The organism is Streptomyces sp. NPDC091649 (assembly GCF_044756785.1).
Lineage (GTDB): Bacteria > Actinomycetota > Actinomycetes > Streptomycetales > Streptomycetaceae > Streptomyces.
Genome location: NZ_JBIVTR010000005.1, coordinates 253,724 through 311,394 on the forward strand (window position 1 = coordinate 253,724; position 57,671 = coordinate 311,394).

Consider the following 57,671-nt stretch of genomic DNA (forward strand, 5'->3'; position numbering starts at 1 on the left):
GATCCCCGGAATCGCCCGGCGCAGCTCGGCGAAGTGCACCGGCCGCTGCAGCAACACCGAGACGATCGGGCCGGTCCAGCGCTTGCCGAGCAACTCGAAGACGCGACTGATCCCCCCATCGACCCGCCGACATGCCTGCTCGCTGTGATCCGCCATACCCCTAGAGTACTGCGCCGGCGTTGGGAGCTTACAAAAAATAAGCAACTATGCTATTAGTAGTTACGTACTGAATGGATTCGCTACGGACGCCGCGAGGTCTCACCGGACCGCACTCGTCCCTTTCGCTCACTGTGGAGATCCCCATGGCCACGCTTCTGCACCTCGACTCCGCCGTCTTCCCTCAGGGCTCCGTCTCTCGCGACGTCACCGCGGCGTTCGTCCATGCCTGGCGCGAGCAGCACCCGGACGGCACCGTCGTCCATCGCGACCTCGCCGCCGACCCGCTGCCCCACCTGGACGCCGGCGCGGCGGCCGCGGGCGCCGACGACCCGCTGCGCCGGGAACTGGCCGAGGAACTGGCCACGGCGGACGCCGTCCTGATCGGCGCGCCGATGTACAACTTCACGATCCCGTCCACCCTCAAGGCATGGCTGGACCAGGTGATCATCGTCGGCCACAACGTGGGACCCGACTCCCCCGTCGCCGGCACCCCGGTGACCGTCGTCGCCAGCCGCGGCGGTTCATACGCTCCGGGCACCCCGCGCGAGAGCTTCGAATTTGTCCAGAATTACTTGGAGAAGGTGTTCGCGGGCATGTTCTCGGCCGAGGTGGACTTCATCGTTCCGGAGCTGACGCTCGCTTCCTCGCAGCCGTCGATGGCCGAACTGGTCCCGCTCGCCGAAGCCTCCCGCACCAAGGCGTTCGACGACGCTCGAGAGAAGGCGAAGGCTCTCGCCACCCGCCTCGCCGTCTGAACCACAGGACCGTAGAAGACCGCGCAAACGCCGCAGGGCTGCGAAGCTCCCAGAAGCTCCGCAGCCCTGCCGCATGACGACCCTGATTCTCTGATGAATCGGGCGTTTCACGTGAAACACAGCACGCTCGACGAGGGGATCAGACGGCCCCTCCGGCCGCCACCCCGGCGCCTGCGGGCTCCTCGTCGGCCTCGTCAGCCGTCTGCCCAGCCCGCATACCTCGGCTGGATTCACCGCCCCGCAGCCCCGCTCCGCCCGACCGGGAGTCCGCGTCCGTCGCCGGATCGGAGGCCGCGTCCTTCGCCGCGGCGGCGCTCCGGGCCTCCTGCTCCTCCCGCTCCGCCTTCTCCCGTGCCTGGGCCGCCAGATCCACCCGGCCCTCGGGCTTGATGTGGGCGATGACTCCGGGATGAGCGATCGACGGCAGGATGTGGCGCCACATCTCCGCCACCTGTTCGCGCAGATCAGCCCGGCCGGAGTCGGCCTCCGAGACCAGCTGAATACCGGTGAACGAAGCGACGATGATCTTGGCCGACACCATGGGGTCAATCTGTGGGAAGACCTCGCCCCGCTCCTGCCCCAGCTCCAGCATCCGGGCCGTCGCGTCGATCCAGTCGCTCCAGGGATGCGGCCCGCCGAGGAAGACGCCTTCGATGGAGAGCCTGGTCCCGGCCCGGGCCATCGCGTTGTGGCGCAGGGCGAAAGCGAACTGCTGGCCGCCGTCCACCAGGGACTGCAGCGGCGATCCCTCCTGCTCGAACTCGACCGTGGAGGTCTGCTCGTCCATGATCGCCTGCGCGATGGCCTCCTTGGAGGCGAAGTGGAAGTACAGGGCGCCCTTGGTGACCTTGGCGCGACGGAGAATCTCCGAGATGGCGGCACGCTCGTAGCCGTAGTCGTCGAAGACACTCGCCGCGGCGTCAACGATCGACCGCCACGTCTGGACCGCGCGAGCCTGCTTCGCCATTTCCTGCCTCCGGGACGTTCTGTGCGCTCAGCCCTTCACCGCCGAGTCGCCGTCGATCCAACCTCTGTGGCCAGCGTATGCAAGTGCGCCGTCGCACCGGCTATCGGTCTGTCCGGAAACCGTGCCCGCATCCGGTGGATCACCGCCCGCGGGCAACCGCTGCCGCCTCATCCCTACCCGCCTGTCCGTACCCCTCCCGACCGTCGAAAACACCGCCGGAAAGACGGCCCGCCGAGAACACGGGAGACAAGGGCCACCACGGGCACCCCGCATCGAACCACGGAACGGAACGACGAAGGACCCGTCGCGGAAGAACGAACCGCGGCCCCACGGTCGTCGTCCAGACCTCACGCCCACCGAACCCGCACGCCCGACCAGACCCCACGCCCACCGAACCCGCACGCCCGCCCCGTAGCGGGCCGGCGCCGGTGGCAGCGGTTGACGCCGTCGCGGCGCGAGCACCGCGAGGACGGTCCGACGGCCGAGCGGCCCGCGACGACGGGCCCGACCGCGGCGGAGAGGTCAACGCCGGTGAGGCCGTGACGGTCCGCGAGGCCGGAGCCGACGGAGTCGCCCGTCAGGGCCGCACGCCCTGCGACCAGCGGCAAAAGCGAAATGGTCGGCATCGTCATCACGATGCCGACCATTTCGTCGGTGCTACCAGGACACTGACGTTCTCTGTCCCGATGGTGCGCGAGGGGGGATTTGAACCCCCACGTCCCTAAGGACACTGGCACCTGAAGCCAGCGCGTCTGCCGTTCCGCCACTCGCGCATAAGTGGTGTTTCCGGGCTCCCTCACCGTGTGGTGCGAGCGCCTGGCGACAAACGGAAGATTAGCACGGTGGACAGGGTGGATTCACATCCGTTGTTTCGCCGCCTTCCGGAGGGGAAGCGGGAACCCCGAACCATCGCCCCCACTCCTCCAGAGTGCGTCCCGGGTGCGGGACACTGTGAGGAGGCCACCTCTACGATCCGTGTGAGAGGTGACACTCATCCACAGGCCAGACAAGGGGAACCAGCCGATTTCCCTACGCGTGGATACGATCAGTAAGCAGTACAGGGACGATGACACCGGAGGAGGTGCCCCATGGGGGTCATGAAGCGTTTCGAGCAGCGCCTCGAGGGGCTGGTCAACGGCACCTTCGCCAAGGTCTTCAAGTCCGAGGTGCAGCCCGTCGAGATCGCCGGCGCCCTCCAGCGCGAGTGCGACAACAACGCGACGATCTGGAACCGCGAACGGACCGTCGTCCCCAACGACTTCATCGTCGAGCTCAGCACGCCCGACTACGAGCGGCTCAGCCCGTACTCCGGCCAGCTGGGCGACGAACTCTCCGGCCTGGTGCGCGACTACGCCAAGCAGCAGCGCTACACCTTCATGGGACCGATCAAGGTCCACCTGGAGAAGGCCGACGACCTCGACACCGGGCTCTACCGGGTCCGCAGCCGCACGCTGGCGTCGAGTTCGTCACAGCAGGACCCGTCGGCCCCTTCGCAGCCCGCGGCCGGGCGGCCCGCCGCCCCGCGGGCTCCCGGCGGCTACGGCTACCCCCCGAGCGCCGCTCCGCCGATGCCCGCGGCCCCGCCGCCCGGCGCCGGACGGCCCCCGGCCCCCACGGACGACCGGCGCCCGCCGGCCGCGCCCGGCTCCCTGCCGGACGCCCGGACGCGGCGCTGGATCGAGATCAACGGCACCCGCCATCAGATCTCCCGCCCGACGTTGGTGATGGGACGATCCACCGACGCCGACGTGCGGATCGACGACCCCGGCGTCTCGCGCCGGCACTGTGAGATCCGGACCGGAACGCCCTCGACGATCCAGGATCTCGGGTCTACCAACGGCATCGTGGTAGACGGGCAGCACACCACCCGCGCTACGCTCCGCGACGGCTCGCGGATCGTCGTGGGCAGCACCACCATCGTTTACCGGCAAGCCGAAGGGTGAAGCGGGGGCCATGTCAGAGCTGACCCTGACGGTCATGCGGCTAGGTTTCCTGGCTGTTCTGTGGCTGTTCGTCATCGTGGCCGTTCAGGTCATCCGCAGCGACCTGTTCGGAACGCGCGTCACGCAGCGCGGCTCACGCCGCACTGCCGCCGACGCGCGCCCGCAACAGGGCCGCCAACAACAACAAGCGGCGCCGCCCCAGCAGCGCCAGCAGTCCGGCCGACAGCGCCGGGGGGCACCCACCAAGCTGGTCGTGTCCGAAGGCACGCTCACAGGCACCACGGTCGCGCTCCAGGGCCAGACCATCACCCTGGGCCGGGCCCACGATTCAACGATCGTGCTGGACGACGACTACGCGTCCAGCAGGCATGCCAGGATCTACCCGGACCGTGACGGCCAGTGGATCGTCGAGGATCTCGGGTCCACCAACGGCACGTATCTGGAACGGACCCGGCTCACCACCCCGACACCAGTTCCGCTGGGCGCGCCGATCCGTATCGGCAAGACCGTCATCGAGCTGCGGAAGTAGTACGACAATGAGCGAGCGGAGCGAGCGAGCCGCGGCGGCCCGGACGACGGACGCTGCCCGGTTCCCGACCGGAGGGTGGGCAGTGTGGCTCGAGACAGGCTGTACCCCGAGCCGACGGGCGAGGTGCGCATGAGTCTGTCGCTGCGCTTCGCCGCCGGCTCGCACAAGGGCATGATCCGGGAGGGCAACGAGGACTCCGGCTACGCCGGCCCCCGGCTCCTCGCGATCGCCGACGGCATGGGCGGACAGGCGGCCGGTGAGGTCGCCAGCTCCGAGGTGATCTCCACGCTCGTCCCGCTCGACGACGACGTACCGGGAAGCGATCTCCTCACCTCGCTCGGCACGGCCGTGCAGCAGGCCAACGACCAGCTGCGCGTCATGGTCGAGGAGGACCCCCAGCTGGAGGGCATGGGCACCACGCTCACCGCCCTGCTCTGGACCGGTCAGCGCCTGGGCCTGGTGCACGTCGGCGACTCCCGCGCGTACCTGCTGCGCGACGGCGTCCTGACGCAGATCACCCAGGACCACACCTGGGTGCAGCGGCTCGTCGACGAGGGCCGGATCACCGAGGAAGAGGCCACCACCCACCCGCAGCGCTCCCTGCTGATGCGGGCGCTGGGCAGCGGCGACCACGTCGAGCCGGATCTCTCCATCCGCGAAGTCCGCGCCGGCGACCGCTACTTGATCTGCTCGGACGGCCTCTCCGGCGTTGTCTCGCACCAGACGATGGAAGAGACCCTCGCCAGCTACCAGGGCCCGCAGGAGACCATCCAGGAGCTGATCCAGCTCGCTCTGCGCGGCGGCGGCCCGGACAACATCACCTGCATCGTGGCCGACGTCCTGGACGTCGACAGCAACGACACCCTGGCCAGGCAGCTCAACGACACCCCGGTCGTCGTCGGCGCGGTCGCGGAGAACCAGGCCCAGCTGGGCGACGGCGGGGCCATGCAGACGCCCGCCGGACGCGCGGCCGGCCTCGGCCGCCCCGCGCCCCCGCCCGCCGGCGGCTTCGGCCCGCCCGGCAGCGGCGACGTGGGCTACGAGGGCATGCCCGACGGCTCCTACGACGCGTACCCGGACGACGACTTCACCCAGCCGCGCGGCGGCCGTAAATGGCTGAAGCGTTCCCTCTACGTCGTGCTCGCGCTGGCTGTGATCGGCGGCGGCCTGTACGGCGGCTACCGCTGGACGCAGACGCAGTACTACGTCGGCGCCCAGGACGAGAACGTCGCGCTGTTCCAGGGCATCAGCCAGGACCTCGCCTGGGTCTCGCTCTCGAAGGTCGAGAAGAACCACCCCGAGATCGAGCTCAAGTACCTGCCGCCGTACCAGCGCAAGCAGGTCGAGTCGACCATCGCCGAGGGCAACATCACCGACGCCCGCGAGAAGGTCGCCGAGCTCGCCGCCCAGGCGTCCGCCTGCAAGAAGGCCGCGCAGCGCCGTGCGGCCGAGGCCGAGAACCGGGACCGTACGGACGCGGGCGAGGCCGACGGCACCGCCGGGGCCCCCGCCACCAGGACTTCCGCCACGTCTTCCGCCAAGGCGACCAAGCAGACCACCGCTCCCACTCCCGGCCCCAGCCTCTCGGAGGAAGAGAAGAAGCTGGTCCCGCAGTGCGGTAAGCAGTAAGCCGTAGGGGGCCTTCAGCACCATGAGCGTTGTCACCAACACGACCACCATCGGCGCGATCGACGCGCCGAGCCGCCGCAACACCGAGCTGGCGCTCGTCGTCTTCGCCGTCGCCATCTCGGTGTTCGCCTATGCCAACGTGGGCCTCGCCCTCAACGGCGAACTGCCCTCGGGCATGCTCGGCTACGGAGCGGGACTCGCCCTGCTCGGCGGCGTCGGCCACCTCGTGGTGCGCAGGTTCGCCAAGTACGCCGATCCGCTGCTGCTGCCACTGGCAACCCTGCTGAACGGCCTGGGCCTGGCGCTGATCTGGCGCCTGGACCAGTCGGAGCGGCTGCTCGCCCACCCCAGCTTCGCGCCCGCCGCCTCCAAGCAGCTGATCTTCTCGGCGATGGGCGTGGCGCTGTTCATCGGTGTGCTGCTCCTGCTCAAGGACCACCGCATCCTCCAGCGCTACACCTACATCTCCATGGTGGTGGCGCTCATCCTGCTGATTCTGCCGATGTTCTTCCCGGCCCAGTTCGGCGCGAGGATCTGGATCACCATCCCCGGCATCGGCTCCATCCAGCCCGGCGAGTTCGCGAAGATCGTCATCGCGATCTTCTTCTCCGGCTATCTGATGGTGAAGCGCGACGCCCTGGCCCTGGCCAGCCGCCGGTTCATGGGCATGTACCTGCCCCGCGGGCGGGACCTCGGTCCGATCCTCGCCATCTGGGCGATGTCGATCCTGATCCTCGTCTTCGAGACCGACCTCGGCACCTCGCTCCTCTTCTTCGGCATGTTCGTCGTCATGCTCTACGTGGCGACCGAGCGCACCAGCTGGATCGTCTTCGGCCTCACCATGTCGGCCGTGGGCGCGGTCGGCGTGGCCTCCTTCGAGAAGCACGTGCAGGACCGGGTCACCGCGTGGCTCGACCCCTTCGCCGGCTGGGGCACCCACGCCGCCAGTGAGCAGATGGCCCAGGTACTGATGGCCTTCGGCTCCGGCGGCACGCTCGGGACCGGCCTCGGCCAGGGTCACTCCGACCTCATCCTCTTCGCCGCCAACACCGACTTCATCCTCGCGACCGTGGGCGAGGAGCTGGGGCTCGCCGGGGTCATGGCGTTCCTCCTGCTGTACGGGCTGATCGTCGAGCGAGGCGTGCGCACCTCGCTGGCCGCCCGCGACCCGTTCGGCAAGCTGCTGGCCATCGGGCTCTCCGGAGCGTTCGCCATCCAGGTCTTCGTCGTCGCCGGCGGTGTCATGGGCCTCATCCCGCTCACCGGTATGACCATGCCGTTCCTCGCGGCCGGTGGGTCGTCGGTCATCGCCAACTGGGCCCTGATCGGCATCCTGATCCGGATCAGCGACACCGCCCGCCGGCCGGCACCGGCGCCCGCACCCTCGACCGACGCCGAGATGACGCAGGTGGTACGCCCGTGAACAAGCCCCTGCGCCGCGTCGCGATCTTCTGCGGTCTCCTGATGCTCGCCCTGCTCGTCCGGGACAACTGGATCCAGTACGTCCGCGCCGACGAACTCACCGACCGCGACGAGAACCGCCGCATCCGCATCGAGCGGTACGCCCACGAGCGCGGCGACATCATCGTGGACGGCAAGGCCGTCACCGGCTCCGTCGAGACCGACGGCAGCGACTTCACGTACAAGCGGGTCTGGAAGAACGGCGCCATGTGGGCCCCGGTGACCGGCTATTCCTCGCAGGCGTTCGACTCCTCCCAGCTGGAGAAACTAGAGGACGGCATCCTCACCGGCAACGACGACCAGCTGTTCTTCAACCGCACCCTCTCCATGTTCACCGGGGAGGAGAAGCAGGGCGGCAACGTCGTCACCACCCTGAACGGCGACGCCCAGAAGGCCGCCTTCGAGGGGCTCGGCGACAAGAAGGGCGCCGTCGTCGCCCTCGACCCGAAGACCGGTGCCATCCTGGCGCTGGCGAGCACGCCCTCGTACGACCCCTCGGTCTTCGCGGGCAACTCCGACAAGGACTCCGAGGCCCGGCAGAAGCTCCTGAAGGACAAGGACAAGCCGATGCTCAACCGGGCGTTGCGCGAGACCTACCCCCCGGGGTCCACCTTCAAGGTCGTCACCGCCGCAGCCGCCCTGGAGAACGGGCTCTACGACGACATCGACGCCAAGACGGACTCGCCGCTGCCCTGGACGCTGCCGCAGACCAGCGTCCCGCTGAAGAACGAGGGCGACATCCCCTGCGAGAACGCCACGCTGCGCGAAGCCCTGCGGGTGTCGTGCAACACCGTCTTCGGGAAGATGAGCGACGACCTCGGCAACGAGAAGATGATCGAGCAGGCGGACAAGTTCGGCTTCAACGAGGAAGTCTTCACGCCCGTCCGCGCCGACGCGAGCGTCTACCCCGAGGACAACAGGCCGCAGAACGCGATGGCCGGCATCGGCCAGGCGTCCAACCGGGCCACCCCGCTCCAGATGGCCATGGTGGCCTCCGCGATCGCCAACGACGGCAAGCTGATGCAGCCGTACATGGTCGCCGAGCGCCAGGCGCCCGACCTCGACACGGTCTACACCCACGAGCCCGAGGAGCTCAGCCGCGCGCTCTCCGGCGAGAACGCCCAGAAGGTCCAGCAGATGATGGAGACCGTGGTCAAGGACGGCACGGGAACCAACGCACGGATCCCCGGCGTCACAGTGGGCGGCAAGACCGGTACCGCCCAGCACGGTCTGAACAACAGCGAGAAGCCGTACGCCTGGTTCATCTCGTACGCGAAGACCGACGACGGCTCCCCGGTCGCGGTCGCCGTCGTGGTCGAGGACGGCAACGCCAACCGGGACGACATCTCCGGCGGCGGGCTGGCCGCCCCCATCGCGCGCGACGTGATGAAGGCGGTCATCGACAGCGAGAAGTGAGACCTGTCACGGCGGTCGTCCGTCATGCCGGACATCGGATACCGGTCGGATATCGGCTGCCGGGTGCGGGCTGATCACGTCACCCGTGCCCGGTAGCGTATGCGCGAACAGCGCACCGCCGCGGACCACACACGGGTGCGGTCGGGACTGACGGAGAGGGCTGGAACAGTTATGGAAGAGCCGCGTCGCCTCGGCGGCCGGTACGAGCTGGGCTCGGTGCTCGGCCGTGGTGGCATGGCCGAGGTCTACCTCGCGCACGATACCCGGCTCGGCCGCACCGTAGCGGTGAAGACGCTCCGGGCCGATCTGGCCCGCGACCCGTCGTTCCAGGCCCGGTTCCGCCGTGAGGCCCAGTCGGCCGCATCGCTCAACCACCCGGCGATCGTCGCCGTGTACGACACCGGCGAGGACTACGTCGACGGGGTCTCCATCCCGTACATCGTGATGGAGTACGTCGACGGGTCGACGCTGAGGGAGCTGCTGCACTCCGGTCGCAGACTGCTCCCCGAGCGCACGCTGGAGATGACGGTCGGCATCCTCCAGGCCCTGGAGTACTCGCACCGCGCCCAGATCGTCCACCGCGACATCAAACCGGCGAACGTCATGCTGACGCGCACCGGCCAGGTCAAGGTCATGGACTTCGGCATCGCCCGCGCCATGGGCGACTCCGGGATGACGATGACGCAGACCGCCGCGGTCATCGGCACCGCCCAGTACCTCTCCCCGGAGCAGGCCAAGGGCGAGCAGGTCGACGCCCGATCCGACCTCTACTCCACCGGCTGCCTGCTGTACGAGCTGCTCGCCGTGCGGCCCCCGTTCGTCGGGGACTCGCCGGTCGCGGTGGCCTACCAGCACGTCCGGGAGGAGCCGCAGCCGCCGAGCAACTTCGACCCCGAGATCACGCCCGAGATGGACGCGATCGTGCTGAAGGCGCTCACCAAGGACCCGGACTACCGCTACCAGTCCGCCGACGAGATGCGGGCCGACATCGAGGCGTGCCTCGACGGCAGGCCGGTCGCGGCCACGGCGGCGATGGGCGCCGCGGGGTACGGGGGCTACGACGGCTACGACGGCTACGACGGCTACAACAGCGACCAGCCCACCGCCGCCCTGCACCCGTCCGACCCGAACAACGCGCAGACCTCGATGCTGCCGCCGGTCAACCCGGACGACGGCGGTTACGGCTACGACGACCGCCCGGACCGCCGGCGCCAGCAGAAGAAGAGCAACACCTCGACGATCCTGCTGGTCATCGCGGGAATTTTGGTGCTCGTCGGCGCGGTTCTGATCGGCCGGGTGATCTTCAGCCCGACCAGTGACGACGGCCGGATCAGCGCCCCCAACCTGGTGGGCTCCACGCTGGAGAACGCGGAGAAACTCGCGGCCCGCACCGGCGTCACCGTGAAGGTGGGCGCCGAGGAGCCGTGCGAGGACCAGGAGAAGGGCGAGATCTGCTCGCAGGACCCGACGAGCGAGACGCTGATGGACAAGGACGGCACCGTCACGGTCGTCGTCTCCACCGGAGCGCCGAAGACCGAAGTCCCCAACGTCCTGGAGAAGTCCGAGGACGGCGCCCGTCAGGTCCTGGAGGAGAAGGGCTTCACGGTCAACGTCACCACGGCGGAGTCCGAGGCGGACGAGGGAAGCGTGATCAAGCAGGACCCCAAGGGCGGCGCGAAGGCCGAGGAGGGTGCCGAGATCACCATCACCGTGGCCGTGCAGACGACCGACCCGATGCCCGACGTGCGCACCCGTCAGTACGACGCCGCTGTGGCCCAGCTCAACCAGCTCGGGTTCACCAACGTCTCGCGGGCCGACGTGGACTCGGAGAAGCCTGCCGGAGAGGTGGTCGAACAGACTCCGGCGGGCCCGAGCAAGCAGGCCAAGGACGTGCAGATCGTCCTGAAGGTCTCCAAGGGGCCGGCGCAGCCGGAGCAGGTCCAGATCCCCGGTGACATCGGCGGCAAGTCGTACCAGGACGTGAAGGGCCAGCTCGAAGGGCTCGGCTTCGTGGTCCAGCTCGCCCCGAACTCGGTCGACAAGCCGGACGCCCGGGTGATCACCAGCAGTCCTGCACCGACCACGCAGGCGGAGAAGGGCAGCACCGTCATCCTCGTGACCATCGAGGGCGGTGGAAACGGCGGAAACGGCGGAAACGGCGGGGGCGGCCTCTTCGGAGGCCGGGGCGACTGACCCCCGCGCACCCACCGCGTACGGACGGGCCCCGGTCACCACCCTGGTGACCGGGGCCCGTCCGTGAGCGTGTGCGGCTGCTCAGCGCAGCTCGGCCGGCTTCGTGCGGTCCTTGTCGACCTTCTCCGTACGCTCCAGCTCGCCCCACACGATGTACCGGTACTTCGAGGTGTAGACCGGGGTGCAGGTCGTCAACGTGATGTAGCGGCCCGGCTCATCGACGCCCGACTCCTCCGGGACCGGCCGGATCACGTCGACGTTGAACTTCGAGGTCTCGGGGAGCGACTTGTAGACCTTGTAGACGTACCAGGTGTCCTTGGTCTCGAAGACGACCGGATCACCGTTCTTGAGCTTGTGGATGTTGTGGAACTTCGCGCCGTGCCCGTCACGGTGCGCGGCCAGCGCGAAGTTGCCCTCCTCGTCCCAGGGGAGGGCCGACTCGACCGGGTCCGTGTAGTAGCCGGCGATGCCGTTGTTCAGGGTCTCGGGGTCGGTGCCCTTCTTGACCAGGATCTCGCCGTTCTCCATGGCGGGTACGTGCAGGAACCCGATGCCGTCCTTGGTGTCCAGGGCCCCCGGACCGCCGGCCCACCTGCTGCGCACGGTGTCGCCCTGCCTGTCGGCCTCGCGGTCGGCGAGCACGTTGGTCCACCACAGGGAGTACGCGACGAACAGCGCGAGCACCAGGCCCGCGGTGATCAGCAGTTCGCCGAAGACGCTGACCGCCGTCGCGACGGGGTGGCGGCCGCGCCGACGCGCCGGGGGCGGGGACGCGGACGTGCCGGCCCGCTCGTCGTGCTCGGTCCTCGCTGCCACCGCACCGCCCCTGTCGTGAGGATGTTCAGCCGACGAGCGCGTCGGGCTTTCCCTCGCTGCGCGGCCGTTCGTCGACCATCTTGCCCCAGACGATCATCCGGTAGGTACTCGTGAATTCCGGGGTGCAGGTCGTCAGCGTGAGGTACCGGCCCGGCCCCTCGAACCCGGAACCCGCCGGCACCGGGTCGATCACCGAGATGTTGGACGGGGAGGTCTGCGGGAGGATGCTGGCCATCTCGTACGTGTAGTACGCGTCCCGGGTCTCGACCACGATCGGGTCCCCGGGGCTGAGCTTGTTGATGTAGCGGAACGGCTCGCCGTGGGTGTTGCGGTGCCCGGCCACGGAGAAGTTGCCCTGCTTGTCGGAGGGCATCGCCGTCTTGAGCCTGCCCTCGGCGTAGTGGCCGATCATCCCCCGGTCGAGGACCTTCTCCTTGTCGATGCCCTCGGCGATCGGCGCGACGACGTCCAGCTTGGGGATGTGCATGATCGCGAAGCCCTCGCCGGGCGCGAACGCCCCGGGCTTCCGGTCGCCGCTGGCCCACGCGTCCTGGATGCGGTTCGTCTCCTTGCCGGCGATCTGCTCGGCCCGGACGTTGGTCCACCACAGCTGGTAGGTGACGAAGAGCAGCATCAGGACGCCCAGCGAGATGAACGTCTCGCCGACCACCCGGCTGGCGACGACCGCAGGGCTGTCCTTGGCCGCCCGGGCCGCTCGCCGCGCCTCCACCCGGGACATCGGGGCGCCGGCGGCCGGGGCGGGCTGCTCCCCGGACGGTCCGGGGCGCCGACGTCCGCGCCCCTTGGCCGCACGCCGCCGCTCGGCCCGCCCGCCGGAGGGCGGCGGGGAAGGCTCGGCGGGGTCCGCGGCGGAGGCGGGCTCGGCGGGGACGCGGCCGATGACTTCGGTGCGCGGCTCGGCGGGCCCCCCGGCGACAGCGGCGAAGACCTCGGTGGGCGGCTCGGCGGGGAGGCCGGGGGCCGGGGCCGGCTCCTCCGTCGGAGCTATTCGCGCAGCGGGCTCCTGCGGCCCGTACCAGTCGCGTTGGTAGCCGACCGGGTCGTACCACTCGTTCGGGGCTTCCCGGGGCCGCTGAGGCCCTTGGTGGGGCGCGTGACCCGCGTTGTGCGGCGGCTGCGCCGCCGCCGCGTGCCGGGGCGCGGGCTCCGGCACCCCGAGGCCCGGCCCGGGGACCGCCCCGAGGCCGTCCGTTCCGTCCGGCGGGGTTTCCGCGCGCAACCACGGCGAGGCGTGCCCGCCGGGCAGCGGGTCGTTGAGGGGATCCGCGAGGCCGTCCACCGCGGCCACGAACGCGCCGCCGTCCCCGTACGCGCCCCCCGCCCCGTACGCGCCCCCCGCCCCGTACGCGCCGCCGTCCCCGTACGCCTCCCGCGCGTAGGGGCCGTCCGGTCCGGCTCCGTGCCCCCGGTGGCCTGCGGTCACGCCGCGGCCTTGCCCACCACCGGCGCGAGACCCGCCGACCGCGCGACGGCCCCCTGGTCTCCGCACTGCTCCAGCCAGTTGGCGAGCATCAGGTGGCCGTGTTCGGTGAGCACCGACTCGGGGTGGAACTGCACGCCCTCCACCGCCCGGTCGCGGTGGCGCAGCCCCATGATGATGCCGTCCGCCGTGCGGGCGGTGACCTCCAGCTCCGGGGGCAGCGCGCCGGGTTCGGCGGCGAGCGAGTGGTAGCGGGTCGCGGTGAAGGGCGACGGCAGTCCGGCGAAGACCCCCTGGCCCTCGTGGGTCACGGGGGAGGTCTTGCCGTGCAGCAGTTCGGGGGCCCGGTCGACGACGCCGCCGTAGGCGACGGCCATCGACTGCATCCCCAGGCAGACGCCGAAGACCGGAACGCCGGTGTCCGCGCAGTGGCGCACCATCTCGACGCAGACGCCGGCCTGCTCGGGCGTGCCGGGTCCGGGCGAGAGCAGGACGCCGTCGAAGCCGTCCTGGGCATGGGCGGTGGTCACCTCGTCGTTGCGCAGCACCTCGCACTCGGCGCCGAGCTGGTAGAGGTACTGGACGAGGTTGAAGACGAAGCTGTCGTAGTTGTCCACGACGAGGACGCGTGCGCTCACCGGCCGGCTCCCGCTCCGTGGGCGCTCGCGCCGTCGACGGTCACGTCACCGAACGGGAGCAGCGGCTCGGCCCACGGGAACACGTACTGGAACAGCGCGTAGACGACCGCCAGAACCAGCACGAGCGAGATGACGCTCCGCACCCATGCGTTGCCCGGCAGATGCCGCCAGATCCAGCCGTACATGCTGACCCCTCCATTCGGTACCCGCACCAGACTAGAGTGCCGCGGCCGGGCAGGGGGTCAGCCGGGGGAAAGCGGGGGTCAGCCGGACAGCGCCGGCGGTCTCCCCTCGCTCACCGGCCGGGTCGCGTCCAGGTGCGCCCAGGCGATCAGCCGGTGGCTGCTGCCCCATTCCGGCTCGCACGTGGTGAGCGTCAGATAGCGTCCGGGGCCCTCGAAGCCGGAGGCGCGGGGCACCGGGTCGACGACGGCGGTGTCGGTGGGCACGGTCCGGTACGGCTTCCTCACGACGCGGTACGTGAACCAGGTCGTCCCGTCGTTGACGGCCACCGCGTCCCCGGGGCGCAGTGTCGGGAAGTCCTTGAAGGGGTCGCCGTAGGTCCGCCGGTGGCCGGCCACCGCGAAGTTGCCCGTTTCTCCGGGGCGGGCGGTTCCGCTGTAGTGCCCCAGCCCCTTCCGCAGGGTTTCGGTCGCGGTGTTCTCCAGGACCGGCCACTCCCAGTCGGCGCCGAACCGGGGGACGTGCAGCATCGCGAAGGGTTTCCCCTCGCGGTACGGGGCCGGGGCCGCCGGGGGAGCGGGCCGGGCGGAGGCGGGGGGCGGGGCCGGCGTCTCCGGCCCCCGGGCCCACTGGCCGTGGAGCGTGTCGATCTGGCCCTCGGCCGCGTCGGCGGCCTTCACACCCGTCCAGAACAGGAAATAGACGACGAAGAGGATGATCAGCGCGCCCACGGTGACGCAGAGTTCGCTGAGGATTCTGACGACGACTCGCACCGACACCGGACGGCCTCCCCGGGGCTCAGCTCGGGCTCACTCCACAGGCTGCGCGTAGTGGAGATCCACTGTGCCCGAGTAGCCGGGAAGAGTCACCGACTCGTTCTCGTCGACTTTCCAGCCCAGCCCGTACGCCTTCACGTACAGCAGGTAGTTCTGGATCGCGGTGGAGTCGTTGAGCGCCCGCTTGAGCTTGCCCGGGTCGCCGACGGCGGTGACCTTGTACGGCGGGGAGTAGACGCGGCCCTGGAGGATCAGCGTGTTCCCCACGCAGCGGACCGCGCTGGTGGAGATCAGCCGCTGGTCCATCACCTCGATTCCGCGTGCCCCGCCCTGCCACAGCGCGTTCACCACGGCCTGCAGGTCCTGCTGGTGGATGACCAGGTCGTTGGGCTGGGGGTCGGGGTAGCCGGGGTTGGCGGTCGCGTCGGGGGGCGCGTCGTCGAGGGTCACGCTGATGGAGTCGCCGGTGATCTTCGTGGTGCCGGCCGCCTTCTCCAGGGCCTTGAGCCGGGCGTCCTCGGCCTTGGTGGAACCGTCGTCGCGCTGGGCGAGGGTGTCGATGTCCGCGCGCGCGGCGGCGGCCGCGTCGTTCAGCTCGCCGTTCTTCTCGCTGCGCTCGCGGATCAGGTCGGAGAGCTTGAGCAGGGAGGAGTCGCTGCGCAGGTTGGTGCCCTTGGCGGTGTTGGCGCTGGTGACGAAGATGAGTCCGGCCAGGGCGAAAACCGCAGCGGTGAGCCCCCGGGCCGCCCACACGGAGGTGCGCCGGGCCGGGCCTTCGGGGGAGTCGGCAGAATTGCTCAACGTACCCTTATCTCATCAGGCGCCAGAGAAGCACTACGCTAACGGACGCTCGGGGGAGGCAGCATTCCCCCTGGCACGCCGCCCCCGGCGCCCGCCACCGATCTCTGCGCGGTCACGCAGCGCATCGACAGGAGAGTCCCTCGTGCCGAAGTCACGTATCCGCAAGAAGGCCGATTTCACGCCGCCCGCGGCGAAGCAGTCGACGGCCATTAAGCTGACCAACCGCAGTTGGGTCGCTCCGGTGATGCTGGCCCTGTTCCTCATCGGGCTGGCCTGGATCGTGGTGTTCTACGTGACCGAGGGCAACCTCCCGGTCGACGCCCTGGGCAACTGGAACATCGTGGTCGGCTTCGGCTTCATCGCCGGTGGCTTCGCCGTGTCGACGCAGTGGAAGTGACGGCCTTCCGCCACTGACGTCGCGGCGGCGGCCGACCCACCCCGTAGCCGCTCGGCATGCCTCCGCGCAAGCTGTGCCCTGAGTTACCCACAGAGTTATCCACAGTCGGGGGAAAAGGTCAGACGATCTGTGGATAACTTGCCCTCAAGTTGACGCCGGTGTGACTGCGACCCCCCTCTCCGAGGCGGGTCGCACCCCTTTCCGCATAAGGAAAAACCCAGCTCAGCGACGTGGGGAACACCTGTTCCTCTTGCCATGCACAAGATTCTGCGCACACTGTGGACAACTTCGGTCCGACTGGGGGCGGAGAGCCTCGTCCGGCACGAAAACCCGGCCCCGGGCCGCGCTTGAACCGGCTCCCGGCGGAATCCCGCTCAGGTAAGGGCCATGGTCCGGGCGACGATCATCCCGACGGCCGCCAGCAGGACCAGCGCACAGGTGCCGGCCTGCACCGCCGTACGGTGCTCGCGCGGGGCGTGCACCATGGCGACGGCGATCGCGACGCCGGCGATCAGACCGCCGACGTGCGCCTCCCAGGCGATGCCGTCCCTGGTGAAGGTGAAGACCAGGTTCAGCGCCAGCAGCACCAGAACCGGCCGCATGTCGTAGTTCATGCGGCGCATCAGGACGGCGATGCCGCCGAACAGGCCGTAGACGGCGCCGGAAGCCCCGAGCGAACCCTGGTTCGGCTCGGCGAGGAGATACGTCAGGGCGCTGCCCGCGAGGCCGGACAGCAGGTAGAGCGCGGAATAGCGGAGACGTCCGAGCGCGGCCTCCAGCTGTCCGCCGAGCCACCACAGCCCCAGCATGTTGAACCCGATGTGCAGCACTTCCTGGTGCAGGAACATCGAGGTCACCAGGCGGTACCACTGCCCCTCGGCGACGCCCTCGACGGATCCCGGAGGCGGGCTCGGGTCCCACGCCAGCCCGAGCAGCGTCAGATCGTTCACCAGTGCGGGACGGATGCTGACCAGCAGGAAGACGGCGAGATTGACGCCCAGCAGAATCTTGGTGACCAGGCGCGGATCGGCGGCCACGGTGCCGCCCGCCAGCGTGCGCGGCCGGGCGGCGGCCGGGTGGTGCCCGGTGCCCGAACCCTGCCGTACGCAGTCGGGGCACTGGAACCCGACCGAGGCGCTGACCATGCACTCCGGGCAGATCGGCCGCTCGCAGCGCGTACAGCTGATGCCGGTCTCGCGGTCGGGGTGGCGGTAGCAGGTCGGCGTCGCGGCGCCACTTCCCACGGCGTCACGGTCCCCCGGCGGCTGCTGGTCCATCGGTCCTGGCCTGCCTCTCGGTCCTCGTCGCTCGGGCGGCGCGGGCGGGGCCGCCCCGCTGGTCCGCTCCTATCAGTACGGACGGGCAGGACGGTTGGTTCCCGCGAGGGCGCCCGGCCGGGGCCCGGCGAAGCTCTCGGCACGGCTCTCCGGGAACCCCTCGGCCAGGCTCCTCGGCAGCGTGCCCGCACCGGGCCTCAGCGGGTCTCGACGACCACGGACTCGATCACCACGTCCTGGAGCGGACGGCCGGTGCGCGGGTTGGTCGGGGTGGCCGCGATGGCGTCGACGACCTTGCGGCCCGCCTCGTCGGCCACCTCGCCGAAGATGGTGTGCTTGCCGGTCAGCCAGGCGGTCGGGGACACGGTCAGGAAGAACTGCGAGCCGTTCGTCCCCGGGCCGGCGTTCGCCATGGCCAGCAGATACGGCTGGGTGAAACCCAGCTCCGGGTGGAACTCGTCGGCGAACTGGTAGCCGGGGCCGCCGGTGCCGTTGCCCAGCGGATCGCCGCCCTGGATCATGAAGCCGCTGAGGACCCGGTGGAAGACGGTGCCGTCGTACAGCCGGTCCGTGGTCTTCTCGCCGGTCTCCGGGTTGACCCACTCGCGCTGCCCGGTGGCCAGCTCCACGAAGTTCCTGACCGTCTTGGGGGCATGGTTCGGCAGGAGTCGGATCTCGATGTCGCCCCGATTGGTCTTCAAGGTGGCGTAAAGCTGCTCGGCCACGGTCTGCCCTTCTTCATCCTTCGCCTGCCGTCAAATCCTTCGCTGACGTCCGCCGATCCTCCCACGGACCGGGAAATGTACGGCCGGATGCCGGGCGAAACGGCGCGTTCACCACCGAACCGTGGCATTGTCGTCGGCACACTTCACATGAACCGTTTTGACCGCGACGGGCGATCATGCCCCGGATGCCCGTCCCGCAATGCCGGGCATGGCCGCAACAGGCATGATTTCGAACTGGGCGGACAGGCGGAGTACCTACCCGCCACCAAGGAGGAGGATCTCGTGACCCGCATCGACAGCGTGCGCGCCGCCACCGACTCGGCGAAGGACAGCGCGCAGCACGCCGCGGACGTGGTGGCGCCCTACGCCGACACGGCCAAGGAGCAGGCGGCGCACTACGCGCACGAGGCGCGCGCACGGCTCGCGCCCAAGGTGACGAAGGCGGCCCGGCAGGCCCGTGTCCAGTACGCGTCCCATCTCGCACCACGCCTCGAACAGGCCCGTACGCACGTGCCGCCCAGGGTCGACGAGGCCGCGCACCGCGCCGCGGTCTCCACCCGGAAGGCCGCACGGAACGCCGCCGACTACACCGCGCCCCACGTCGAGCACGCCCGGGCGGTGGCCCTGCCGGTCGCCGAGCAGGCTTCGGCCCGCAGCGCGGCGGCCCTGGCGGCGCTGCGCAGCCAGGTGACGGCCAAGGAGATCCAGAAGCTGGCCAGGAAGCACCAGCGGCGGGCCAAGGCGGGCCGGGCGGCCAAGGGATTCCTGGTACTGGGTGTCCTGGCGGGCGGCGCCTATGCCGCCTGGCGCTGGTGGGACAAGCAGGCCAACCCGGACTGGCTGGTCGAGCCGCCCGTCGCCACCGAGGTGGGCGACGAGCGTTCGCCGCTCGGCTCGGTCGACGGCAGTGACCGGGCCGACCTCGATCCGGAGGTCGAGGCCAAGCAGGCCGAGGCCGAGGCCGAGGCGGGCGAGGGGGGCGCCCCCGGCCGCGAGGACCGGCCCTGACCCGGTCCGGCACAGGGCTCCCGTACGCACGGCCCGACAGACCCGTCCGTACCCCCTGACGACAGGGACGCGGCTGCGGCACCCGCCTGAGCGGTGCCGCAGCCGCGTCCGTGTGCTCTGTCGTCCCGCTCAGCCGTGCCGGCGGCTCCGGAGTCCCGGCCCCGGCTGCCGTCAGCGACTACCGGCTGACGGCGAAGCGCATCAGGGCCTGCTCGTCGCCCTGCTTGATCTTCCCGGTCTCGTTGATCACCTGGAGCTTCCAGCCCGCGCCCTCACGCACCGCCTTGGCCACGGCGACGCCGTTGTCCTGGGTGAGCATGCTCGGCCAGATGTCGGCGACCTGCTGCGTGCTGCCGCCCGTCGCGTCGTACACCTTGAAGCTGATGTTGCGCGCGTTGCTGAACGCGCTGCGCTTCTTGTACGCGGCGGCGATGAAGACGATCGACGTGATGTTCGAAGGAATCTTGGCGAACTCGACGGTCACCGTCTCGTCGTCACCGTCCCCGTGACCGGTCTGGTTGTCCCCGCTGTGCACCAGCGAGCCGTTGCCCAGCGGGTCCAGGGAGTCCAGGCCGGCCAGCCGCACCGGGTCCCCGCCCTGCAACGCGATGGCGATCAGGTCGAGGTCCGTGCCGGCCTTCTGCCTGATCTTCCCCATCAGGCCGCCGCTGCTCCCGACGGTCGGGTCCCAGGAGGCCCCGATGGACAGATGCGTCACCCCACCCAGGTCCGCCGGGCCGTCTTCCTTCGTCAACGTGATCATGCCTGAGTCCTTCTGTGGCTCGACTGTTTACGTATGAAGTGTGCCTGGTGTGCCCGGAACTCGGTCCCGGAGGAAGCGAGACAGTTCCGGATCGTACGAGATCGGGCCCGGCTCGGCACTCAGAGGTCCGCAGGGGCCGGGGGCGCAGGGACGGTGGAGGCGTGCGGCGAGGAGGTCCGGTGGACCGGCCCGTACGCGGCGCTCGGCGGGCGCCCCACCGGGGAGAGGCCGGCGTTCGGCGCCTCGGCGGGTCCGGTGTTCCGGGCGTGTCCGGTGCCGCGGCCGTGCCGGCGCCTCGCGTGTCCGACGCGTCGAGCGTGTCCGGTGCGCCGGCCGTGTCCGGTGCGTCAGGCGGCCCCGACCACCTTGTCCGCGAATTTGTTCAGATTGTCCATCGCCCGCGCGATGCGCTCGTCAAGAGTGAGCGATTCCTCGTACCGGCCGAACCGCAGTTTGGGCTGCCGCTTCCCCCGCAGGTACAGGGAGCAGGCGAGGTCCGCACACGCATAGACGCCCACGGTATTGCCCTGCCGCCCGGCCGGGCCGGCCAGCGGGGCGACGAACAGATTCACGCCGGTCGACGCATGACCGGTGAAGCATATCTGGCACATGCTGGACTTCACCGCACTCTTCCGGGCGGCACTGGACACACGCAGGGTGATACCGCGCGGTCCGTCGGGGCCCGGCATGACGATATGCGACCGCAGCAGCGCGCCGGGGTCGACCCAGCCGAGGAAGTCCAGGTCTTCCCAGGGCAGTTCGCCGAAATCAAGCGGGAGCCGCAGCCGGGACGCCTCCCCCTTGGTGCAGTTCACAAAGGAATGACGGACGACCTTTTCGTTCAGTGGATCCATGGTGAGTAAATCTATCGGACAGCTCCCGAGAGGACATCCGAATAACACCGGCCCGCCGAACGCGCGCCCGCCCCTGCCGGTGCGGGCGGAAACGTCGGTGGCCAGACGCCGTCAGCGCACCCGGCGCCGGCGCGGCCGCCGTCCCGCCCGCCCCGGCCCACCGCATCGGCCACCTCGCGAGGAAGGTGCGGTCGCCCCCGGGGGGACGACCGCGCCTTCTGTCACTCGGCGTCCCGGCGGGATCAGGTCGTGGAGTGCCAGTAGACCGCCAGGCGCGCCTGCCCCACAGGGGAGATGCGCTTGTGCCACTTGGTCCACTTGGTCGAGTACTTGATTCTGCCGTTGTGCTTTCCGGAGGCGGTCGTCATGAGTTCGCCGTGGTTGATTCCGTCGTTGTACTGGACCTCGTGGTCCGCCGTGCCGGCGATGCCCGAGGACTCGGAGACGGTTCCGTCGTCATACGAGGAGATGGTGGTCCAGTCGGTGCTCATGTTGCCGTTCCTGGTGGTGCTCGGCATCTTGCTCGGGAGGCCCTTGAGGAAGCTGCTGCCCGGCCTCATGTCCTTGCACTGCCGGGATTTTCCACACAGTGCCGCCCTGCTCTTCGTGATTCCGGCATGCGGGGTGCCGAGCGTGACGACGTCCTCGATGTAGAGCTTCTTCGGGAAGCCCGCGGCACGCTTGTGCGTGTAGTGCAGAGCGGCGCGAACGACGAGACCACCCATGGAGTGGGCGACGACGTCGACCTTCTTGTTCTTCTCCGTGTAGTGCTTCGAGACGTAGTTCGCGAATTTCTTCGCCACGTCCTTGATGGACGTGTCACGGCTTCCGCCGGCATTGTACGAACACTTCGTGTTCTTCGTGTAGTACCCGAAGGTGAGCAGATTGCCCTTCCACTTGTTGGCGGCGAAATGCCTGCGGGCGTCGTCGAAGTACTTGACGCAGTTGTGCTTGGTGATCGGGGAGTAGCCGTGAACGAAGATGACCCGGTTACCGCTCCCGTTCGACCTGCCCGGCTTGCCCGCCGCAGAGGCCGGTGCGACCGTGAGAAAAGTGAGCGCAGCCGCGAGCGCTGCGGCAAGAAGCAGCGTGAACCGCCTCTGAGTTCTCTGCATGGAATTCCCCGTTTCCCCGTGGTTGCCTGTGGTTCTCGACGGGCACATTAGCGCCGCCCGGTCACGGGGTGTGCCGGTCGTTCGCCCCACATCCCGACCTGCTCGTTCGCCCGTCAACTAACCTCGGCCCCATGCGGCTTGGGGGGCACGAGGGGAACAGCGAGCGGCTGGTGAACCACACCGTCGAGCGGTACGGGATGTGGCTCAGGTCCACCGTGGTCTGTCTGTGCGGGGTGCTCGGCCTCCTCCAGGCCGACGCGGCGGACGTTCCCCCGGCGCTGTCACTGCTGTTGCCCGCTGTCCTCGTCTGCGGCGTGCGCCTTCGCTCGCTCACCCGCCCGCTCCCGTCCGCCCTGGTCTGGGCGCTGGACTCGGCGGTGCTGATGCTGATGGGACTGTCTCAGCCGGTCCTCGGCGGCGAGGGCGCGAACGCCATGGTGGAGGTGACCGTCGGCATCAGCGTCATCGCCTTCCAGTTCGAATGGGCGACGCGCCCCGCGGCCGGGGCCGCCCTCGCCGTGCTGGGAGCCGCCGTCTGCGCACTGGGGGACGTCCTCTCCTCGCCCACGCACGACCCCGACCTGGCGCCCCTGGTGCGCATGCTGATCCAGGTGGGCCTGGCGAGGGCGGCCTACCTCATCGTTCGGGCGCGGGCCAGGGCGGCTGACCGGTCGGCCGCGGTGAGGGCGGCCCTGCGCCGCGAGGCCGAGGTCGCCGCGGCGCGGCGGGCGACCGAACGCGAGTACCTGGCGACTCTGCACGACACGGCTAGCGCCACCCTCCTGATGGTCTCCCAGGGCGACAGCCTGGATTGGTCGTGGCTGCCTCCACGTGCCCGGCAGGATCTGGAGGCGCTGTCCGCCATGCCCGGATTCGAGACGGGGAGCGTCGACCTCGCGGCACTCCTCGGTTGTGTGCCCGAGGGCGAGGGAAGGGCCAGGGTGCGGCTCACGACGCGGATAGAAGGCCCGCTGACGATTCCGTCCGGCCCCGGGCTCGCGATATTCAACGGCGTCCGGGAGGCCGTCACCAACGTGGCACGCCATGCGGGAGTGCGGGAGGCGGAACTCCGGGCGTGGCGGGAAGGGGAGGGCGCGGTCGTCGAACTGTCGGACGCGGGGCGGGGCTTCGATCCGGACGCCGTCCCGGCACGGCGCCGGGGCATCTCCGGTTCCATCATCGGCAGGATGCGCGCGGTCGGAGGCGTCGCTTCCATCACCTCGCGTCCGGGCACCGGGACCCGCGTGCGGTGGCACTGGCACGACCGGGGCCCGGCGCCGCGGGGCCGCGACGGAAGGCAGGCCGCACACGCCCCGCGCCCGCCCCGCGACCAGGCACAGCACACGGCGGCCGTCCGCTTCATCCGCGGGCAGCTCCTCTACGGGGCCCAGCTGGTCGCGCTGCTGATCTGCCTCGTGTGGCAGTTCACCATCTCGCTGCGCCGGCTCGTGGCCCACCAGGACGTGTACCACCCCGCGTGGGCCCAGACAGCCGCCTTCGTCTGCCTCGCCGCCGTCGCGGGGGCCGGGGGCTCCTATCTGCTGCGCGGCAGGCAGATACCGCCGGGCGTGCGCGGGTGGTGCCTGGGCGCGGTCCTGGCCGTCTCGGCGGTGAGCGCGTTCACGCTTCCGCCGGGGCAGTCGACGGGTGCGGCGGACTGGGCGTTCGGGGTGGTCGGCTGGCATGCGCTGTTCCTGCTGGCCGACCTGCGGGTCAGGGTGTACGCGGTGTTCCTCGCGGCCCATGCGGGGGTGACCGCGACCGCCGTGGTCCTGTCCGGGGTGCCGACCGCGGCCGAGGCGGCCGTCCTGGGGATCTCCACGATCGGCAGTTGCGGCCTCCAGCTCTCCGTCGGCGTCCTGATGACGCACCTGCTCCACGGCACGGCGCCGGCGGCGGGATCGGCGGCCGCCCGGGAGGAGGAACTGCGTACCCGGGAACGCATCCACGAGCACCTGCAGAGTGATCACAAGGAGCGCTACCGCGCGCTGACGGCGACGACCGTGCCGCTGCTCGTGGGCCTCGGCCACGGGGTGCTGAGTCCGCACGACGAGGAGGTCAGGCTCCGGTGCGGTGTGGAGGGCGCCCGTATGCGCCGCCTCTTCGCCGAGGGCGACGCCGTCTCCGACCCGCTGCTGAACGAGTTGCGGGCCTGTGTCGAGATGGCCGAGCACCACGGGGTGACGGTGAGCCTCGCCGTACGCGGCCGGCCCGGTGCGGTGCCGGTGGAGGTGCGCAGGGAGCTGATCGACCCGGTGGCGGTGACCCTGGGCCGCACCCGCTCGGCCGCGCGGGTCACCGTCGTGTGGACCCCCGGCACCGTCCGCGTGAGCGTGGTGGGCGTGGACTGCGCCGACGGCGGAACCGCGGGAGCGGCTGCCCCGTCGTACAACCGAGCGACGCACCCGGATGTGTCCGTGGTGAGAACTGCGCGCGGTGCAAGTGTCTGGGCAGAAGCGAGCTGGGTCAGACCGGCGTCATCAGGAGTGACCGGCCATGAATAACGACGCACCGGTCAGTGTGGTCGTCATCGACGATCATCCCGCCATCCTCTCGGGCGTGGAGATGTGGTACCGCGCCTCACCGCGGCTCATCACCGTGGTCGCCGCGGGCGCCTCCGTACGGGAAGCCTGGAACGCGCCGGGCGATACGGCCGACGTAGTCGTCCTGGACCTGCAACTGGGCGACGCGGGCCCCGCCTTCAGCAGCCTCCGGAGCCTCGTCGACGCCGGCCGTCAGGTGGTCGTCTACTCGATGCGGGACGACGAGAAGACCGCGCTCACCTGCCTGGACCTGGGAGCCGCGACCTTCCTGACCAAGAGCGAGGGCCAGGAGCACCTGGTCGAGGCGACGCTGGCGGCAGCCGATGAGCGGCCCTACATGCCTCCCGCGCTGGCCGGCGCGCTGGGCACCAACGCCCGCGCCGACCGCCCGCAGCTCTCCGCGCGGGAGGAGAACGTGCTCATCGAGTGGTTCCAGTCGGAGTCGAAGGAACTGGTCGCGCAGCGTCTCGGCATCTCCGTGCGGACGGTCAACTCGTATCTGGACCGGGTGCGGATCAAGTACGCGAACGTCGGCCGCCCCGCGCGGACCAAGGCGAGCCTGGTGGCCCGGGCCGTCCAGGACGGGCTCGTCGACGTCGCCGACCTCTGAGGGCCGGCCCGAACACGCCTGCCGCACCCGGCGGACGGCGCCCCGGCTGCGGCGCCCCCGCGCGCGGTTCGGACACCGGCCGTGCGCAGACGGCGACAAAAACGCCCTCCTGACCTGCGTTTCCGCAGGTCAGGAGGGCGCGCCTTCTGTGGAGCCTAGGAGATTCGAACTCCTGACATCTGCCTTGCAAAGGCAGCGCTCTACCAACTGAGCTAAGGCCCCGGGTACAGCCGACGAGGGCAGCTCCCAGCACTTCCGCGCCAGGGCCACCGTCGCAGACCAGAGTACCGGGTGACCCCCGTAATCCTGCAAAAGGATAGGGACTCCCGGTGGACGACCACGCTCCGTAAGATGCTCGCAAGGTTCGCAGCAGCGAAGCCGCAGCGATGGGGAGACGCCATGGACGCAGCGCAACAAGAGGCGACGGCAAGAGCCAGAGAACTTCAACGCAGTTGGTACGGAGAGCCGTTGGGGGCGCTCTTCCGCCGGCTGATCGATGATCTCGGCCTGAACCAGGCCCGGCTGGCCGCTGTCCTCGGGCTCTCCGCCCCGATGCTCTCCCAGCTGATGAGCGGCCAGCGGGCCAAGATCGGGAACCCCGCCGTGGTCCAGCGCGTCCAGGCCCTTCAGGAGCTGGCGAGCCAGGTGGCCGACGGCAGCGTCAGCGCGGGCGAGGCCACCGAGCGCATGGAGGAGATCAAGAAGTCGCAGGGCGGTTCGGTCCTGACCGCCACCGGCCAGACCTCCTCGACCGGCGGCGCCCCCACCGTCCGCCGTGTGGTCCGCGAGATCCAGTCGCTGCTGCGGTCGGTCGCGGCGGCCGGCGACATCATCGACGCCGCGGACGCCCTCGCCCCGACCCACCCGGAGCTGGCAGAGTTCCTCAAGGTGTACGGGGCGGGACGCACCGCGGACGCGGTCGCGCACTACGAGGGGCACCAGGGCTAGGGCCTCCCGCCCGGACCGGACGGGGGAGCCGGGGCTCGGGGGACACGACGGAACGGCACCGGAGCCGGGGCAGGCGCACACCGCGCAGCGCCCTGGCGCCGACAGGGAACGGGGCCGGACACGGGCCGCGGCAGCGGCCGCGGCACCACGGGAACGGGGAGCGGGCGCAGCGCGATGGGTGAGGTATTCGCTGGTCGGTACGAACTGATCGATCCGATCGGGCGGGGTGGCGTCGGCGCCGTCTGGCGCGCCTGGGACCACCGGCGCCGCAGGTACGTCGCGGCCAAGGTGCTCCAGCAGAGCGACGCGCACACGCTGCTGCGCTTCGTCCGCGAGCAGGCCCTGCGCATCGAGCACCCGCATGTGCTGGCCCCGGCCAGCTGGGCGGCCGACGACGACAAGGTGCTGTTCACCATGGACCTGGTGAGCGGCGGCTCGCTCGCCCATGTCATAGGCGACTACGGCCCGTTGCCCCCGCGCTTCGTCTGCCTGCTGCTGGACCAGCTGCTCTCCGGCCTGTCCACGGTGCACGCCGAGGGCGTGGTGCACCGCGACATCAAGCCCGCCAACATCCTGATGGAGGCGACCGGGTCGGGCCGCCCGCATCTGCGCCTCTCCGATTTCGGCATTTCGATGCGCAAGGGCGAACCGCGGCTGACCGAGACCGACTACGTGGTCGGCACGCCCGGTTACTTCGCCCCGGAGCAGATGATGGGAGCCGAGCCCGACTTCCCCGCCGACCTCTTCGCGGTCGGCCTGGTCGCGCTCTACCTCCTCCAGGGCCGGAAGCCGGACTCCCAGGCCCTGGTCGAGCACTTCGCCGCACACGGCACTCCGGGCGCCCCCGACGGCATTCCTGAGCCGCTGTGGCAGGTTCTCGCCGGCCTCCTCCAGCCCGACCCGCAGGCCCGCTTCCGGACCGCGACGGGCGCGCGCAAGGCCCTGACCGCGGCCGTCGAAATGCTGCCCGAACCCGGCCCGGAGGACGAGCCGGTGGAGGTGTTCGACCAGATCGGGCCGCTGCCGGCGGGGTTCGGCCCCGACGGGCCCGTAGCCACTCCCCGGGAACCCGCCCCCGGTGCGGGAGCGGCGCGGCGGGACGTCCGGCAGCCGTCGGGCGGGCAGCCCTCCGCACCGCCCCCCGTCTCGATGTCGGAGACGGGCAGCTTCCACCTCGCGCCCCCGGCCGGAGCACCGGAGCACCGGCGACCGCCGTCCCCGCAGCCGGTGTTCCAGCAGCCTCCGGCCGCACCGGACGCGTCGCCCCCGCCCGCCGCAGTCGGCGCGCCCGCTCTCTCCCGGGCGCCGGCCTCCGGCGCCCCGGCCGGCCACGCCGCCACCCGCCCCTATACCGCGCAGCACCCGCCGACGCCGGCTCCGCACGCTCCCGTAGGGCGAACGCGCCCGGGACCGCCCCCGAAGGTGGCGGTCCCGGTACTGGTGGTGGCGTTGCTCTGCTTCGCGGTCGGCATCTGGGCCCTGACCCAGATCTGACGGCCCCCGATCCGACGGCCGGATCCGAGCACCCGACGACCCGGATCCGACGACCCCCGGCCCGAGGGGCCGGGGGGCGACAGCCGCCGACGCGGTCCGGGCGTGCCGGGCCGACTACCGGCCCTGCGGCGGCTGGTGGCCCGGCCGGTGCACTCCGTCGGCCGGATATCCGGCGGCAGGGGTGCCGGCCGCCGCGCGTCGGCGGGCCAGCAGCGTCCAGACGCCCAGCCCGAGCAGCAGCACCGACCCCGTGCCGATCCCGGCCGCGGCGACCACGGTCATCGGGCCGCTCCGCGCGGCCTCACGGGCGTTCTTCCCCTTACGGGCCACTTCCCGGTCCTGGTCGGTGACGCCGAAGGCCCCGGCGTCACCCTCGTACGGGGAGGACTCGGCCCTGTTCTTCACCTGGACCGACAGTTCGAAGGGGATCGGCTCGGAGCCGTAGGACTCCTTCAACTTCGGGCTGAGGGACACCGACAGGTAGTACCAGCCCGCGAAGCGCATGGCGTTGACCTGGGCCGAGGGGGCGAACCGGTTGCGGTAGGCCACCGGCGGCAGCGGCTTCAGGGACGCGGACGCGGGCCTTCCGGAGTACGAGAGCGTCGCGTCGGAGACGTGGCCGAGGGCCGGGTTGCCCAGCGTCAGGGTCAGCGCGTTGCCCACGAACTCCGCGGTGGCGCCGGTGCTGTTGGAGAGTCCGGCGGTGGCGTGGATCTGCTGGCCCCAGTCCACCGGAACCCGGTAGAAGCGCGTCTGCCCCGGCGCGACGGTGTCCTGCCAGCGGCCGTTCTCCAGGCTGGTGGCCTCGGAGTACCCGGCCCCGCCGGACCGCTTCCGCTGCTTCCCGGTCAGCGGCCGGGCCGAGGCCGAGGGCCAGCTTTCGGGCCCGTCGGTCGGCATGGCCGACCCGCTCTTCAGCCGCGGCTCCTGAAGGAAGCGCAACTCCAGGTCCCAGGCGTCCGAGTTGGAGGTCTCCTCGCTCTCGCGCTCGACCAGGACGTCGTACTGACCGCTCTCCTGGCAGGTGCCGGCACCTTCCTCGACGGTGCGGTAGGCGTACGCGGCGATGGGGCGGGCGTACCCGCCCGAGCCGAAGGCGGCCCGGTCCGAGCCGCACCGGGTGTCGTCGGTTTCGCGGAGGCTGACGGTGATGCCGTCGCCGTAGGCGACTTCGCCGCTGTCGCCGGGCACCGCGACCGCCGATACGTAGGCGGTGGACACGTCGTCCAGCGTGACCCGGTAGTAGAGCTTCTCCCCCGGCCTGATCGTGCTGCGGTACGGGACGCCCTCGTCGAGTACGGACGCCTCGACGTTCGCCACCGCCCCCTGCACGTTCTTCGCGTCGGGGTCGAACGCGTACACCCCGGGGCCGGCCGCGTGCGCCTGCCCCGGCAGGACCGCCGCCGCGCACATCGCGGCGAGCACCGCGGCCGCCACCCGGCTCCTGTTGCGCTGCCTCTTCACGCGCTTCCCCTCGTCGTCCTCACGCGCCGGCGTCCGTCGACCGCCCGGCCGCGGATCCGGTCCATCCTGCCCCGCCCGCGCCTCCGCTGTCTCCGGCGGGAGACGGATTGCCCTTCTTGTCCGCGTTCCCGCCGCCGCGAGGGCCCCATCAGGAGTTCACTGGAGCAATTCGATCAGTCACTCAACCGAACCGATGAGGTGCGCGCCGCATCCCGGAACCGCGAAGGGCGAAAGCGTCGCGAAGGGGGGGTACGCACCACAAAGGGCCCGCGCGAGGGTGCGCGGGCCCCGGACAGCACGAAGCCCCGGCCGCTCAGCGACCGGGGCCCGTAACAGACTGTGCCGTCTCACACACCCGAACCTGCGGGCACGGAGTCGGTCGCCTCCGTCCACAGATCCTGCTCGGCGCGATCCGCCTGGATCTGGCGGTACACGAGGAGCCCGCCGATGGCGGCCAGTGCGACCAGGAGAAGCTTCTTCACCGCGCGACCTCGTCTTTCCTTGGCGTAAGGGCCTTCTGTCGCCGACTATACACACCGGCCGATACCGATCGGTGACCTGCCCGGAGCCCCGAAGCGGCCTCTTCTCGGGCTCCCGAGCGGCCTTCCGGCGCCCCCTTTCGACGGCCCGTGAGGGCTTGTCCACCGCAGTTGCACCATACGAGTGGTGTTCATCCGAAGATCGGCGCAGCGAGGGCGTCGCTCCTCGAAATCACGGCCCGGATCCACATGATCGGAGAAGTCAGCAACCGGACCGTCCGAAAGCGAGGGGCCATGAGCACCTTCCAGCCCAAGAACATCTGGACCGCCTTCATCACCGCCTTCTTCGCCCTCCTGGCGTCGCTGGGCCTCGCCACCGCCACGGCCCCCGCCGCGAACGCCGCCACGATGCCGAGCGCCACGGCCCAGGAGCACACGGGCGCCACCGCGGCAACCCCGATCGCTCCCTCGGTCCGGTGGACCCTTCCGCGTGACCGGGCCCTTCCACCCACGATGAAGCAGCGCATCCGCGCCGAGGCCCACGGGTCCTCCCCGGTCACCCGCCAGCTGTCGCTCGACCCCGAGGAGACCGCCCGCGTCTCCGGCCCGGCCGGCTCCCGCTCCACGGCCCCGGAAGGCGACTCCCCGGTGCCACCTCCCTGATTCCGGTGCCACCGCACTCCGGGGCCTCTGGTCGGTTCACACCGGCCGGGGGCCTTTTCCGTGCCCGCACCGCGACCCGCCCCGCGCCACCGGGGCCCCGCCTCGGACCCGGGGCGTCTCTCCCGTACGCCCAAAGGGCCAGCTCCTACGCGCCGGGCCCTGCTCGTACGCCATGGGCGCCCCCTCCGCACGCACGGGCCTTCCTCTGTACGCACGTCGTTTTCCCCGCACGCACGGGCCTTCCTCTGTGCGCACGTGGCCCTCCTCAGCACGCCGCCCGGGCCTCCCGCGCGGACGGGCCGGTGCGGGCGCCACGGGCCGGGCCGCGGCCGGCGGGCTGCCTCCGGCCGTCGGCCGGTACCGGTTCGCCGGCGCCCGACCGAGCGCGGCCCGGACCGGCGCGTTCCCACTCCCCGTCCCGCCAACGCGAAGACCCCCAGCCACTGGTGACTGGGGGTCTTCGTGCTGTGGGGCTAACAGGATTTGAACCTGTGGCCTCATCCTTATCAGGGATGCGCTCTAACCAACTGAGCTATAGCCCCGCCGCGCTCTCGCGCTGACTCCTGAAGATTAGCGCACGTCGGGGCCAGTCCCAAAATCGATACTCGGGGCGCTACTCGTCCTCGGCCAGCGTGAGCTCGACACCGCCCACGAAGCCCGCCGACAGGTTGTAGATGAAGGCGCCCAGCGTCGCCAGCGCGGTGGCCAGCACCACGTCGATCACGGCGATGACCGACGTGAAGATGAGCACCCGCGGCAGCGACAGGAACGACTGCAGATCGAAGCCGTTGCTCTCGTTCGAGCCGGTGGCCTCGCTGATGGTGCCGCCGACGGTCTCGAAGACGCCCATGGCGTCCATGACCATCCACAGCACCGCCGACGCGACCACGGCGCAGATGCCCAGCGCGATCGACAGCAGGAAGCTGACCTTCATCACCGACCACGGGTCGGCCTTGGCCACCCGCAGCCGTGCCTTGCGGGTGCGGGGCGTGGTGCGTGCCCCCGTGCGCGGCTTGCGCGTCGCCTGGGCGCCGCCCACGCCCTGCGCGCCGCCCAGCGTGCCCTCGGCCGGGCGCTGGCCCCCCTGGGTGCTGCCGCCGGGCGCTTGATACGCCTGGGGCGGGTGGTACGGCCCCGAAGGCCCCGGTGCGGGCTCACGCTCGCCGGGCAGCGGCCCGGTCGCGTAACCCTCGTACTGGGGCTGAGGCCCTCGTGTGTCCGTCACAGTGCCCCCTTGGGAGTCCGTGGCAGGGCCACGGGCACCGTTCGCGCCGGCTCCGGAAGCGGCCGAACCGGCGCCCGTGGCTCCACTCACGCTCTACTCCTCGTGCTCCCCGGTCGAAGGCTCCGTGCCCTCGACAGTGCCCTCTGTCACGCCTTCGGCGTGGACCTCGGCCATCTCGCCATCAGCATCATCGGCCCCATCGACCTCTTCCGCCTCACGACCGGCCTCGGCGTTGCGCGCGATGCCGACGACGGCATCCCGCTTGCCCAGATTGATCAGTTGGACGCCCATGGTGTCACGGCCCGTCTCCCTGACTTCATTGACTCGCGTACGAATCACACCACCGCCGAGTGTGATGGCGAGAATCTCGTCCGTCTCCTCGACCACCAGCGCACCGACGAGCGACCCCCGGTCCTCCACGATCTTGGCGGCCTTGATGCCGAGACCGCCGCGGCCCTGGACGCGGTACTCGTCGACGGCGGTCCGCTTCGCGTACCCGCCGTCGGTGGCGGTGAAGACGAACGTACCGGGCCGGACGACATTCATCGAGAGCAGCTGGTCGCCCTCGCGGAAACTCATCCCCTTGACGCCCGAGGTGGCACGGCCCATCGGGCGCAGCGCGTCGTCCGTCGCGGTGAACCTGATCGACTGGGCCTTCTTGCTGATGAGCAGCAGATCGTCCTCGGCCGACACCAGCTCCGCGCCGATCAGCTCGTCGTCACCGCCGTCCGGCATCTCGCGCAGGTTGATCGCGATGACACCGCCCGAGCGCGGCGAGTCGTAGTCCTTGAGCGCGGTCTTCTTCACCAGGCCGCCCTTGGTCGCCAGGATCAGGTACGGCACGGCCTCGTAGTCGCGGATCGCCAGGATGCGGGCGATCTTCTCGTCCGGCTGGAAGGCCAGCAGGTTGGCGACGTGCTGGCCGCGCGCGTCCCGGCCGGCGTCCGGAAGCTCGTACGCCTTGGCCCGGTAGACCCGGCCCTTGTTCGTGAAGAACAGCAGCCAGTGGTGGGTGGTGGAGACGAAGAAGTGGTCGACGATGTCGTCTTCCCGCAGCTTCGTCCCGCGCACGCCCTTGCCGCCGCGCTTCTGCGAGCGGTAGTCGTCCGTCTTGGTGCGCTTCACATAACCGCTGCGGGAGATCGTGACGACGATGTCCTCCTCGGCGATCAGGTCCTCGATGGACATGTCACCGTCGAAGGGCACCAGCTGGGAGCGCCGGTCGTCGCCGAACTTGTCGACGATCGCCGCCAGCTCCTCGCTGACGATGGTGCGCTGCTTGGCGGGCGAGGCCAGGATCTCGTTGTACTCGTTGATCTTCGCCTGGAGCTCGTCGTGCTCGGCGGTGATCTTCTGGTGCTCCAGCGCGGCCAGCCGGCGCAGCTGCATCTCCAGGATCGCGTTCGCCTGGAGCTCGTCGATCTCCAGCAGGCCCATCAGGCCCTCGCGCGCGATGTCCACCGTGTTCGAACGCCGGATGAGGGCGATGACCTCGTCGATGGCGTTGAGGGCCTTGAGGAGGCCGCGCAGGATGTGCGCCCGCTCCTCGGCCTTGCGCAGCCGGAACTTCGTCCGCCGGACGATGACCTCGATCTGGTGCGTCACCCAGTGGCGGATGAACGCGTCGATCGACAGCGTGCGCGGCACCCCGTCGACGAGCGCCAGCATGTTCGCGCCGAAGTTCGTCTGGAGGTCGGTGTGCTTGTACAGGTTGTTCAGGACGACCTTGGCGACGGCGTCCCGCTTCAGGACCACGACCAGACGCTGCCCCGTACGCGAGGAGGTCTCGTCGCGGACGTCCGCGATCCCGCCGACCTTGCCGTCCTTGACCAGGTCGGCGATCTTCTGCGCGAGGTTGTCGGGGTTGGTCTGGTACGGAAGCTCCGTGACGACCAGGCACTGACGGCCCTGGATCTCCTCGACCGCGACGACCGCGCGCATCGTGATCGAGCCGCGGCCGGTGCGGTACGCCTCCTCGATGCCCTTGCGGCCCACGACCAGCGCGCCGGTGGGGAAGTCGGGGCCCTTGATGCGCTCGATCAGCGCGTCCAGCAGCTCCTCGTGCGACGCCTCGGGGTGCTCCAGATACCACTGGGCGCCGGCGGCGACCTCGCGCAGGTTGTGCGGGGGGATGTTGGTCGCCATGCCGACCGCGATCCCCGCGGAGCCGTTGACCAGCAGGTTCGGGAAGCGCGCCGGCAGGACCGTCGGCTCCTGGTTGCGGCCGTCGTAGTTGTCCTGGAAGTCGACGGTCTCCTCGTCGATGTCCCGGACCATCTCCATGGACAGCGGCATCATCTTGCACTCGGTGTACCGCATCGCGGCGGCCGGGTCGTTGCCCGGGGAACCGAAGTTGCCGTTGGAGTCCACCAGCGGCATCCGCATCGACCAGTGCTGCGCGAGGCGCACCAGGGCGTCGTAGATGGAGGAGTCGCCGTGCGGGTGGTACGTGCCCATGACGTCGCCGACGACGCGGGCGCACTTGTAGAAGCCCTTCTCGGGGCGGTACCCGCCGTCGTACATCGCGTACAGCACCCGGCGGTGGACGGGCTTGAGGCCGTCCCGTACGTCGGGGAGCGCACGCGAGACGATGACGGACATCGCGTAGTCGAGGTAGGAGCGCTGCATCTCCGTCTCGAGCCCGACGGGCTCGACACGCATGCCCACACCGGGGATCGCGGCTTCCTCTTCGGGCATCACGGGTTCAGGTGTCACAGGGGTGTTGTCGTCGGCCATTGCTGGTCAAAGTCCTTTCGAGCTGCGGCGTCGCTGGTACGGCCGACTCAGATGTCGAGGAAGCGGACGTCCTTGGCGTTGCGCTGGATGAACGAGCGCCGCGCCTCGACGTCCTCACCCATGAGCACCGAGAACAGGTCGTCGGCCTGCGCGGCGTCGTCCAGCGTGACCTGACCGAGGACCCGGTGGTCGACGTCCATGGTGGTGATGCGCAGCTCTTCGGCGTTCATCTCGCCGAGGCCCTTGAAGCGCTGGATCGAGTCTTCCTTGATCCGCTTGCCGTTCTGCTTGCCGAGTGCCACGAGCGCGTCCCGCTCCCGGTCCGAGTACGCGTACTCGAAGTCGTCCCGGCCCCACTTGATCTTGTAGAGCGGCGGGCGCGAGAGATAGACGTTGCCCTGCTCCACCAGCGGTCGCATGAAGCGGAAGAGGAAGGTCAGCAGCAGCGTGTTGATGTGCTGACCGTCGACGTCGGCGTCCGCCATCAGGATGATCTTGTGATAGCGGAGCTTCTCGATGTCGAAGTCCTCGTGGACCCCGGTGCCGAACGCCGAGATCAGCGCCTGGACCTCGGTGTTCTGGAGGATCTTGTCGATCCGGGCCTTCTCGACGTTCAGGATCTTGCCGCGGATGGGCAGGATCGCCTGGTACATCGGATTACGGCCGGACTTCGCCGAACCACCGGCCGAGTCACCCTCGACGATGAAGATCTCGCACTTGGTGGGGTCGTTCGACTGGCAGTCGCTGAGCTTGCCCGGCAGCGAGGCGCTCTCCAGGAGCCCCTTGCGCCGCGTCAGGTCGCGCGCCTTGCGGGCCGCCACCCGGGCGGTCGAGGCGGCGATGCCCTTGCGGATGATGTCGGCGGCCTCGTTGGGGTTCCGGTCGAACCAGTCCGTCAGCTGCTCGTGGACGACCTTCTGCACGAAGGTCTTGGCCTCCGTGTTGCCCAGCTTGGTCTTCGTCTGGCCCTCGAACTGCGGCTCGCCCAGCTTCACCGAGATGATCGCGGTGAGGCCCTCGCGGACGTCCTCGCCGGTGAGGTTGTCGTCCTTCTCGCGGAGCAGCTTCTTGTCGCGCGCGTACCGGTTGACCAGCGAGGTCAGCGCCGCACGGAAGCCCTCCTCGTGCGTGCCGCCCTCGTGCGTGTGGATCGCGTTGGCGAAGGAGTAGACGCCCTCGGTGTACTGCGTGTTCCACTGCATGGCGATCTCGGCCGAGAGGAGGCGGTCCTTGTCCTCGGCCTCGATGTCGATCACCGACTGGTGAATGACGTCGCCCTTGCGGGAGTTGAGGTACTTCACGAAATCGACGATGCCGTTTTCGTAGTGGTAGGTGACCGAGCGCGCGGCCTCCTCCGCGGCGGGCTCGACGGCGTCCGCGCTGTCCGCGCCCGCCGTCGCCTTCGCCGACTCCCGCTCGTCGGTCAGCTTGAGGGTGAGGCCCTTGTTGAGGAACGCCATCTCCTGGAAGCGGCGCGAAAGGGTCTCGAAGCTGTACTCGGTGGTCTCGAAGATGTCCCCGTCGGCCCAGAAGGTGACCGTCGTGCCGGTCTCCTCGGTGGCTTCGTGCTGGGCCAGCGGGGCGGTCGGGACGCCGAGCTTGTAGTCCTGGGTCCAGCGGTAGCCGTCGGTCTTGACCTCGACGGCGACCCGGGTGGACAGGGCGTTGACGACGGAGACGCCGACGCCGTGCAGACCGCCGGAGACGGCGTAGCCGCCGCCGCCGAACTTGCCGCCCGCGTGCAGGACCGTCAGCACGACCTCGACGGCCGGCTTGCCCTCGGACGGCACGATGCCGACCGGGATGCCCCGGCCGTTGTCGATCACACGCACCCCGCCGTCGGCGAGGATCGTGACGTCGATGGTGTCCGCGTGGCCCGCCATCGCCTCGTCGACCGAGTTGTCGACGACTTCCTGCACGAGGTGGTGCAGGCCGCGCTCACCGGTCGAGCCGATGTACATGCCAGGCCGCTTGCGGACCGCGTCCAGCCCTTCCAGCACGGTGATCGCGCTGGCGTCGTACGAGGCGGCGACCTCGCCGTTCTCACCGACTGTGGACGGAATGTTCTCGTTGGGGTTGCCGGAATCGGCCACGAAGCGCCCTTTCTGGCACAGCACAGGCCGTTCTCCGGCAAGCGGGAGCGGCTGCGTCGTTCGGCTTGTATCGACGACTCCCGCCTCATCGGCGGGATTACTCACCAGTCTACCGGTAGCGCTGACATGAATGGGGGTTTGCCGGTACCTGAGTACGCATGTGCCGCCCTGAATGAGCGGCTGACGACTCCCCATATTCGGGAAGGGGCTCCAAGAGGCCCTGACGGGCCTGGAGCGCTTCGGCCTGTCAACCTCCCGCTACGGTGAGGGACGCTCCGGCCGTACCGTCCGGTTTCCTCCGGAGCAAATCCCGCCGAACCCACCCAGAAGCTCGCCCAGTACACGACAATTTTACGACGAACGTGCAGCTCAGCGGTATCGAGGGGTCATCCTCGGTGAGGCGGCGGGAGCCGCCGGGAAAGCGGGAGGCGCGCCCGCGGGCCGACGCGGCGCGGGCCGCCTCCGGCCGACGCCGCCCGAAGGCTCATCCGTAGGTGTCCCCGGGGCCCTTGCTGCCGGGCGCCCGCAACGGCCCGAACCGGCGCTCCGGGCCCCCCGGCCCGACCACTTTGATCATCCGCACGGTGCCCTGCCCCAGGTCCGCGTTCAGCCGGGCCACCAGCTGCGGGGCCAGCAGCCGCAGCTGCGTCGCCCACGCCGTCGAGTCACAGCTCACGGTCAGCACCCGGGCGTCCGGATCGTCGTCGTACCGCAGCGGTACGCAGTGATTCGCCAGGTCGTCGCCGACGATCTGCGGCCACCGCCCCATCACCCCGCCGACCGCGGCGGGCGTCTCCCAGCCCCGCTCGGTGATCAGCCGGTTGATCGCGGAGCCCAGCGCCAACGGGTCCCGGCCGTCCGACCGGGCCCCCGAGCGCAGTCCGCCGCCCCGCCGCGCCTGCTTCCTCTGCTGCGCCGCCGCGCCCCGTGCCCTGGCCTGCTCCTTCGCCGCCCGCAACGCGACCCGGGCGAGATCGACCCCGGTCACCTCGGGCGGCTTCGACGCCCCGGAAGGCGTCCCCGAGGCCCCCTCGGACAGGGCCGGATCCGGCAGCGCCTCGCCCGGGCCGCCGGCACCGCCCGCCCGGTCCGTGCCTTTCGCGCGAGCCGCGCGCGAGCCTCCCGTACCGCCCGCCCGGGAGGCCGAGCCCCGCCGGCCCGCCGCGCTCTCACCCCGGCCGGTCATACGCGTGCCACCTCGCCCGCGGTCACCGCGTACCGCGTTCCCGCCAGCACACCCGGAACGTCCTCGGCCACCGCGGCCGTCACCAGCACCTGCTCGCCCGGGGCCACCAGCTCCGCCAGCCGCTCCCGGCGGCGGGCGTCCAGCTCGGCGAAGACGTCGTCCAGGACCAGCACCGGCTCGTTGCCCTCGGAGCGCAGCAGCTCGTAACTGGCCAGCCGCAGCGCCAGCGCGTAACTCCAGGACTCGCCGTGACTGGCGTACCCCTTCGCCGGCATCCCCCGCAGACCGAGCACCAGATCGTCGCGGTGCGGGCCGACGAGGGTCACACCCCGCTCGATCTCCTGCTTGCGGACTCCTTCGAGCGCCGCGATCAGCTGCGCGTACAGCTCGTCGCGGGTACGCGCGGGACCCACGTCCTCGCCGACGGAGCTGCGGTACTCCAGCGCCACCGGACCGCCGCCCGGCGCGACGTCCCCGTACGCCTTGTCGGCCAGCGGCTGGAGCGTGGCGATCAGATCGAGGCGCTGCGCGAGCAGCTCGGCGCCCACCCGTCCCAGATGCTGGTCCCAGACGTCGAGCGTGGACATGTCCATCGAGCGGCCGCCGTGCCGCCGGGCCATCGCCGCGGACTTCAACAGGGTGTTGCGCTGCTTGAGCACCCGCTCGTAGTCCGAGCGGACCCCGGCCATCCGGGGGGCGCGCGCCGTGATCAGCTCGTCCAGGAACCGCCGCCGCTCGCCGGGGTCGCCCTTCACCAGCGCCAGATCCTCCGGCGCGAACAGCACGGTCCGTACGATGCCCAGCACGTCACGGGGTCTGACCTGCGAGGACCTGTTGATCCGGGCCCGGTTGGCGCGTCCGGGGTTCAGCTCCAGCTCGATCAGCTGCGAACGCTCGCCCTGGGTGACCGCCGCGCGGATCACCGCCCGCTCCGCGCCCATCCGCACCAGCGGGGCGTCCGAGGAGACCCGGTGGCTGCCGAGGGTGGCGAGATAGCCGACGGCCTCGACGAGATTGGTCTTGCCCTGCCCGTTGGGCCCCACGAACGCGGTGACGCCCGGGTCGAGAGGGACCTCGACCCGGGCGTACGAGCGGAAGTCGGCCAGCGAGAGATGGGTGACATGCATGTGCGCCGACCTCCCGGGCCTTTCTGTTCCGCTGTGTGGTGCCGTCGTGCGTGGGTGCCGCGTTCCCGCGGCGGTCTACTTCTTGTTCTCGACCGCGTGCCCGCCGAACTGGTTGCGCAGCGCGGCGATCATCTTCATCTGCGGTGAGTCGTCCTGGCGCGAGGCGAACCGCGCGAACAGCGACGCCGTGATCGCGGGCAGCGGCACCGCGTTGTCGATCGCGGCCTCCACCGTCCAGCGGCCCTCGCCCGAGTCGGCGGCGAAGCCCCGGAGCTTGTCCAGGTGCTCGTCGTCGTCGAGGGCGTTGACCGCGAGGTCGAGCAGCCAGGAGCGGATGACCGTGCCCTCCTGCCAGGAGCGGAAGACCTCGCGCACGTCGGTGACGGAGTCGACCTTCTCCAGCAGCTCCCAGCCCTCGGCGTACGCCTGCATCATGGCGTACTCGATGCCGTTGTGGACCATCTTCGCGAAGTGGCCGGCGCCGACCTTGCCCGCGTGCACGGAGCCGAAGTCGCCCTCGGGCTTCAGGGCGTCGAAGATCGGCTGGACCTTCGCCACGTTCTCGTCGGTGCCGCCGTACATCAGGGCGTAGCCGTTCTCCAGGCCCCAGACGCCGCCCGAGACGCCGCAGTCCACGAAGCCGATGTCCTTGAGGCCCAGCTCGACGCCGTGCTTCTCGTCGTCGGTCCAGCGCGAGTTCCCGCCGTCGACGACGACGTCACCGGGCGAGAGCAGCTCGGCCAGCTCGTCGATCGTGGTCTGGGTGGCGGCGCCGGCGGGGACCATGACCCAGACGACCCGTGGACCCTTCAACTTGCCCACAAGCTCTTCGAGACTGTGGACATCGGCGACATCCGGGTTGCGGTCGTAACCGATGACGGTGTGGCCTGCGCGGCGGATGCGCTCGCGCATGTTGCCGCCCATCTTGCCGAGGCCGACGAGACCGAGCTCCATCAGAGATTCCTTAAGCGTCGTGGCGATAAGCATCGGGGCGTTGTGCACCCAGGACCGAGCCTACGCCCGGCCGGGGACAGCGCGGCGGGCCCGCTCCGCGCCGAGCGGGCCCGCCGGAAACTGCCGCGGAAACGTCCCCCGATCGGCCGGAGGAGGCCGGGCTCAGCCGGAGAGGCGCACCGGCATGATCAGGTACTTGTACGCGTCGTCCGCCTCGGCGTCGACGGCCGGGCGGCCGCTGAGCAGGGCGGGCTTGGTGGACGTGGTGAAGGAGAGCTGGGCGACCGGGGAGTCGATCGCGCTCAGACCGTCCAGCAGGAACGTCGGGTTGAAGGCGATGGAGATGTCGTCGCCCTCCAGCACCGCGTCGACGCGCTCCACAGCCTGTGCGTCGTCACTGGAACCGGCTTCCAGGATGAGGACGCCCTGCTCGAAGCTGAGCCGTACGGGAGTGTTGCGCTCGGCGACCAGGGCCACACGCTTGACGGCCTCGACGAAGGGCGCCGTCTCGATCACCGCCACGGAGTTGAACTCCGTCGGGAACAGCGTGCGGTACTTCGGCAGGTCGCCCTCCAGCAGGCGGGTGGTCGTCCGGCGCCCGGCGCCCTCGAAACCGATCAGGCCCTCGCCCGCGCCGGAGCCGGAGAGCGCCAGGGTGACCGTGTCGCCGCTGGTGAGTGCCTTGGCGGTGTCCAGGAGGGTCTTCGCGGGCACCAGGGCGACCGCCGAGGCGTCGGCGTTCTCCGGCTTCCACAGGAACTCGCGGACCGCGAAGCGGTAGCGGTCGGTGGAGGCGAGGGTGACGGTGTCGCCCTCGATCTCGATCCGCACGCCCGTGAGCACCGGCAGCGTGTCGTCGCGGCCGGCGGCGATGGCGACCTGGGCGGCGGCCGAGGCGAAGACCTCACCGGGGACGGTGCCCGTGGCGGTCGGCATCTGCGGCAGCGCGGGGTACTCCTCCACCGGCAGCGTGTGGAGGGTGAAGCGGGAGGAGCCGCAGACGACCGTGGCCCGCACGCCGTCGGTGGAGATCTCCACCGGGCGGTTGGGCAGGGCGCGGCAGATGTCGGCGAGCAGCCGGCCGGAGACGAGCACCGTGCCGTCCTCGTCGACCTCCGCGTCGACGGAGACCCTGGCGGAGACCTCGTAGTCGAAGCTGGAGAAGCTGAGAGCCCCGTCCTCGGCCTTCAGCAGAAGGCCCGCGAGAACGGGCGCCGGCGGACGGGCCGGGAGGCTGCGGGCCACCCAGGCCACCGCCTCCGCGAGTACATCGCGCTCCACCCGGATCTTCACCGGAACCGCCTCCTGCTGTTGCTCGCTCGCCCTGCTGGCCTTCGTCGTCTGGACCGGAGCTCCCTGCCGAGGGCTGGGGAGGCTCCGGGGTCCAGTCTGACGTACGGCACCGACAGTCGTTGCTGCTCGGGGTCAAGTCGGGCCGAGAGCCTCGCGGCGGTCGACGGTCGAGTTGTACACAGGCCCCACTTCGAAGCGGATTCCTGGCTAACTCTGGGTGGTAGTAGTAGTAGGGCTTGTGGATACCGTGGATAACGTCGTTTGCGCAGGTCAGCGACGGTTTTTTGTCCACCGGTCCTGTGGGTGGCGCCCGTGGACAACCGGGGCTTTCTGTGGACGGACGAAAGTTCTGCACACCCGATGCACAGGAGGGGGCCACTTCTCCCCAGGTCTGTCCCCAGCTTTACCCCTGTTCCCCACAGCCCAACCGACCACCTTGGTGTGACGCCTTTCACTCAGGGCGGTGAGGGCGTGTGTTGCGTTGCCGAACAGTGGACAGGGGTGTGGAGAAGCTGGGGACAACAGAGCCCAGCCTGTGGGCCGCCGGTGGACAACAGCGAGGACCCCCTGTGGACGAAAAGTTTGTCCACAGGCTGTGGATCACGGTTGACCACAAATCCCCAACCACATGACCTGGCCTGATGAAGTATCGGCAGCACACCCTGTGGACGCAATATGGACAACTTCCCAGTCCCCAGGCTGTGGACGGGAGATTTCCCGTACATCTGTGGAGAAGGGCCTCTGAGCGGCCAGTATTCGAACAGCATGGGCTCGGCGGTGTGCTCGTCGCGGGTGCCGGTGACGCCCGGAGCCGCTCGCCGAGCGCTTCCGTAGGCCCCCGACCGGCCCTCGCAGAGCCTTCGGAGCCGCGCCGAGCGGGCTCGGGCGCGCGACCGGCCGGGCCCCAGGGCTCGATCGGCGGGCTCGGGGAACGCGAAAGGGCGCCTGCCGCGGACCGTGGTGGTCCGCGGCAGGCGCCCCGGGAACGCGTCCGGAGAGCCGGAGAGGCCGGCGTCAGCCGTTCTTGATGCGGTTGGTCAGCTCGGTGACCTGGTTGTAGATGGAGCGTCGCTCCGCCATCAGCGCCCGGATCTTCCGGTCTGCGTGCATCACCGTCGTGTGGTCGCGGCCGCCGAACTGCGCACCGATCTTCGGCAGCGAGAGGTCGGTCAGCTCGCGGCACAGATACATCGCGATCTGGCGCGCCGTCACCAGGACCCGGCTTCGCGAGGACCCGCAGAGGTCGTCCACGGTGAGGCCGAAGTAGTCCGCGGTCGCCGCCATGATGGCCGGCGCGGTGATCTCCGGGGCCGCCTCCTCGCCACCGGGAATCAGGTCCTTCAGGACGATCTCGGTGAGTCCGAGGTCCACCGGCTGCCTGTTCAGGGACGCGAAGGCGGTCACCCGGATCAGGGCGCCCTCCAGCTCACGGATGTTGCGCGAGATCCGCGAAGCGATGAACTCCAGGACCTCCGGCGGGGCGTTGAGCTGCTCCTGCACCGCCTTCTTGCGGAGGATCGCGATCCGGGTCTCCAGCTCGGGCGGCTGGACGTCGGTCGTCAGGCCCCACTCGAAACGGTTGCGCAGCCGGTCCTCCAGCGTCACCAGCTGCTTGGGCGGCCGGTCCGAGGAGAGCACGATCTGCTTGTTCGCGTTGTGCAGCGTATTGAAGGTGTGGAAGAACTCCTCCTGCGTCGACTCCTTGCTCGCCAGGAACTGGATGTCGTCGACCAGCAGGATGTCCACGTCGCGGTAGCGCTTGCGGAAGGTGTCGCCCTTGCCGTCGCGGATCGAGTTGATGAACTCGTTGGTGAACTCCTCCGAGCTCACGTACCGCACCCGGGTCCCCGGGTAGAGGCTCCGCGCGTAGTGCCCGATGGCGTGCAGCAGGTGGGTCTTGCCGAGCCCCGACTCCCCGTAGATGAACAGGGGGTTGTACGCCTTCGCGGGCGCCTCGGCGACAGCGACGGCAGCGGCGTGCGCGAACCGGTTGGAGGCCCCGATGACGAAGGTGTCGAAGAGGTACTTCGGGTTCAGCCGGGCCTGCGGTTCACCGGGCCCCGGCGCGGGGGCCGGCTGGGCGCCCATCGGGCCGGGGACCGAGCCGCCGGTGCGCCCGGGGCCGTGCCCGCCCTGGCGGTGCTGCGGCTGCTGGTCCTGCCGGTCGGGACGCTGCTGCTCGTACCCCTGGTGCTCGGGCGGCTGCGAGCGGTAGTCGTGCTGGGGCTGCTGGGGGCGGCCGGTGCCGTAGGGCTCGCGCCACTGCTCGGAGGGCTGCTCGCGGTACTGCTCGTTCTCCCGGTAGGAGTCGGTGTCGCGGTAGGGCTCGCCGGAGGGCTGGTCGCGGTCCTGGTACCCGCCGTGCCGCGGCTGCTGCCAGGAGAGGTCCTCCTGGGTACGCGGCCAGGCGCCGGGCTCCGGGCGCTGCTGCTGGTAGTCGGGGTAGGCCGGCCGGGCCGTCGGCATGCCGTCGTCCGAGGGCCGGTGGCCGTAGCCGTCGTAGGCGTCTCCCCGCGGTGCTTCCTCACGGGGCTGAGCCGGGTAGCGGTGGCCCTGCTGGCTCTGGTGCGACTGGTGCGACTGGTGCATCGGGGGCGACGGCGGGTCGCCCGCGGAGTCGTCGACGGTGATCGCGATCCGGATCGGGCGGCCGCACTCGCGGGTCAGCGTCTCGCTGATGAGCGGTGCGAGCCGGCCCTCCAGGACCCGCTTGCCCCATTCGTTGGGAACGGCGAGCAGCGCGGTGTCGGCGACGAGTGCCAGCGGCTGGCAGCGCTCGATCCACTGCTTGTCCTTCGGTTCGATGCCCTGCTGGCCGTCCCCGAGGAGTTGTTCCAGCACTCGCGGCCACACTGCGGCAAGATCGGCAGGTACGTCAGCCACAAGGCACGCTCTCTCGCATGTCCCACGAATGTGTGGTTCTCGGGACGGGATGGGTCGGGTCGGGTGAGGCCCGGCAGTCGGGAAGGAAAAGAACCGGAGTTCAGCCACGGTAGTCAGGCCGACCCGCGCGGTACAAGTTGTTGTCCACAGGCTGTGCACAATGAGGGGCGGTGCGGAGCCGGTTTGACCGGATGGCGTAGCCGCGCGTACCGTGACCAGGTCGAGTTGTCGATGGCTGCTGCCGCCTGCCTCCGATGGGCAAAGATCACGATCTGTGATTGTGAAGCGGTGCACTAAGGCGTTTACGCGAGTTCCTCGTGGGCGCACGGTGACAGCCAGGCGATGTCCCGCCAACACACGAATCATTTCTGGAGCCCCCGAGTGAGCAAGCGCACCTTCCAGCCGAACAACCGTCGTCGCGCCAAGACCCATGGCTTCCGGCTGCGCATGCGTACCCGTGCCGGCCGTGCGATTCTCGCGAACCGCCGTGGCAAGGGCCGCAGCAGCCTGTCCGCCTGATCGCTTACAGGTCCATGACGTGCTGCCTACCGAGAATCGGCTGAGGCGGCGCGAGGACTTCGCGACCGCGGTACGACGAGGACGTCGAGCCGGACGTCCGCTACTCGTCGTCCATCTACGCAGCGGTGAAACGGACCCGCACGTGGCGGGGGAGACTGTTCCCCCACCACGTGCGGGTTTCGTCGTCAGCAAAGCCGTGGGGGGCGCCGTCGTCCGTACCTCGGTGAAGCGGAAACTCCGCCACCTGGTCCGCGACCGGCTGGCTCTGCTGCCCCCCGGTAGCCTTGTTGTCGTACGGGCGCTGCCCGGTGCGGGCGACGCCGACCATGCACAGCTGGCCCGAGACCTGGACGCCGCACTTCAGCGGCTGCTGGGAGGGGGCGCGCGATGAAGTACCCGCTGCTTGCTCTCATCAAGCTGTACCAGTGGACGATCAGTCCACTCCTCGGGCCTGTCTGCCGCTATTACCCGTCGTGTTCCCACTATGGATATACGTCGATCGACAGGCACGGTGCCATCAAGGGAACAGCGCTGACGGCCTGGCGCATCCTTCGGTGCAATCCGTGGTCACCCGGCGGTGTGGATCATGTTCCGCCACGCAAGCGTCCGCGGTGGCACGAGCTGCTGCGCAACGCCCTGCGTGGCGACAAGGGCGGGGAGTCCGCCGCTGATGTGCCGTCCGGGGGGTCGGTCTCCGAACCGCCGAGCCCGGCCGCAGAGACCTCGCCCAATGCTCAAGGAGCTTGATTAGTGGACACGATTGCCAGTCTGTTCAGCTTCATCACCACACCTGTCTCATGGGTCATCGTTCAGTTCCACAAGGTCTACGGGGCGATCTTCGGTGACGACTCCGGCTGGGCCTGGGGCCTGTCGATCGTGTCGCTGGTGGTGTTGATCCGGATCTGCCTGATCCCGCTCTTCGTGAAGCAGATCAAGTCGACCCGCAACATGCAGGTGCTCCAGCCGAAGATGAAGGCGATCCAGGAGCGCTACAAGAACGACAAGCAGCGTCAGTCCGAAGAGATGATGAAGCTGTACAAGGAGACGGGCACCAACCCGCTCTCCTCGTGCCTTCCCATCCTGGCGCAGTCGCCGTTCTTCTTCGCCCTGTACCACGTCCTCTCGTCCATCGCCTCGGGCAAGAAGATCGGGGCGATCAACCAGGACCTTCTGGACAGCGCCCGTGAGGCGCACATCTTCGGCGCACCGCTCGCCGCGAAGTTCACGGACAGCGTCGAGAAGGTCACCTCGCTCAACGCCGACCTGCTGGACGTCCGGATCGTCACCGCGATCATGATCGTGCTGATGTCCGCCTCGCAGTTCTTCACCCAGCGCCAGCTGATGACGAAGAACGTCGACCTGACGGTGAAGACCCCGTACATGCAGCAGCAGAAGATGCTGATGTACATCTTCCCGGTCATCTTCGCCGTGATGGGCATCAACTTCCCCGTCGGTGTCCTCGTCTACTGGCTGACCACGAACGTCTGGACCATGGGTCAGCAGATGTACGTGATCAACCAGAACCCGACCCCGGGCAGCAAGGCGCAGGACGCCTACCTCCAGCGTGTGCTCAAGAGCGTGAGCGCCCACGAGCAGGTGCGTGGCCGTACCCGGCGCAACACCGTCAAGGCGATCGTGGCCAAGGGTCCCGACCGCAACGACATCGAGCGCAAGTTCATCACCGGCCTCGGCAAGCTGGGCCTGGCGGCCCAGGAGGACGGCACGGTACAGAAGAGCGAGACCGCCGCCGCCGAGGCCGAGGGTCAGGCGCACAAGCGTCAGCAGCCCAAGCGCCAGACCAAGGCCAAGCGCCAGACGGCCGCTGCCACGGCAGGCGGGACCAAGGACTCGGATCCCGCGGCGGCCGGCTCGAAGACCTCGCTCGAGAAGCAGGACGCACCGCAGGACGAAAAGCCGAAGTCGGCGGGCAAGCCCGCCTCCGGTTCCTCACGCCAAGCCAAGTCCGGACAGCGCAAGGGTCCGCAGCGGCCCAAGCACCCGTCCAAGAAGTAAGAAGGAGTCCATCCGTGACGGAAGGCACCACTTCCACGGCCACCGCTGAGGCCGGCAGCGACACCCTGACCCGCCTGGAGCAGGAGGGCGAGATCGCGGCCGACTACCTCGAGGGGCTGCTCGACATCGCGGACCTCGACGGCGACATCGACATGGACGTCGAGGCGGACCGGGCCGCGGTGTCGATCATCAGCGAATCGGCACGCGACCTCCAGAAGCTCGTGGGCCGTGACGGTGAGGTTCTGGAGGCGCTCCAGGAGCTGACGCGACTGGCCGTCCACCGGGAGACCGGTGACCGCAGCCGCCTGATGCTGGACATCGGCGGGTTCCGGGCCAAGAAGCGCGAGACCCTCGCGGAGCTGGGCGCCAAGGCCGCGGACGAGGTCAAGAGCTCGGGCGCGCCGGTGAAGCTGGACCCGATGACGCCGTTCGAGCGCAAGGTCGTGCACGACGCGATCGCAGCAGCCGGTCTCCGGAGCGAGTCGGAGGGCGAGGAGCCGCAGCGCTTCGTCGTCGTTCTCCCGGCCTGACCGGATCCTTGTACTGTCGGCCCCGTCTGTTCGCAGGCGGGGCCGATCTTGTCAGCCTGATAGTCAGCCACCCACAGTGCGCTAGTGCGGTATGGAAGGACGGTCCCCCGTGACGGAGGCAGCAGAGCTCCCCCAGGCACCTGCGGAGGCCCAGGCGGTGTTCGGAGAGCGCTACCCGGATGCCGTCCGGTACGCGGAACTCCTCGCGGACGCCGGGGTCAAGCGAGGGCTGATCGGCCCGCGTGAAGTACCCCGGCTGTGGGAGCGGCACCTGCTGAACTGTGCGGTGCTCTCCGAGGTCGTGCCCGAAGGCGTCACGGTCTGCGATGTGGGCTCGGGTGCGGGCCTGCCCGGTATCCCGCTGGCTCTGGTGCGCCCAGATCTCAAGATCACCTTGCTGGAGCCGCTCCTCCGGCGTACGAACTTCCTCCAGGAAGTCGTCGAGCTGCTCGGCCTGGACCATGTGACCGTCGTGCGCGGCCGGGCCGAGGAGGTCCTCGGAACGCTTCAACCCGTCCAGGTGGTGACCGCTCGCGCGGTGGCCCCGCTGGACCGGCTGGCCGGCTGGGGGGTGCCCCTGCTGAAGCCGTACGGGGAGATGCTCGCGCTCAAGGGCGACACCGCCGAGGAGGAGCTCAACGGCGCACGGTCCGCACTCAGCAAGCTCGGTGTCCTGGAGACCGAGGTGCTGCATGTCGGCGAAGGCTTGGTCGATCCGCTGTCCACCGTGGTCCGCGTCGTGGTGGGTGAGAGTCCGGGTGGTGTGAGGTTCGCCGCAAAGAGGGCCAAGGCCGCTCGGACGGGACGCACACGCAGGCGCCGCTGAGCGACTTCGCGGAGCGGCGCCACGCCCCGCGCGGGGGCCTCCGGGGATCGGCCGGTATGCGGTTTCTGTTGCACTTTGGGCCACTTACCAGCGGTTCTACCGGAAGGTGGCGATATGTGCCCCGTGCGGAGTGTCGTGGCCTGGTAGTTGCTTCGCGGGGGCATCGTGTTTCACGTGAAACGTCGCTCTCTGCTGCAGGGAATCATCGGCCGTGGTCGTGCGGCTGCCACGCCGCGCGACCGCAAACCCGGACGGGTTGCCGAGTTGTCCACACGCACGGATTCATCCACAGAACAGCGGGCCTCGCTGGTTCACGACACCGAAAGCATGGCAGGCTCTGCTCATTGTGAGCCTGAAGCCGAGGAGAGTGAATCCTTGCGGTCCGACGCCAACATCGCGGGACCGATGACCGACCCGGTCCCCGGTCCCCGAACCGAGTCTGTGGGTGAGGGTGTTTCACGTGAAACACCGCCGCCGATGGACGACACACCCATCGGCCGTGCCGCTCAGCTGGCGGTCGAAGCCCTCGGCCGCGCCGGCGAAGGGCTGCCCCGCCCTGACCGGACCCGTGTCATGGTGGTGGCCAACCAGAAGGGTGGGGTCGGCAAGACGACCTCGACGGTCAACCTGGCCGCTTCCCTGGCGCTCCACGGAGCGCGCGTTCTCGTGGTCGACCTCGACCCGCAGGGCAATGCTTCCACGGCTCTGGGCATCGACCACCATGCGGATGTTCCCTCGATCTACGACGTTCTGGTGGATAGCCGCCCGCTCTCCGAGGTCGTCCAGCCCGTGCCGGATGTCGAAGGTCTCTTCTGCGCCCCGGCCACCATCGATCTCGCCGGTGCGGAGATCGAGCTGGTCTCGCTGGTGGCGCGGGAGAGCCGGCTCCAGCGGGCCATCCAGGCATATGAGCAGCCGCTGGACTACATCCTCATCGACTGCCCGCCCTCGCTGGGCCTGTTGACGGTGAACGCACTGGTGGCCGGGGCCGAGGTGCTCATCCCCATCCAGTGCGAGTACTACGCGCTGGAGGGCTTGGGGCAGCTCCTGCGGAACGTCGACCTGGTGCGGGGACATCTGAATCCGGACCTGCATGTCTCGACGATCCTGCTGACGATGTACGACGGCCGGACGAGGCTCGCCTCCCAGGTCGCCGAGGAGGTCCGGACGCACTTCGGCAAGGAAGTGCTGCGGACCAGTATCCCGAGGTCCGTGCGGATCTCGGAGGCGCCGAGCTACGGCCAGACCGTGCTGACCTACGATCCGGGATCCAGCGGTTCGCTCTCCTATCTCGAAGCCGCCCGGGAGATCGCCCTGCGGGGCGTAGGGATGCACTACGAGGCTCAGCACGCCCACACGAGCAGTCAGAACAGCCAGCAGAACGTTTCGGAGGGCCTTCAGTGAGTGAGCGTCGTAGAGGACTGGGACGTGGGCTCGGTGCGCTGATCCCTGCCGCTCCCCAGGAGAAGCAGGTGCCGTCGCCCGGAGTCGGGGCGGCGTCGTCCGGCACCGGACCCGTTCTGACGGCGGAGCGTGGCGTGGCCGCGGCGAAGGTGACCGCGTTGCCGTCCGTCCCGGCGGTGCCGGAGCCGGCGCCCGCCCCGGAGGGCCGGCCCGAGCAGGACGGCGGGACCTCGGGCGCGTATTTCGCCGAGCTTCCGATCGCGACGATCACCCCGAACCCCCGCCAGCCCCGTGAGGTCTTCGACGAGGACGCGCTGGCCGAGCTGGTCGTCTCCATCAAGGAAGTCGGTCTTCTCCAGCCGGTCGTCGTCCGCAAGGCGGGCCCGGACAGCTACGAGCTCATCATGGGTGAGCGCCGGTGGAGGGCCTGCCGGGAAGCGGGCCTGGAGCGGATTCCCACCATCGTCCGCGCCACGGACGACGAGAAGCTGCTGCTGGACGCGCTGCTGGAGAACCTCCACCGGGCGCAGCTGAATCCGCTGGAGGAGGCCGCCGCGTACGACCAGCTGCTCAAGGACTTCCAGTGCACCCATGACCAGCTGGCCGACCGGATCGGCCGATCGCGTCCGCAGGTGACGAACACGCTGAGGCTTCTGCGGCTCTCTCCGCCGGTGCAGCGCCGGGTCGCCGCAGGAGTCCTGTCGGCCGGCCACGCCCGGGCTCTGCTGTCCGTGGACGACTCGGAGGAGCAGGACCGGCTGGCCCATCGCATCGTGGCGGAAGGGCTTTCGGTGCGCGCGGTCGAGGAGATCGTGACACTCATGGGCTCGCGCCCCACGAGCTCTCCGAAGTCCAAGGGCCCGAGGGCCGGCGGCCGGGTGTCCCCTGCCCTGACCGACCTGGCGACCCGCCTGTCCGACCGCTTCGAAACCCGGGTGAAGGTCGACCTGGGGCAGAAGAAGGGCAAGATCGTCGTCGAGTTCGCCTCGATGGAGGACCTGGACCGGATTCTCGGCAGCCTCGCTCCGGGCGAGGGCCGTGTGCTGGAGAGCCGCCTCGCCGAGACGTCCGAAGAGGACGACAAGGGCTGACCGGCGAAACCCATGGAGGGCGGGCCATGCTCCGGTGTCTACCGGAACACGGTCCGCCCTTTGCCTTCTCCCGGTGACCGCGCCACCTCCGGGTGGCTACGATGCGTTCAGGGGAACGGCGTATCCATGGCGTCCGGCCTCGGAGGAGGGGGGACGCCTTGCGAAGAGTGAGCCGTGGCCGGCTCGTCACGGTCGGGCTGAGCCCGGTGCCGGCGGGGTATCCGTCGGCGGTCTGCGGCCTGAACGCAGCGCGCCGACAGCCGCACGTGAAGCGGCGGGCGAAGGAAGTGAGGGATCGCCGTCATGGGGCGTCGGCTCGTACCACTCACCCTGGACAACCTTCCGGATCTCCCCCAGCGGTGCCGCTCGTGCGTCTTCTGGGAGCTTGACCCGGTCAGTGGCGAAGCCGCGGTGAAGGCGGGCAGGCCGGAGCTGGAGAAGGAAGCCTGGATCTCCGCGGTGCTCCTGGAGTGGGGCTCCTGCGGCCGGGTGGTCTATGTGGACGACGCCCCGGTCGGCTTTATGCTCTACGCCCCGCCCGCCTACGTCCCCCGCTCGACGTCGTTCCCGACCAGTCCGGTCTCCGCTGATGCCGTCCAGCTCATCACCGGGCTGATCATTCCCGAGTACCAGGGCCAGGGGCTGGGCCGTGTCATGGTGCAGACGGTGGCCAAGGACGTCCTGCGCCGGGGCTTCAAGGCGATCGAGGCGTTCGGGGACGCTCGGTCCGAGCGAGCCACGTGCGTACTCCCCGCCGATCATCTGCTGGCCGTCGGCTTCAAGACCGTGCGGCCGCATCCTGTGTATCCGCGGATGAGGCTGGAGCTGCGGACGACGCTCTCCTGGAAGGAAGACGTGGAGATGGCGCTCGACCGTCTTCTGGGAGCGGTCCAGAAGGAGCCGGTGCTGCGGCCGCTGTGAGGCCGGACCGGGTCGTCGGCCATGCGAAACGGGCCCGCCCCAGAGGGTGAGCCCGTTTCACGTGAAACATCGCGCGGTGCGTGACTAGGCGCTGATGAAGCCTTCGAGGTCGCGGAGGATCGCGGCCTTCGGCTTGGCCCCGACGATGGTCTTGGCAACCTCGCCGCCCTGGTACACGTTCAGGGTCGGGATGGACATCACGCCGTACTTGGCGGCGGTGGCCGGGTTCTCGTCGATGTTGAGCTTGACGATCTCGATCTGGTCGCCGTGCTCTGCTGCGATCGCCTCCAGCGACGGGGCGATCTGGCGGCACGGGCCGCACCAGGCGGCCCAGAAGTCCACCAGAACGGGCTTGTCGCTCTTGAGGACGACCTCGTCGAAGGTGTCATCCGTAACGTGCTTCAGGTCGCCGGCCACGGCGGCCTCCTTAGTCTGTCGGGGTGGTGGGGTGCGGTGCGGACGTTCAGACGGCCGGGGTCTTCTCCGGCTCGGCGGGCTCCGCGTCGGCCAGGGCCGCGAGGAAGCGCTCGGCGTCCAGGGCGGCGGAGCAGCCGGTGCCCGCTGCCGTGATGGCCTGACGGTAGGTGTGGTCGACCACGTCTCCGGCGCCGAAGACGCCGGTCAGGTTGGTGCGCGTGGAGGGCGCCTCCACCTTCAGGTATCCCTCGTCGTCGAGCTCCAGCTGGCCCTTGAAGAGCTCGGTGCGGGGGTCGTGGCCGACGGCGATGAACAGGCCGGTCACGGGGAGCTCGGACGTCTCGCCGGTCTTGGTGCTGCGCAGGGTCAGGCCGGAAAGCTTCTGGTCGCCCTTGACCTCGGCGACCTCGCTGTCCCAGGCGAACCTGATCTTCGGGTCCGCGAAGGCCCGGTCCTGCATGGCCTTGGAGGCGCGCAGGGTGTCACGGCGGTGGACGATCGTGACCGACTTGGCGAAGCGGGAGAGGAAGGTCGCCTCCTCCATCGCGGTGTCGCCGCCGCCGATCACGGCGATGTCGTGGTCCTTGAAGAAGAAGCCGTCGCAGGTGGCGCACCAGGAGACGCCGCGTCCGGAGAGGGCGTCCTCGTTGGGCAGTCCGAGCTTGCGGTGCTGGGAGCCGGTCGTGACGATGACGGCCTTGGCGCGGTGGACGGTGCCCGCGGTGTCGGTGACGGTCTTGATGTCACCGGTGAGGTCGACCGCGACCACGTCGTCGGGGATCAGCTCGGCGCCGAAGCGCTCGGCCTGGGCCCGCATGTTGTCCATGAGCTCGGGGCCCATGATGCCGTCCTGGAAGCCGGGGAAGTTCTCCACGTCGGTGGTGTTCATCAGCGCACCGCCGGCCGTGACGGCGCCCTCGAAGACCAACGGGTTCAGCGAGGCGCGGGCGGTGTACAGCGCGGCGGTGTACCCGGCCGGTCCGGAGCCGATGATGATCACATTACGGACGTCGCTCACGGGTTTCTTCCTCGTTTCTGCAGACTGCCTAACTGCCTACGGGGGTCGGTTCAACGACTCTCACCCCACCCAACGGATCCTACGGCTGATGCATTCCCGAACGTGCCGCGGCGGTCGCGCACGGTTTCAGGGGCGGTTGTAGGTACGGGTGAGCAGTAGCTGTCCGGGGGACTCCGGGGCGTCGTCCACGCAGGCCGCGGCCACGAGGTATGCCTGTACACGGGAGGGGTCGCTCGGGTGCGGAAGGACGACGAGGTAGGTGTCCGCCCCCTGGTAGGTCCCCTCGTCGAGGGCGAGTGCCGGCGTGGTGCGGCCGGTGGCCTGCCGCACGCAGGGAGGCACGGTGACGGCAGGGGCCTGCAAAGGGCTCCTGGACGCCTCGGTATCGGGGGTGAGGGCCTCGGTCGTCGACTTGGTGTCCGCTCCCGGCGGCACCTTCTTGGCGCCTGGGCTGTCCGGGCTCTCCCCGCCGCCGAGGAGGTCCCGCACCCGGGCTTCGAGCGTGCCGACGGCGTACGGGTGCGCGCTGCTCTCCGCGGCGCTGACTCCGCTGTCGGCGGCGGTCCTGGAGGCGTCGCCGGACGGGGCGATGGACTGAAGGAAGAAGACGCCCATCCCGATGACCGCGGCACCGAACGCGGTGCCGAGGACCACGGCGCGCCGACGCCGGCGGGCGGGACGGCGGCCCGGTCCGGTCGCGGCGGACGACCGGCCCGCGGGGCGGTCCGGGACAGAGGAGCCGACGCTGACGGCAGCGGCGGCTGTCCGGTCGGTCGTCGTGCTCCCGCCGGTCGTTGTTTCACGTGAAACAACGACCGGCTCGTCGGCGGCGGGTGTGGAGAGGGTCTCCGCCGCGAGGGCCGCGTCGATGCGGGCGACGATGTCCTCGGGCATCGGCTCGGGGGCGGGCATCGTTCCGAGCAGTCCGCGGATCTCCTCCAGGGAGCCCTGCACTTCCGAGCAGAGGTCGCACCGAGCGACGTGCTGCCGGACTTCCACCGCCCGGGAAGAGGAGAGCAGCCCCTCGGTGAGATCGGAGATCTCGGAGACCTCCGGGTGCTGAGCCGTGTCGGCCGTGGATGTCACGGGCGCCCACCTCCTCCCTTGGTCGCGGCGGGATCGCTTGCTCCTGCGTCTCTGGGGCCTGACGCAGATGGGACGGATGCTCCGGGTGTCCGGTTCCTTCCGGCGGAGCTGTTCTCCTCGTCGGAGAGCTGCCCCGCGGTTCCGGCACGCAGATGGCGGACCAGCGGGGCCAGCCTCGCCCGGCCCCGGGCGCAGCGGCTTTTCACGGTGCCGGTCGGCACCTCCAGGATGCTGGCCGCTTCCGCTACGGGGTAGCCCTGCATGTCGACGAGGACGAGGGCCGCCCGCTGCTCGGGGGGCAGGGTGGCCAGGGCTTTCTGGAGCTGGCGGTGGAGGTCCTGCCGCACGGCGGGGGCCTCGGCCGATTCGTGGGGTTCCAGGAGCTGGTCGAGCCGTTCGGCGTCGTCCACGGGGGAGGTCTTGCGGGACGCGGCCTTGCGGACCCGGTCGAGGCAGGCGTTGACGGTGATCCGGTGCAGCCATGTGGTGACGGCTGACTGGCCGCGGAAGGTGTGGGCGGCGCGGAAGGCGGAGACCAGGGCGTCCTGAACGGCGTCGGCCGCCTCCTCCCTGTCCCCCAGGGTGCGCAGCGCCACGGCCCAGAGCCGGTTGCGATGGCGGCGTACGAGCTCACCGAAGGCGTCGGGGGCGCCCGCCACGTGTTGGGCGAGCAGGTCCGAGTCGCTCGGTGCCTCTGGTGGAACGGAATCCACCGTGCTCCCCCTCCGAACCAGATCCGATGACACATGCGGGCCGCGCCCGTCGATGCGGTGCGACGGGGAGAAGCCTGCCGCCACGGGTGTGACGGCCGCAACCCTTGTCGCCGCAGGCGCTCGGTGGGGCGGACGGTCGGCCCCACAGTAACGGGCCGGTGGGGCCGGTGATCAGGGACGGTACGGGCGGGCCGTGCCGGTCCGTGGATCAGCCGAGGACGGTGATGTCGGTGATGCCGCCCCGGTAGCCGCCCGTGCCGTCCGAGGGGAGTTCCGTGATGTGGACCAGGACGTAACGCGTGCGGACGGGCTCGTCGAGCTTCTTCTTGAGCGTCGAACCCGCGACCGTCCGCTTGACGATCGGCTGGTCGAAGTCGGCCGTCGTGGACGGGGACGAGGCGTCCGGGGAGGCGGCGAGGACGGTCGTCGTCTGCCCGCTGCGGTACAGGGACACGTCGACGCCGGAGACGTCCCGCACCTTGCCGAGGTCGACGACGATTCCGCTGCCCTGCTTGCGCTGGGGGAGGTTGCCGAAGTTGGCGAAGCCCTGGTATCGCGGGGTGACCCAGGATGTTCCGGGGCTGCCGTCGACGGAGTTCGCCACGTCCCGCTGCTTTATCCCGGAGCCGTCGGGCATGAACTCCGTGGCCCCCGCGATGTCCAGGGGTTCGGCGGATGGCGCGTTCTTCTCGTCCTTGTTCTTGTCGTCCTTGTCCGGCTCGGTGATGCCCGTGTCGTCGGAGCCCTTGGTCCGGTCGAGCAGCGCCTCCGCGAGCTGCCAACTGCCGAGGCCCAGCGCGGCGATGAGGAGCGCGGAGACCGACCACTTGAGTGCGCGGCCGGTACGGCTCTGCAGGGGGGCCGGAGGAGCCACCATCACGGGCTGCGTGACGGCGGACGGGTGGGAGGACGGGCGTCCGTACGTGCCCTGCTGATAGGTCGTGCGCTGGTACGCCGGCGGCGCGGTGAAGGTGGGCTCGGGAGGAAGGACGCGCGGCATGGCCGCGACGGCCTTGGCCAGCTCGTCCGGGGTGGTGCAGGGGGGTTCCTGGCGGGAGGCGGTGGCACCGTCGTTGGCGAGCGCCCGCATGGCCAGTTCGGAGAGACCGCGGTGGATGCCGGCGCGGACCTGGTCCGGGGCGATGAGCCCCATGCCCTTGGGCAGCCCGTCGAGCCCGTGGGCGGCGTCCCCGTATGGCCAGCGGTGGGTCAGCGCGGCGTACAGAAGGGCGCCGATGGCCTCGGTGTCCGTACGGAGGGGACGCTCGGCGGTGATGCCGCGCAGGGCGGCGTTCACGGCGAGGCCGCGGATGCGGTACTGCCCGGTGGAACTGCGCAGCACCGCACCGGGGGTGAGGCAGAGATGGGACAGGCCCTCGCGGTGGGCGGCGGCCATCGCCTGGGAGAGCTGGCTGACGAGCTGGTAGGCGTCGTGGGCTTCCATCGGCCCGGCGGCCAGCAGCGCGGTGAGTTCGGTGGCGTCCGGGAGCCACTCGTGGACCACGTAGACGAGGTCGTTCTCCTCGACGGCGTCGAGGACCTGGACGAAGCGGGGGTCGCCGAGAAGCGCCGAGGAACGGGCGGCGGCCAGCACCGAGCGGGCCCGCGGGTGTTCCGCGGGCAGGAGGTGGACGCCCACCGCCCGGCGGAGCTTCTCGTCGACCGCGCGCCAGCTGCTGAAGCCGTCCAGACGGGTGACGCACTCCTCCAAGCGGTAGCGCCTGGCGAGCTTGTGACCGCTGTGCAGGTCGGGTGATGCCGGAACGGCCTCGGAACGCTCCCGCCCACCGTCCGTGTTCTCGGTGTTCTCGGTGTCCTCGGGGCTCGCGCCCTTGGTGTCCTCGGCTTGCGCCGTCCCGTCGGTCGTGGCCTCGTCCGCCTTGGCGGTCAGCGGCTCGTCGCCGCCGTTGTCGGCCACGTCGACGGCGGCCGTGCTACGTTCCGCCACCGTCGTTCCTGCCTCCCCATCCGTTGCGCGATGCCAGCCAGCTCTGCACAGTCACGCCAATTGTGCCCACACTCCGGCGCTATCCACGACACGCGGAGTGCGGCGATGGTTGTGCGGACGGGCGCTCATTCAGCGTCCGAGCCGTCCACGGACCATGCCGACCAGGCCGTTGACCTCTTCGATGCGCATCTTCTTCGCCGCGACGAAGAAGAGGCCCAGGAGGAGGGCGCCGCCGCAGACCAGGGCGACCAGCGAACCGAGGGCACCGGTTCCGACCACTTCCAGGATGCCGAATCCGGCGCCGCCGCCGACCAGGGCGGCGGGCACCGCGGCCATGCACAGTCGGGCGTAGGTGCGCACGACGTGCGCCCCGTCCAGGTCGCCGCCCAGCCGGTTGCGCAGCCGCCGCCAGGCGACGCCGACGCCGACCGCGTAGGCCAGGCCGTAGGAGAAGGCCATGCCGACGACGGCCCAGCGGGCCGGCAGGACGACGTAACAGAGCGCGGACGCGGCCGCGTTGACGGCGGCCACTATGACCGTGTTGTAGAAGGGGGTGCGGGTGTCCTCGTACGCGTAGAACCCGCGGAGGACGACGTACTGCACGGAGTACGGGATCAGGCCGAGCGCGAAGGCCATGAGGATGAAGCCCATGGAGCGGGCGGCCTCGGTGCCGCTGGAGGCGTACAGCAGGGTGGCCATCGGCAGGCCGAGCGCGAGGAAGGCGAAGGCCACCGGCACGATGGCCACGGCGGAGTTGCGCAGTCCCTGGGAGATGTCGTCACGGACCGCGCCCGGGTCGTTGTCATGGGCGGCGCGGGAGATGCGGGGCAGCAGCGCCGCCATGACGGAGACGGTGATGATGGCCTGCGGCATGCCCCAGATCAGCTGGGCGTTGGAGTAGGCCAGGAACCCGGTGCCGTCGTGGCCCGAGGCCGCACCGGCCGCCGTGGAGAGCTGGGTGACGACCAGCACCCCCGCCTGGTTGGCGAGGACGAAGAGCACGGTCCACTTGGCCAGCTTGATGGTCTTGCCGAGCCCGTGGCCCTTCCAGTCGAACCGGGGGCGGAAGCGGAAGCCCGTTTCGCGCAGGTACGGAATCATGGCCAGGGACTGGACGACGAGGCCGAGCAGGGTGCCGATGCCCAGCAGCCGGACGCCCTCCGGCGGGATGGTGTCCACGCCCATCTGCGACTCACCGGAGGTGCCGTAGACCCAGATGAACAGCCCGAACGTGATGATCATGACGATGTTGTTCAGGACCGGGGTCCACATCATCGCGCCGAACTTGCCGCGGGCGTTGAGGATCTGCCCCATCACCACGTGCACGCCCATGAAGAAGATGGTCGGCAGGCAGTAGCGGGCGAAGGTGACGGCGACGCTGTTGGCGGCGACGTCGTTCGCGATCGTGGGGGACAGCATGTGGATCAGCGTCGGTGCGGCGAACACCGCGACGGCGACGATCGTGCCGAGCGCGACCATCACCAGCGTCAGGAGCCGGTTGGCGAAGGCTTCGCCGCCGTCCTCGTCGTTCTTCATGGCGCGTACGAGCTGCGGGACGAAGACCGAGTTCAGACCGCCGCCGACGGTGAGGATGTAGATCATCGTCGGCAGGGTGTAGGCGATGGTGTAGCTGTCACCGAG

The 57,671-nt window shown here is 70.0% G+C and carries 52 protein-coding genes and 3 tRNA genes (2 of these 55 running past the window's edge); 23 read left to right on the forward strand and 32 right to left on the reverse strand.

Annotated features, from left to right (window positions below; genetic code table 11):
• Positions 1–156, reverse strand: partial view of a helix-turn-helix domain-containing protein gene (locus tag ACIQMU_RS12720; protein WP_352239264.1) — the beginning only. Its footprint begins 195 nt before the window's first position; 156 of the gene's 351 nt are visible here — the first part of the coding sequence; the start codon lies at positions 154–156; the stop codon falls past the left edge of the window.
• Between the two features lie 146 nt (positions 157–302).
• Between ACIQMU_RS12720 and ACIQMU_RS12725 the strand changes: the two genes are divergently transcribed.
• Entirely contained in the window at positions 303–914 is a 612-nt protein-coding gene (locus ACIQMU_RS12725) for an NAD(P)H-dependent oxidoreductase (RefSeq protein WP_352239263.1), read from the forward strand.
• A 139-nt stretch (positions 915–1,053) separates the two neighbouring features.
• On the opposite strand, the gene ACIQMU_RS12730 is transcribed toward ACIQMU_RS12725, so the two are convergent.
• Positions 1,054–1,881, reverse strand: a complete 828-nt coding sequence (locus ACIQMU_RS12730; protein WP_352239262.1) for a ScbR family autoregulator-binding transcription factor — start codon at positions 1,879–1,881, stop codon at positions 1,054–1,056.
• Between the two features lie 687 nt (positions 1,882–2,568).
• Positions 2,569–2,654: transfer RNA gene (locus ACIQMU_RS12735), tRNA-Leu, on the reverse strand.
• A 315-nt stretch (positions 2,655–2,969) separates the two neighbouring features.
• Between ACIQMU_RS12735 and ACIQMU_RS12740 the strand changes: the two genes are divergently transcribed.
• The 6 genes from ACIQMU_RS12740 (at position 2,970) to pknB (ending at position 11,052) form a co-directional block, all read left to right on the forward strand.
• A complete protein-coding gene (locus ACIQMU_RS12740; protein ID WP_352239261.1) occupies positions 2,970–3,824 on the forward strand; it encodes a DUF3662 and FHA domain-containing protein in 855 nt (284 codons plus the stop codon).
• A gap of 10 nt (positions 3,825–3,834) precedes the next feature.
• Positions 3,835–4,353 (forward strand): FHA domain-containing protein, encoded by a 519-nt coding sequence (locus ACIQMU_RS12745; protein WP_050359810.1) that lies wholly within the window; start codon positions 3,835–3,837, stop codon positions 4,351–4,353.
• Between the two features lie 129 nt (positions 4,354–4,482).
• Positions 4,483–5,982 (forward strand): PP2C family serine/threonine-protein phosphatase, encoded by a 1,500-nt coding sequence (locus tag ACIQMU_RS12750; RefSeq protein ID WP_352239425.1) that lies wholly within the window; start codon positions 4,483–4,485, stop codon positions 5,980–5,982.
• A 22-nt stretch (positions 5,983–6,004) separates the two neighbouring features.
• Entirely contained in the window at positions 6,005–7,405 is a 1,401-nt protein-coding gene (locus ACIQMU_RS12755) for an FtsW/RodA/SpoVE family cell cycle protein (RefSeq protein WP_352239260.1), read from the forward strand.
• Entirely contained in the window at positions 7,402–8,859 is a 1,458-nt protein-coding gene (locus ACIQMU_RS12760; RefSeq protein ID WP_402688842.1) for a peptidoglycan D,D-transpeptidase FtsI family protein, read from the forward strand. Before ACIQMU_RS12755 ends, ACIQMU_RS12760 begins: the two co-directional genes overlap by 4 nt.
• A 171-nt stretch (positions 8,860–9,030) precedes the next feature.
• Positions 9,031–11,052, forward strand: coding sequence for a Stk1 family PASTA domain-containing Ser/Thr kinase (gene pknB / locus ACIQMU_RS12765; protein WP_402688843.1), 2,022 nt, complete (start codon positions 9,031–9,033; stop codon positions 11,050–11,052).
• A gap of 81 nt (positions 11,053–11,133) precedes the next feature.
• Here pknB and ACIQMU_RS12770 read toward each other — a convergent pair whose 3' ends face one another.
• The 6 genes from ACIQMU_RS12770 to ACIQMU_RS12795 form a co-directional block, all read right to left on the reverse strand.
• Positions 11,134–11,868 carry a class E sortase gene (locus ACIQMU_RS12770; protein ID WP_352239257.1) on the reverse strand — a complete coding sequence of 245 codons (735 nt, stop codon included), beginning with the start codon at positions 11,866–11,868 and terminating at the stop codon, positions 11,134–11,136.
• Between the two features lie 25 nt (positions 11,869–11,893).
• A complete protein-coding gene (locus ACIQMU_RS12775; protein WP_352239256.1) occupies positions 11,894–13,312 on the reverse strand; it encodes a class E sortase in 1,419 nt (472 codons plus the stop codon).
• Positions 13,309–13,947 carry an aminodeoxychorismate/anthranilate synthase component II gene (locus tag ACIQMU_RS12780; RefSeq protein WP_352239255.1) on the reverse strand — a complete coding sequence of 213 codons (639 nt, stop codon included), beginning with the start codon at positions 13,945–13,947 and terminating at the stop codon, positions 13,309–13,311. Before ACIQMU_RS12780 ends, ACIQMU_RS12775 begins: the two co-directional genes overlap by 4 nt.
• Complete coding sequence (locus tag ACIQMU_RS12785) at positions 13,944–14,132, reverse strand: hypothetical protein (protein ID WP_352239254.1); 189 nt, start codon at positions 14,130–14,132, stop codon at positions 13,944–13,946. Before ACIQMU_RS12785 ends, ACIQMU_RS12780 begins: the two co-directional genes overlap by 4 nt.
• 78 nt (positions 14,133–14,210) lie before the next feature.
• Complete coding sequence (locus ACIQMU_RS12790; protein ID WP_402688844.1) at positions 14,211–14,909, reverse strand: class E sortase; 699 nt, start codon at positions 14,907–14,909, stop codon at positions 14,211–14,213.
• A 30-nt stretch (positions 14,910–14,939) separates the two neighbouring features.
• Entirely contained in the window at positions 14,940–15,707 is a 768-nt protein-coding gene (locus ACIQMU_RS12795; protein ID WP_352239253.1) for a DUF881 domain-containing protein, read from the reverse strand.
• A gap of 142 nt (positions 15,708–15,849) precedes the next feature.
• On the opposite strand from ACIQMU_RS12795, the gene crgA reads away from it, so the two are divergent.
• Positions 15,850–16,104, forward strand: a complete 255-nt coding sequence (gene crgA, locus ACIQMU_RS12800) for a cell division protein CrgA (RefSeq protein WP_352239252.1) — start codon at positions 15,850–15,852, stop codon at positions 16,102–16,104.
• Between the two features lie 374 nt (positions 16,105–16,478).
• Here crgA and ACIQMU_RS12805 read toward each other — a convergent pair whose 3' ends face one another.
• Both ACIQMU_RS12805 and ACIQMU_RS12810 read right to left on the reverse strand, forming a co-directional pair.
• Complete coding sequence (locus ACIQMU_RS12805) at positions 16,479–17,381, reverse strand: rhomboid family intramembrane serine protease (RefSeq protein ID WP_352239251.1); 903 nt, start codon at positions 17,379–17,381, stop codon at positions 16,479–16,481.
• A 197-nt stretch (positions 17,382–17,578) separates the two neighbouring features.
• Positions 17,579–18,106 (reverse strand): peptidylprolyl isomerase, encoded by a 528-nt coding sequence (locus ACIQMU_RS12810; RefSeq protein ID WP_352239250.1) that lies wholly within the window; start codon positions 18,104–18,106, stop codon positions 17,579–17,581.
• A 282-nt stretch (positions 18,107–18,388) separates the two neighbouring features.
• Between ACIQMU_RS12810 and ACIQMU_RS12815 the strand changes: the two genes are divergently transcribed.
• The gene (locus ACIQMU_RS12815; RefSeq protein ID WP_352239249.1) at positions 18,389–19,114 is read left to right on the forward strand and encodes a DUF5324 family protein; all 726 of its coding nucleotides are present in this window, start codon (positions 18,389–18,391) and stop codon (positions 19,112–19,114) included.
• A 178-nt stretch (positions 19,115–19,292) separates the two neighbouring features.
• Here the strand turns inward: ACIQMU_RS12815 and ACIQMU_RS12820 are convergent, their stop codons facing one another.
• From ACIQMU_RS12820 to ACIQMU_RS12830, 3 genes are all read right to left on the reverse strand, one after another.
• Entirely contained in the window at positions 19,293–19,877 is a 585-nt protein-coding gene (locus tag ACIQMU_RS12820; protein WP_352239248.1) for a TerD family protein, read from the reverse strand.
• Between the two features lie 347 nt (positions 19,878–20,224).
• A complete protein-coding gene (locus ACIQMU_RS12825; RefSeq protein ID WP_352239247.1) occupies positions 20,225–20,731 on the reverse strand; it encodes an FBP domain-containing protein in 507 nt (168 codons plus the stop codon).
• Positions 20,732–20,973: 242 nt separating this feature from the next.
• Positions 20,974–21,846: a lipase/acyltransferase domain-containing protein gene (locus ACIQMU_RS12830; RefSeq protein ID WP_352239246.1), complete on the reverse strand. Its 873-nt coding sequence runs from the start codon at positions 21,844–21,846 to the stop codon at positions 20,974–20,976.
• A gap of 131 nt (positions 21,847–21,977) precedes the next feature.
• Here ACIQMU_RS12830 and ACIQMU_RS12835 point away from each other — a divergent pair, with 131 nt between their 5' ends.
• On the forward strand, positions 21,978–24,350 hold the full coding sequence (locus ACIQMU_RS12835) for a sensor histidine kinase (protein WP_402688845.1): 2,373 nt from the start codon (positions 21,978–21,980) through the stop codon (positions 24,348–24,350).
• Positions 24,343–24,999: a response regulator gene (locus tag ACIQMU_RS12840; RefSeq protein WP_402688846.1), complete on the forward strand. Its 657-nt coding sequence runs from the start codon at positions 24,343–24,345 to the stop codon at positions 24,997–24,999. The genes ACIQMU_RS12835 and ACIQMU_RS12840 overlap by 8 nt, the downstream gene beginning before the upstream one ends.
• 149 nt (positions 25,000–25,148) lie before the next feature.
• Here the strand turns inward: ACIQMU_RS12840 and ACIQMU_RS12845 are convergent.
• Positions 25,149–25,221, reverse strand: a tRNA-Ala gene (locus ACIQMU_RS12845).
• Positions 25,222–25,398: 177 nt separating this feature from the next.
• On the opposite strand from ACIQMU_RS12845, the gene ACIQMU_RS12850 reads away from it, so the two are divergent.
• On the forward strand, positions 25,399–25,947 hold the full coding sequence (locus ACIQMU_RS12850; protein WP_352239240.1) for a DNA-binding protein: 549 nt from the start codon (positions 25,399–25,401) through the stop codon (positions 25,945–25,947).
• Between the two features lie 174 nt (positions 25,948–26,121).
• A complete protein-coding gene (locus ACIQMU_RS12855) occupies positions 26,122–27,441 on the forward strand; it encodes a serine/threonine-protein kinase (protein ID WP_402688847.1) in 1,320 nt (439 codons plus the stop codon).
• Between the two features lie 114 nt (positions 27,442–27,555).
• Here ACIQMU_RS12855 and ACIQMU_RS12860 read toward each other — a convergent pair whose 3' ends face one another.
• Positions 27,556–28,905 (reverse strand): hypothetical protein, encoded by a 1,350-nt coding sequence (locus ACIQMU_RS12860; RefSeq protein WP_402688848.1) that lies wholly within the window; start codon positions 28,903–28,905, stop codon positions 27,556–27,558.
• Positions 28,906–29,252: 347 nt separating this feature from the next.
• Positions 29,253–29,387 carry a DLW-39 family protein gene (locus ACIQMU_RS12865; RefSeq protein WP_003958712.1) on the reverse strand — a complete coding sequence of 45 codons (135 nt, stop codon included), beginning with the start codon at positions 29,385–29,387 and terminating at the stop codon, positions 29,253–29,255.
• A gap of 291 nt (positions 29,388–29,678) precedes the next feature.
• Between ACIQMU_RS12865 and ACIQMU_RS12870 the strand changes: the two genes are divergently transcribed.
• Entirely contained in the window at positions 29,679–30,047 is a 369-nt protein-coding gene (locus tag ACIQMU_RS12870; protein ID WP_352239237.1) for a DUF6344 domain-containing protein, read from the forward strand.
• A 468-nt stretch (positions 30,048–30,515) separates the two neighbouring features.
• On the opposite strand, the gene ACIQMU_RS12875 is transcribed toward ACIQMU_RS12870, so the two are convergent.
• The 9 genes from ACIQMU_RS12875 to dnaA all read right to left on the reverse strand — a co-directional run bounded on the left by ACIQMU_RS12875 (position 30,516) and on the right by dnaA (position 43,544).
• Positions 30,516–30,589, reverse strand: a tRNA-Ile gene (locus ACIQMU_RS12875).
• A 71-nt stretch (positions 30,590–30,660) separates the two neighbouring features.
• Positions 30,661–31,272 (reverse strand): DUF3566 domain-containing protein, encoded by a 612-nt coding sequence (locus ACIQMU_RS12880; RefSeq protein WP_402688849.1) that lies wholly within the window; start codon positions 31,270–31,272, stop codon positions 30,661–30,663.
• 93 nt (positions 31,273–31,365) lie between these two features.
• Entirely contained in the window at positions 31,366–34,008 is a 2,643-nt protein-coding gene (gene gyrA, locus ACIQMU_RS12885; protein WP_352239235.1) for a DNA gyrase subunit A, read from the reverse strand.
• A 47-nt stretch (positions 34,009–34,055) separates the two neighbouring features.
• Complete coding sequence (gyrB, locus tag ACIQMU_RS12890; RefSeq protein WP_352239234.1) at positions 34,056–36,125, reverse strand: DNA topoisomerase (ATP-hydrolyzing) subunit B; 2,070 nt, start codon at positions 36,123–36,125, stop codon at positions 34,056–34,058.
• A 460-nt stretch (positions 36,126–36,585) separates the two neighbouring features.
• The gene (locus tag ACIQMU_RS12895) at positions 36,586–37,089 is read right to left on the reverse strand and encodes a DUF721 domain-containing protein (protein ID WP_402688868.1); all 504 of its coding nucleotides are present in this window, start codon (positions 37,087–37,089) and stop codon (positions 36,586–36,588) included.
• A gap of 194 nt (positions 37,090–37,283) precedes the next feature.
• Complete coding sequence (recF, locus tag ACIQMU_RS12900; RefSeq protein ID WP_352239232.1) at positions 37,284–38,414, reverse strand: DNA replication/repair protein RecF; 1,131 nt, start codon at positions 38,412–38,414, stop codon at positions 37,284–37,286.
• Between the two features lie 75 nt (positions 38,415–38,489).
• Positions 38,490–39,368: a phosphogluconate dehydrogenase (NAD(+)-dependent, decarboxylating) gene (gnd, locus tag ACIQMU_RS12905; RefSeq protein ID WP_352239231.1), complete on the reverse strand. Its 879-nt coding sequence runs from the start codon at positions 39,366–39,368 to the stop codon at positions 38,490–38,492.
• Between the two features lie 162 nt (positions 39,369–39,530).
• Complete coding sequence (dnaN, locus tag ACIQMU_RS12910; protein WP_030115122.1) at positions 39,531–40,661, reverse strand: DNA polymerase III subunit beta; 1,131 nt, start codon at positions 40,659–40,661, stop codon at positions 39,531–39,533.
• Positions 40,662–41,675: 1,014 nt separating this feature from the next.
• On the reverse strand, positions 41,676–43,544 hold the full coding sequence (gene dnaA, locus ACIQMU_RS12915) for a chromosomal replication initiator protein DnaA (RefSeq protein ID WP_402688850.1): 1,869 nt from the start codon (positions 43,542–43,544) through the stop codon (positions 41,676–41,678).
• Between the two features lie 381 nt (positions 43,545–43,925).
• Here dnaA and rpmH point away from each other — a divergent pair, with 381 nt between their 5' ends.
• From rpmH to ACIQMU_RS12960, 9 genes are all read left to right on the forward strand, one after another.
• Positions 43,926–44,063 carry a 50S ribosomal protein L34 gene (gene rpmH, locus ACIQMU_RS12920; protein ID WP_003967884.1) on the forward strand — a complete coding sequence of 46 codons (138 nt, stop codon included), beginning with the start codon at positions 43,926–43,928 and terminating at the stop codon, positions 44,061–44,063.
• 19 nt (positions 44,064–44,082) lie between these two features.
• Complete coding sequence (gene rnpA / locus ACIQMU_RS12925; RefSeq protein ID WP_352239228.1) at positions 44,083–44,454, forward strand: ribonuclease P protein component; 372 nt, start codon at positions 44,083–44,085, stop codon at positions 44,452–44,454.
• Complete coding sequence (yidD, locus tag ACIQMU_RS12930; protein ID WP_352239227.1) at positions 44,451–44,810, forward strand: membrane protein insertion efficiency factor YidD; 360 nt, start codon at positions 44,451–44,453, stop codon at positions 44,808–44,810. The genes rnpA and yidD overlap by 4 nt, the downstream gene beginning before the upstream one ends.
• Positions 44,811–44,813: 3 nt before the next feature.
• Positions 44,814–46,076 (forward strand): membrane protein insertase YidC, encoded by a 1,263-nt coding sequence (yidC, locus tag ACIQMU_RS12935; protein WP_352239226.1) that lies wholly within the window; start codon positions 44,814–44,816, stop codon positions 46,074–46,076.
• Positions 46,077–46,090: 14 nt separating this feature from the next.
• Positions 46,091–46,606 (forward strand): R3H domain-containing nucleic acid-binding protein, encoded by a 516-nt coding sequence (locus ACIQMU_RS12940; RefSeq protein WP_352239225.1) that lies wholly within the window; start codon positions 46,091–46,093, stop codon positions 46,604–46,606.
• Positions 46,607–46,715: 109 nt separating this feature from the next.
• Entirely contained in the window at positions 46,716–47,432 is a 717-nt protein-coding gene (gene rsmG, locus ACIQMU_RS12945; RefSeq protein WP_352239224.1) for a 16S rRNA (guanine(527)-N(7))-methyltransferase RsmG, read from the forward strand.
• A gap of 327 nt (positions 47,433–47,759) precedes the next feature.
• Positions 47,760–48,836 (forward strand): ParA family protein, encoded by a 1,077-nt coding sequence (locus ACIQMU_RS12950; protein WP_352239223.1) that lies wholly within the window; start codon positions 47,760–47,762, stop codon positions 48,834–48,836.
• Positions 48,833–49,927 (forward strand): ParB/RepB/Spo0J family partition protein, encoded by a 1,095-nt coding sequence (locus ACIQMU_RS12955; protein WP_402688851.1) that lies wholly within the window; start codon positions 48,833–48,835, stop codon positions 49,925–49,927. Before ACIQMU_RS12950 ends, ACIQMU_RS12955 begins: the two co-directional genes overlap by 4 nt.
• A gap of 303 nt (positions 49,928–50,230) precedes the next feature.
• Positions 50,231–50,848: a GNAT family N-acetyltransferase gene (locus ACIQMU_RS12960; RefSeq protein ID WP_402688852.1), complete on the forward strand. Its 618-nt coding sequence runs from the start codon at positions 50,231–50,233 to the stop codon at positions 50,846–50,848.
• A gap of 84 nt (positions 50,849–50,932) precedes the next feature.
• Here the strand turns inward: ACIQMU_RS12960 and trxA are convergent, their stop codons facing one another.
• The 6 genes from trxA to murJ form a co-directional block, all read right to left on the reverse strand.
• A complete protein-coding gene (trxA, locus tag ACIQMU_RS12965) occupies positions 50,933–51,265 on the reverse strand; it encodes a thioredoxin (RefSeq protein WP_018957328.1) in 333 nt (110 codons plus the stop codon).
• Between the two features lie 46 nt (positions 51,266–51,311).
• Positions 51,312–52,283, reverse strand: a complete 972-nt coding sequence (trxB, locus tag ACIQMU_RS12970) for a thioredoxin-disulfide reductase (RefSeq protein WP_352239220.1) — start codon at positions 52,281–52,283, stop codon at positions 51,312–51,314.
• A gap of 126 nt (positions 52,284–52,409) precedes the next feature.
• Positions 52,410–53,369, reverse strand: coding sequence for a hypothetical protein (locus ACIQMU_RS12975; protein WP_352239219.1), 960 nt, complete (start codon positions 53,367–53,369; stop codon positions 52,410–52,412).
• Complete coding sequence (gene sigM / locus ACIQMU_RS12980; protein ID WP_352239218.1) at positions 53,366–54,082, reverse strand: RNA polymerase sigma factor SigM; 717 nt, start codon at positions 54,080–54,082, stop codon at positions 53,366–53,368. Before sigM ends, ACIQMU_RS12975 begins: the two co-directional genes overlap by 4 nt.
• 208 nt (positions 54,083–54,290) lie before the next feature.
• Entirely contained in the window at positions 54,291–56,030 is a 1,740-nt protein-coding gene (locus tag ACIQMU_RS12985; RefSeq protein ID WP_352239217.1) for a serine/threonine protein kinase, read from the reverse strand.
• A gap of 129 nt (positions 56,031–56,159) precedes the next feature.
• On the reverse strand, positions 56,160–57,671 hold the 3' portion of the coding sequence (gene murJ, locus ACIQMU_RS12990; protein ID WP_352239216.1) for a murein biosynthesis integral membrane protein MurJ. It continues 651 nt past the right edge of the window; 1,512 of the gene's 2,163 nt are visible here — the last part of the coding sequence; the start codon falls outside the window, past its right edge; it ends in the stop codon at positions 56,160–56,162.

Excerpts from the sequence above, each read along its gene's own strand:
- recF (WP_352239232.1), bottom strand. The coding sequence starts at position 38,414 with ATGCATGTCACCCATCTCTCGCTGGCCGACTTCCGCTCGTACGCCCGG.
- ACIQMU_RS12785 (WP_352239254.1), bottom strand. The coding sequence starts at position 14,132 with ATGTACGGCTGGATCTGGCGGCATCTGCCGGGCAACGCATGGGTGCGG.
- ACIQMU_RS12745 (WP_050359810.1), top strand. The coding sequence starts at position 3,835 with ATGTCAGAGCTGACCCTGACGGTCATGCGGCTAGGTTTCCTGGCTGTT.
- ACIQMU_RS12835 (WP_402688845.1), top strand. The coding sequence starts at position 21,978 with ATGCGGCTTGGGGGGCACGAGGGGAACAGCGAGCGGCTGGTGAACCAC.
- ACIQMU_RS12825 (WP_352239247.1), bottom strand. The coding sequence starts at position 20,731 with ATGGATCCACTGAACGAAAAGGTCGTCCGTCATTCCTTTGTGAACTGC.
- yidD (WP_352239227.1), top strand. The coding sequence starts at position 44,451 with ATGAAGTACCCGCTGCTTGCTCTCATCAAGCTGTACCAGTGGACGATC.
- ACIQMU_RS12855 (WP_402688847.1), top strand. The coding sequence starts at position 26,122 with ATGGGTGAGGTATTCGCTGGTCGGTACGAACTGATCGATCCGATCGGG.
- ACIQMU_RS12950 (WP_352239223.1), top strand. The coding sequence starts at position 47,760 with ATGGCAGGCTCTGCTCATTGTGAGCCTGAAGCCGAGGAGAGTGAATCC.
- ACIQMU_RS12830 (WP_352239246.1), bottom strand. The coding sequence starts at position 21,846 with ATGCAGAGAACTCAGAGGCGGTTCACGCTGCTTCTTGCCGCAGCGCTC.
- ACIQMU_RS12805 (WP_352239251.1), bottom strand. The coding sequence starts at position 17,381 with ATGGACCAGCAGCCGCCGGGGGACCGTGACGCCGTGGGAAGTGGCGCC.
- ACIQMU_RS12870 (WP_352239237.1), top strand. The coding sequence starts at position 29,679 with ATGAGCACCTTCCAGCCCAAGAACATCTGGACCGCCTTCATCACCGCC.
- gyrA (WP_352239235.1), bottom strand. The coding sequence starts at position 34,008 with ATGGCCGACGACAACACCCCTGTGACACCTGAACCCGTGATGCCCGAA.
- ACIQMU_RS12820 (WP_352239248.1), bottom strand. The coding sequence starts at position 19,877 with ATGATCACGTTGACGAAGGAAGACGGCCCGGCGGACCTGGGTGGGGTG.
- gnd (WP_352239231.1), bottom strand. The coding sequence starts at position 39,368 with ATGGAGCTCGGTCTCGTCGGCCTCGGCAAGATGGGCGGCAACATGCGC.
- ACIQMU_RS12755 (WP_352239260.1), top strand. The coding sequence starts at position 6,005 with ATGAGCGTTGTCACCAACACGACCACCATCGGCGCGATCGACGCGCCG.
- ACIQMU_RS12725 (WP_352239263.1), top strand. The coding sequence starts at position 303 with ATGGCCACGCTTCTGCACCTCGACTCCGCCGTCTTCCCTCAGGGCTCC.
- ACIQMU_RS12840 (WP_402688846.1), top strand. The coding sequence starts at position 24,343 with ATGAATAACGACGCACCGGTCAGTGTGGTCGTCATCGACGATCATCCC.
- ACIQMU_RS12730 (WP_352239262.1), bottom strand. The coding sequence starts at position 1,881 with ATGGCGAAGCAGGCTCGCGCGGTCCAGACGTGGCGGTCGATCGTTGAC.
- ACIQMU_RS12960 (WP_402688852.1), top strand. The coding sequence starts at position 50,231 with ATGGGGCGTCGGCTCGTACCACTCACCCTGGACAACCTTCCGGATCTC.
- pknB (WP_402688843.1), top strand. The coding sequence starts at position 9,031 with ATGGAAGAGCCGCGTCGCCTCGGCGGCCGGTACGAGCTGGGCTCGGTG.
- ACIQMU_RS12850 (WP_352239240.1), top strand. The coding sequence starts at position 25,399 with ATGGACGCAGCGCAACAAGAGGCGACGGCAAGAGCCAGAGAACTTCAA.
- ACIQMU_RS12740 (WP_352239261.1), top strand. The coding sequence starts at position 2,970 with ATGGGGGTCATGAAGCGTTTCGAGCAGCGCCTCGAGGGGCTGGTCAAC.
- ACIQMU_RS12750 (WP_352239425.1), top strand. The coding sequence starts at position 4,483 with ATGAGTCTGTCGCTGCGCTTCGCCGCCGGCTCGCACAAGGGCATGATC.